Annotated in this window: 51 protein-coding genes, 2 tRNA genes and 2 pseudogenes (1 of these 55 cut by a window edge); 22 read left to right on the plus strand and 33 right to left on the minus strand. The window is 66.8% G+C overall.

Translation table 11 applies throughout. The features are described from left to right. Window positions 1-458: 458 nt before the first annotated feature. Window positions 459-533: transfer RNA gene (locus J0J10_RS13615), tRNA-Gly, on the minus strand. 191 nt (window positions 534-724) lie between these two features. Here J0J10_RS13615 and J0J10_RS13620 point away from each other — a divergent pair. The 4 genes from J0J10_RS13620 (at window position 725) to J0J10_RS13635 (ending at window position 4614) form a co-directional block, all read left to right on the plus strand. After that, the gene (locus J0J10_RS13620) at window positions 725-1240 is read left to right on the plus strand and encodes a prolyl-tRNA synthetase associated domain-containing protein (RefSeq protein ID WP_291647053.1); all 516 of its coding nucleotides are present in this window, start codon (window positions 725-727) and stop codon (window positions 1238-1240) included. Between the two features lie 194 nt (window positions 1241-1434). Beyond that, window positions 1435-2334 carry a thioredoxin gene (gene trxA / locus J0J10_RS13625; RefSeq protein WP_291638878.1) on the plus strand — a complete coding sequence of 300 codons (900 nt, stop codon included), beginning with the start codon at window positions 1435-1437 and terminating at the stop codon, window positions 2332-2334. A gap of 103 nt (window positions 2335-2437) precedes the next feature. Then, entirely contained in the window at window positions 2438-3109 is a 672-nt protein-coding gene (locus J0J10_RS13630; RefSeq protein ID WP_291638877.1) for an LON peptidase substrate-binding domain-containing protein, read from the plus strand. A gap of 113 nt (window positions 3110-3222) precedes the next feature. Further along, the gene (locus J0J10_RS13635) at window positions 3223-4614 is read left to right on the plus strand and encodes an MFS transporter (RefSeq protein WP_366825471.1); all 1392 of its coding nucleotides are present in this window, start codon (window positions 3223-3225) and stop codon (window positions 4612-4614) included. A gap of 189 nt (window positions 4615-4803) precedes the next feature. Here the strand turns inward: J0J10_RS13635 and J0J10_RS13640 are convergent, their stop codons facing one another. After that, complete coding sequence (locus J0J10_RS13640) at window positions 4804-7197, minus strand: transketolase-like TK C-terminal-containing protein (RefSeq protein ID WP_291647054.1); 2394 nt, start codon at window positions 7195-7197, stop codon at window positions 4804-4806. Between the two features lie 122 nt (window positions 7198-7319). Between J0J10_RS13640 and J0J10_RS13645 the strand changes: the two genes are divergently transcribed. Next, on the plus strand, window positions 7320-7802 hold the full coding sequence (locus J0J10_RS13645) for an Lrp/AsnC family transcriptional regulator (RefSeq protein WP_291647055.1): 483 nt from the start codon (window positions 7320-7322) through the stop codon (window positions 7800-7802). A gap of 91 nt (window positions 7803-7893) precedes the next feature. Next, window positions 7894-8204 (plus strand): annotated as a pseudogene (locus J0J10_RS13650) (DUF1272 domain-containing protein). 296 nt (window positions 8205-8500) lie between these two features. On the opposite strand, the gene J0J10_RS13655 reads toward J0J10_RS13650, so the two are convergent. From J0J10_RS13655 to J0J10_RS13715, 13 genes are all read right to left on the minus strand, one after another. After that, window positions 8501-9541: an amino acid ABC transporter permease gene (locus J0J10_RS13655; protein WP_291647056.1), complete on the minus strand. Its 1041-nt coding sequence runs from the start codon at window positions 9539-9541 to the stop codon at window positions 8501-8503. Continuing rightward, on the minus strand, window positions 9538-10701 hold the full coding sequence (locus J0J10_RS13660) for an amino acid ABC transporter permease (RefSeq protein WP_291647057.1): 1164 nt from the start codon (window positions 10699-10701) through the stop codon (window positions 9538-9540). Before J0J10_RS13660 ends, J0J10_RS13655 begins: the two co-directional genes overlap by 4 nt. 180 nt (window positions 10702-10881) lie before the next feature. After that, window positions 10882-11910: an amino acid ABC transporter substrate-binding protein gene (locus J0J10_RS13665; RefSeq protein WP_291647058.1), complete on the minus strand. Its 1029-nt coding sequence runs from the start codon at window positions 11908-11910 to the stop codon at window positions 10882-10884. Window positions 11911-12016: 106 nt separating this feature from the next. Then, window positions 12017-12349, minus strand: coding sequence for a hypothetical protein (locus J0J10_RS13670; RefSeq protein ID WP_291647059.1), 333 nt, complete (start codon window positions 12347-12349; stop codon window positions 12017-12019). Window positions 12350-12374: 25 nt separating this feature from the next. Next, a complete protein-coding gene (locus J0J10_RS13675) occupies window positions 12375-13922 on the minus strand; it encodes a serine hydrolase (protein WP_291647060.1) in 1548 nt (515 codons plus the stop codon). A gap of 148 nt (window positions 13923-14070) precedes the next feature. Beyond that, entirely contained in the window at window positions 14071-14835 is a 765-nt protein-coding gene (locus tag J0J10_RS13680; protein WP_291647061.1) for an ABC transporter ATP-binding protein, read from the minus strand. Further along, window positions 14832-15845 (minus strand): FecCD family ABC transporter permease, encoded by a 1014-nt coding sequence (locus J0J10_RS13685; protein WP_291638866.1) that lies wholly within the window; start codon window positions 15843-15845, stop codon window positions 14832-14834. Before J0J10_RS13685 ends, J0J10_RS13680 begins: the two co-directional genes overlap by 4 nt. Before the next feature lie 4 nt (window positions 15846-15849). Next, on the minus strand, window positions 15850-16884 hold the full coding sequence (locus tag J0J10_RS13690; protein ID WP_291647062.1) for an iron ABC transporter substrate-binding protein: 1035 nt from the start codon (window positions 16882-16884) through the stop codon (window positions 15850-15852). Next, entirely contained in the window at window positions 16871-17350 is a 480-nt protein-coding gene (gene tsaA / locus J0J10_RS13695; protein WP_291647063.1) for a tRNA (N6-threonylcarbamoyladenosine(37)-N6)-methyltransferase TrmO, read from the minus strand. Before tsaA ends, J0J10_RS13690 begins: the two co-directional genes overlap by 14 nt. Window positions 17351-17369: 19 nt before the next feature. Further along, the gene (locus J0J10_RS13700) at window positions 17370-18179 is read right to left on the minus strand and encodes a molybdate ABC transporter substrate-binding protein (RefSeq protein WP_291647064.1); all 810 of its coding nucleotides are present in this window, start codon (window positions 18177-18179) and stop codon (window positions 17370-17372) included. Window positions 18180-18183: 4 nt separating this feature from the next. Next, the gene (locus J0J10_RS13705; protein ID WP_465247204.1) at window positions 18184-19059 is read right to left on the minus strand and encodes an ABC transporter substrate-binding protein; all 876 of its coding nucleotides are present in this window, start codon (window positions 19057-19059) and stop codon (window positions 18184-18186) included. Window positions 19060-19261: 202 nt separating this feature from the next. Further along, the gene (locus tag J0J10_RS13710) at window positions 19262-20002 is read right to left on the minus strand and encodes an ATP-binding cassette domain-containing protein (protein ID WP_291647065.1); all 741 of its coding nucleotides are present in this window, start codon (window positions 20000-20002) and stop codon (window positions 19262-19264) included. A gap of 5 nt (window positions 20003-20007) precedes the next feature. Further along, entirely contained in the window at window positions 20008-20709 is a 702-nt protein-coding gene (locus tag J0J10_RS13715; RefSeq protein WP_465247205.1) for an ABC transporter permease, read from the minus strand. Between the two features lie 106 nt (window positions 20710-20815). Here J0J10_RS13715 and J0J10_RS13720 point away from each other — a divergent pair, with 106 nt between their 5' ends. Beyond that, window positions 20816-21706, plus strand: a complete 891-nt coding sequence (locus J0J10_RS13720) for a helix-turn-helix transcriptional regulator (RefSeq protein WP_291638861.1) — start codon at window positions 20816-20818, stop codon at window positions 21704-21706. Between the two features lie 20 nt (window positions 21707-21726). Here J0J10_RS13720 and J0J10_RS13725 read toward each other — a convergent pair whose 3' ends face one another. The 3 genes from J0J10_RS13725 to J0J10_RS13735 all read right to left on the minus strand — a co-directional run bounded on the left by J0J10_RS13725 (window position 21727) and on the right by J0J10_RS13735 (window position 24532). Next, on the minus strand, window positions 21727-22293 hold the full coding sequence (locus tag J0J10_RS13725) for a manganese efflux pump MntP (protein ID WP_291647066.1): 567 nt from the start codon (window positions 22291-22293) through the stop codon (window positions 21727-21729). A gap of 285 nt (window positions 22294-22578) precedes the next feature. Next, on the minus strand, window positions 22579-23391 hold the full coding sequence (locus tag J0J10_RS13730; RefSeq protein ID WP_291647067.1) for a hypothetical protein: 813 nt from the start codon (window positions 23389-23391) through the stop codon (window positions 22579-22581). 4 nt (window positions 23392-23395) lie between these two features. Then, window positions 23396-24532, minus strand: a complete 1137-nt coding sequence (locus J0J10_RS13735) for a DSD1 family PLP-dependent enzyme (RefSeq protein WP_291647068.1) — start codon at window positions 24530-24532, stop codon at window positions 23396-23398. 106 nt (window positions 24533-24638) lie between these two features. Here J0J10_RS13735 and J0J10_RS13740 point away from each other — a divergent pair, with 106 nt between their 5' ends. Further along, on the plus strand, window positions 24639-26459 hold the full coding sequence (locus J0J10_RS13740; RefSeq protein WP_291647069.1) for an ABC transporter ATP-binding protein: 1821 nt from the start codon (window positions 24639-24641) through the stop codon (window positions 26457-26459). Between the two features lie 90 nt (window positions 26460-26549). Next, the gene (locus tag J0J10_RS13745) at window positions 26550-28082 is read left to right on the plus strand and encodes an MFS transporter (protein WP_291647070.1); all 1533 of its coding nucleotides are present in this window, start codon (window positions 26550-26552) and stop codon (window positions 28080-28082) included. A gap of 6 nt (window positions 28083-28088) precedes the next feature. Here the strand turns inward: J0J10_RS13745 and J0J10_RS13750 are convergent, their stop codons facing one another. The 5 genes from J0J10_RS13750 to rplU all read right to left on the minus strand — a co-directional run bounded on the left by J0J10_RS13750 (window position 28089) and on the right by rplU (window position 31906). Further along, complete coding sequence (locus J0J10_RS13750) at window positions 28089-28658, minus strand: invasion associated locus B family protein (RefSeq protein WP_291647071.1); 570 nt, start codon at window positions 28656-28658, stop codon at window positions 28089-28091. Window positions 28659-28930: 272 nt separating this feature from the next. Then, complete coding sequence (gene obgE / locus J0J10_RS13755) at window positions 28931-29974, minus strand: GTPase ObgE (protein ID WP_291647072.1); 1044 nt, start codon at window positions 29972-29974, stop codon at window positions 28931-28933. A gap of 77 nt (window positions 29975-30051) precedes the next feature. Then, window positions 30052-30708, minus strand: a complete 657-nt coding sequence (locus J0J10_RS13760) for a GNAT family N-acetyltransferase (RefSeq protein ID WP_291647073.1) — start codon at window positions 30706-30708, stop codon at window positions 30052-30054. A gap of 157 nt (window positions 30709-30865) precedes the next feature. Next, window positions 30866-31132: a 50S ribosomal protein L27 gene (gene rpmA / locus J0J10_RS13765; RefSeq protein ID WP_291638852.1), complete on the minus strand. Its 267-nt coding sequence runs from the start codon at window positions 31130-31132 to the stop codon at window positions 30866-30868. Window positions 31133-31231: 99 nt separating this feature from the next. Next, complete coding sequence (gene rplU, locus J0J10_RS13770; protein ID WP_291647074.1) at window positions 31232-31906, minus strand: 50S ribosomal protein L21; 675 nt, start codon at window positions 31904-31906, stop codon at window positions 31232-31234. Window positions 31907-32247: 341 nt separating this feature from the next. On the opposite strand from rplU, the gene J0J10_RS13775 reads away from it, so the two are divergent. Beyond that, window positions 32248-32337, plus strand: a tRNA-Ser gene (locus tag J0J10_RS13775). 505 nt (window positions 32338-32842) lie between these two features. Further along, window positions 32843-33790: pseudogene (locus J0J10_RS13780) on the plus strand (Ivy family c-type lysozyme inhibitor); the annotation flags it as partial. A gap of 422 nt (window positions 33791-34212) precedes the next feature. Here the strand turns inward: J0J10_RS13780 and J0J10_RS13785 are convergent. Beyond that, complete coding sequence (locus J0J10_RS13785; RefSeq protein ID WP_291640391.1) at window positions 34213-34470, minus strand: hypothetical protein; 258 nt, start codon at window positions 34468-34470, stop codon at window positions 34213-34215. Window positions 34471-34978: 508 nt separating this feature from the next. On the opposite strand from J0J10_RS13785, the gene J0J10_RS13790 reads away from it, so the two are divergent. The 3 genes from J0J10_RS13790 to J0J10_RS13800 all read left to right on the plus strand — a co-directional run bounded on the left by J0J10_RS13790 (window position 34979) and on the right by J0J10_RS13800 (window position 36296). Beyond that, the gene (locus J0J10_RS13790; protein WP_291647075.1) at window positions 34979-35167 is read left to right on the plus strand and encodes a hypothetical protein; all 189 of its coding nucleotides are present in this window, start codon (window positions 34979-34981) and stop codon (window positions 35165-35167) included. A gap of 147 nt (window positions 35168-35314) precedes the next feature. Then, window positions 35315-35863, plus strand: coding sequence for a hypothetical protein (locus J0J10_RS13795; RefSeq protein WP_291647076.1), 549 nt, complete (start codon window positions 35315-35317; stop codon window positions 35861-35863). A gap of 226 nt (window positions 35864-36089) precedes the next feature. Continuing rightward, window positions 36090-36296: a hypothetical protein gene (locus J0J10_RS13800; protein WP_291647077.1), complete on the plus strand. Its 207-nt coding sequence runs from the start codon at window positions 36090-36092 to the stop codon at window positions 36294-36296. Between the two features lie 388 nt (window positions 36297-36684). Here the strand turns inward: J0J10_RS13800 and J0J10_RS13805 are convergent, their stop codons facing one another. From J0J10_RS13805 to J0J10_RS13825, 5 genes are all read right to left on the minus strand, one after another. Next, the gene (locus J0J10_RS13805; RefSeq protein WP_291640386.1) at window positions 36685-36828 is read right to left on the minus strand and encodes a hypothetical protein; all 144 of its coding nucleotides are present in this window, start codon (window positions 36826-36828) and stop codon (window positions 36685-36687) included. 123 nt (window positions 36829-36951) lie between these two features. After that, entirely contained in the window at window positions 36952-38637 is a 1686-nt protein-coding gene (gene aspT / locus J0J10_RS13810) for an aspartate-alanine antiporter (RefSeq protein WP_291647078.1), read from the minus strand. Window positions 38638-38724: 87 nt separating this feature from the next. Continuing rightward, entirely contained in the window at window positions 38725-40368 is a 1644-nt protein-coding gene (locus J0J10_RS13815) for a bifunctional aspartate transaminase/aspartate 4-decarboxylase (protein WP_291647079.1), read from the minus strand. A 49-nt stretch (window positions 40369-40417) separates the two neighbouring features. Next, the gene (gene aspT / locus J0J10_RS13820) at window positions 40418-42109 is read right to left on the minus strand and encodes an aspartate-alanine antiporter (protein ID WP_291647080.1); all 1692 of its coding nucleotides are present in this window, start codon (window positions 42107-42109) and stop codon (window positions 40418-40420) included. Window positions 42110-42164: 55 nt separating this feature from the next. Further along, the gene (locus J0J10_RS13825) at window positions 42165-44927 is read right to left on the minus strand and encodes an aminotransferase class I/II-fold pyridoxal phosphate-dependent enzyme (RefSeq protein WP_291647081.1); all 2763 of its coding nucleotides are present in this window, start codon (window positions 44925-44927) and stop codon (window positions 42165-42167) included. 286 nt (window positions 44928-45213) lie between these two features. Between J0J10_RS13825 and J0J10_RS13830 the strand changes: the two genes are divergently transcribed. From J0J10_RS13830 to J0J10_RS13845, 4 genes are all read left to right on the plus strand, one after another. After that, on the plus strand, window positions 45214-45474 hold the full coding sequence (locus J0J10_RS13830) for a hypothetical protein (RefSeq protein WP_291647082.1): 261 nt from the start codon (window positions 45214-45216) through the stop codon (window positions 45472-45474). Window positions 45475-45543: 69 nt separating this feature from the next. Next, window positions 45544-47208 carry a DUF3300 domain-containing protein gene (locus tag J0J10_RS13835; protein WP_291647083.1) on the plus strand — a complete coding sequence of 555 codons (1665 nt, stop codon included), beginning with the start codon at window positions 45544-45546 and terminating at the stop codon, window positions 47206-47208. A 46-nt stretch (window positions 47209-47254) separates the two neighbouring features. Then, window positions 47255-48187, plus strand: coding sequence for a DUF2950 domain-containing protein (locus J0J10_RS13840; protein WP_291647084.1), 933 nt, complete (start codon window positions 47255-47257; stop codon window positions 48185-48187). Window positions 48188-48290: 103 nt separating this feature from the next. Beyond that, window positions 48291-50036, plus strand: coding sequence for a SulP family inorganic anion transporter (locus J0J10_RS13845; RefSeq protein WP_291647085.1), 1746 nt, complete (start codon window positions 48291-48293; stop codon window positions 50034-50036). Here J0J10_RS13845 and J0J10_RS13850 read toward each other — a convergent pair. The 4 genes from J0J10_RS13850 to J0J10_RS13865 form a co-directional block, all read right to left on the minus strand. Continuing rightward, window positions 50033-50692 (minus strand): hypothetical protein, encoded by a 660-nt coding sequence (locus tag J0J10_RS13850; protein ID WP_291647086.1) that lies wholly within the window; start codon window positions 50690-50692, stop codon window positions 50033-50035. The two genes, J0J10_RS13845 and J0J10_RS13850, sit on opposite strands and share 4 nt — an antisense overlap. Before the next feature lie 35 nt (window positions 50693-50727). Then, complete coding sequence (locus J0J10_RS13855) at window positions 50728-51351, minus strand: response regulator transcription factor (RefSeq protein WP_291647087.1); 624 nt, start codon at window positions 51349-51351, stop codon at window positions 50728-50730. A 65-nt stretch (window positions 51352-51416) separates the two neighbouring features. Beyond that, entirely contained in the window at window positions 51417-51866 is a 450-nt protein-coding gene (locus J0J10_RS13860; protein WP_291647088.1) for a hypothetical protein, read from the minus strand. A gap of 151 nt (window positions 51867-52017) precedes the next feature. Then, complete coding sequence (locus J0J10_RS13865; RefSeq protein ID WP_291647089.1) at window positions 52018-53892, minus strand: adenylate cyclase; 1875 nt, start codon at window positions 53890-53892, stop codon at window positions 52018-52020. 137 nt (window positions 53893-54029) lie between these two features. On the opposite strand from J0J10_RS13865, the gene J0J10_RS13870 reads away from it, so the two are divergent. From J0J10_RS13870 to ppk2, 4 genes are all read left to right on the plus strand, one after another. Beyond that, window positions 54030-54299, plus strand: a complete 270-nt coding sequence (locus tag J0J10_RS13870) for a hypothetical protein (RefSeq protein ID WP_291647090.1) — start codon at window positions 54030-54032, stop codon at window positions 54297-54299. A gap of 34 nt (window positions 54300-54333) precedes the next feature. Continuing rightward, window positions 54334-54915: a hypothetical protein gene (locus tag J0J10_RS13875; RefSeq protein WP_291637819.1), complete on the plus strand. Its 582-nt coding sequence runs from the start codon at window positions 54334-54336 to the stop codon at window positions 54913-54915. A gap of 66 nt (window positions 54916-54981) precedes the next feature. Next, window positions 54982-55467 carry a hypothetical protein gene (locus J0J10_RS13880; RefSeq protein WP_291647091.1) on the plus strand — a complete coding sequence of 162 codons (486 nt, stop codon included), beginning with the start codon at window positions 54982-54984 and terminating at the stop codon, window positions 55465-55467. 16 nt (window positions 55468-55483) lie between these two features. Continuing rightward, window positions 55484-56056: the 5' portion of a polyphosphate kinase 2 gene (ppk2, locus tag J0J10_RS13885; RefSeq protein WP_291647092.1), read on the plus strand. It continues 210 nt past the right edge of the window; 573 of the gene's 783 nt are visible here — the first part of the coding sequence; the start codon lies at window positions 55484-55486; the stop codon falls past the right edge of the window.

A 56056-nucleotide genomic window follows, 5' to 3' on the forward strand; every position in this document is an offset into this window, starting at 1 on the left:
CGCCGCTGCCGCCCAGAACCTCAGGAAACTCGCAAAGCTCCTTCCGAACGGGCCACAGATCAGGGCCGCATGAGAAGGCGAGCCTCGATCGGCCAGATCCGCCGCCCGGCAGCAGCGCTCAAATGGCCGACTTTTTCAACGATATCGGCGCACTGCTGACGGATTGTCCCGGAGCAAAAGTCTGCATTAACCGAACAGGTCGAGCACTACCTCCGCCGCGAGCTCACGACCGCCCGCATCCGCATTTCCCACGGTAGCACTGGGAAAATCGCTTCAACCAGTGAGGATTAGCGGGAGCGGGGCGAGGGGCTCTTTGCGGCTCCGGATGCTACTTGTAACCGCGAAGTAACCACGGGCTTTCGAGCACCTTCGGAAATGCTCTCAAAATGCTCAGGCCCAAAAAGCAAAAAGCGCCGGGAAACCCGACGCTTGCATGCTTCTCTTAATCAGAGACTGTCTGGAGCGGGCGATGGGATTCGAACCCACGACCCCAACCTTGGCAAGGTTGTGCTCTACCCCTGAGCTACACCCGCATCCGAGACATTCATCGCCGCCGCAGCGGCGATGGGCGGCTTATTGCCCATCGCCGCGAGGAGCGCAAGTGCCTTGTTGCAGGAATTTCACAACTCGCTTCCCGGCAGGGCAGCGTATGAGGCGTCAGGCTTGCTCCTACCCAGACGGAAGGTTAGGAAATCTCAGCTTTTTCGCGTTTTTCAGGACAATGATGACCGCGCCAATTTCGCCTCAGGATCTCGTCGCCGCCTTGGACAAGCTCGGTATCGAAACCACCCGAATCGACCATGAGGCGGTCTTCACCGTCGCCGAATCCAAGGAATTGCGCGGGGCGATCAGCGGTCATCACACCAAGAATCTCTTTCTCAAGGACAAGAAGGGCCGGCTTTTCCTGGTCTCCGCGCTGGAGAGCACGCGAATCGACCTGAAGCGCCTGCACGAGACGCTCGGTGCCAGCGGAAGGCTCTCCTTCGGCTCGGCCGAGCTCCTGATGGAGAAGCTCGGTGTCACGCCGGGCTCCGTCACCGCCTTCGCCGTGATCAACGACCGGGCCGGCGATGTGACCATGGTTCTCGACGCCGGCCTGATGACGGGGGAGCCGATGAACTTCCATCCGCTGGTCAATACGGCGACGCTCGGCATCGCCCGCGACGACATGCTGGCCTTCCTGCGCGCGAGCGGCCACGAGCCGCTGGTCGTCGCGCTGCCGGCGCCGCCAGAGGCCTGAGGCCGAAAACCTGTGCCGGCCGGCACATGAGATGCGCCGGGGCAATGGACAGAACGGATGAAGCTCCCCATCTATGGGGCGCGGATCGGGCAGCGTTGCCCGGCGGTTTCGATTGTCCGGGCGATGGCCTAAAAGGCGGGGCTGCGGCCCTGCCGGCGCGGCGCCCGGCTTGTTGACGAGATGAAGGACGACCCATGCTGGTCAATGGCGAAGCGGCACCGGCCAACGGGCTGATCAAGGATACGACGACGCAGGGCTTCCGGCAGGATGTCATTGCGGAATCGATGAACCAGCCGGTGCTGGTCGATTTCTGGGCGCCCTGGTGCGGCCCGTGCAAGCAGCTGACACCGGTGATCGAGAAGGTGATCAACGAGGCCGGCGGCAAGGTCAAGCTGGTCAAGATGAACATCGACGAGCATCCGGCGATTCCCGGCCAGCTCGGCATTCAGTCGATTCCGGCGGTGATCGCCTTCCAGCGCGGCCAGCCGGTCGATGGCTTCATGGGCGCCCAGCCGGAGGGCCAGATCAAGGCCTTCATCGAGAAGCTCGTCGGGCCAATGGGGCCGGGGCCGGTCGAGGAGATGCTCGCCGCCGCCGCCGAGGCGATCGAGGCCGGCGATGCCGGCGGCGCGAGCGAACTCTATGCCGAGGTGCTGGCGGTGGAGCCGGCGAATGTCGCGGCGATCGCCGGTATGGCCCGGCTGCATTTCGACGAGGGCGACATCGAGGGCGCCAAGGGCTTCCTCGCCATGGTGCCGGCCGACAAGGCCGAGGACCAGGCCGTGACGGCGCTGCGTGCCGCGATCGAGCTCGCCGAGCAGGCGGCCTCGCTCGGCGACACCGCCGAGCTCGAGGCCAAAGTCGCCGCGAACCCGAAGGATTATCAGGCCCGTTTCGACCTCGCGCTCGCGCTGAACGCCCGCGAAAGGCGCGAGGAGGCGGTCGACCAGCTGATCGCCATTCTCAAGGCGGATCGGGGCTGGAACGAGGATGGCGCGCGCAAGCAGCTGCTGCAGTTCTTCGAGGCCTGGGGGCCGATGGACGAGCATAGCGTCGCCGGCCGGCGCAAGCTGTCGACCGCGCTCTTCGCCTAGAACTCGTGCCGATCGGCTGGTTCTGCAAGCCGATCGGCAAAGCGGTCTCTATCCTAAAGTGAGAGCCGGAACAGGAAGGCCAGGAGCAGATGGGCAGGCGCCGATGGGCATGAACGCGGTTTATCACGGGCCTGAGGATTGCCCGGCGGTGATCCCGCTGTTTCCGCTCAGCGGCGCGCTGCTGCTGCCGCGCGGGCAGATGCCGCTCAACATCTTCGAGCCGCGCTATCTCGCCATGGTCGACGACGCGATCCGCACGCATCGCGTCATCGGACTGATCCAGCCCGAGCCGGAAAACGGCCGGCAGTCGACGGCGCCGCCGCTGTTGCAGGTCGGTTGCCTCGGCCGCATCACCCAGTTCGCCGAGACCGGCGACGACCGCTATATCCTCACCCTGACCGGCATTTCCCGCTTTCGATTGCTCGAGGAGCTTTCGGTCAGCACCGCCTATCGCCAGGCACGGGTTTCCTATGACGATTTCACGGTCGATTTCCAGGCGCGGGCCGGCGAGGAGGCCGTCGACCGCGCGAGCCTGCTCAAGGCGCTGCGCAGCTTCGCCAAGGCGAACGAGCTGAAGATCGACTGGAAGGGCGTCAACGAGGCACCGAACGAGGCTCTGGTCAACGCGCTCTCGATGATGTGCCCGTTCGGCCCGCGCGAGAAGCAGGCCCTGCTCGAGGCACCTGATCTGCGCAGCCGCGCCGAGGTTCTCGTCGCGATCACGGAAATCGAGCTCGCCCGCGGCGGCTCCGATCCGGACACGACGCTGCAGTGAGCCGTCACGAATAGACCGCCTTCCCGTGCCATTCCGGCGCGCCGCGACTTACCGATCCGGTCCGACGCGGTCTCGCTCCCATCGAACCCCAGCGTGACGCTCCGAGCCCGGCGATGAATCATTCGAGCAGTGATGGCCGCGTGGCGATCACCTATCCGCCGCGGCGCTCGGTCGTCGCCTGGATCTTCTTCGACTGGGCGGCGCAGCCCTTCTTCACCCTCGTCACGACCTTCGTCTTCGCGCCCTTCTTCGCCGCCGCGCTTGCTTCCGATCCGGCCCAGGGGCAGGCGCTCTGGGGCTATGCGACGGGCTTTGCCGGCCTCTGCATCGCCTTGCTCTCGCCCTTGCTCGGCGGCATCGCCGACCGGACCGGTCCGCGAAAGCCCTGGATCGCCAGCTTCGGGGCGCTGCTCGTCATCGGCTCGGGCATGCTCTGGTACGCCAAGCCCGGCTCGCCTGCGGCCGTGCCGATTGCGCTCGCCGGCTTCGTCATGGCGACGATCGGCGCCGAGTTCGCCACCACCTTCAACAATGCGATGATGACGCGGCTCGTGCCGCCCGAGCGTCTGGGGCGGCTTTCCGGCACCGGCTGGGCCGTCGGCTATCTCGGCGGGCTCGTATCGCTGGCCCTTACGCTCGGCCTGCTGGCAGCCGATCCGCACACTGGCAATACGCTCGTCGGCCTCTCGCCGCTCTTCGGGCTGGATGCGGCGAGTCGCGAGGGGGACCGGTTCTCCGGGCCGCTGACAGCGCTCTGGTTCGTGATCTTCGTCACGCCGATGTTCCTGCTGACGCCGGATTCGCCGCGCACCGGCATATCCTTCCGCGAGGCTGCCGGTGGCGGCGTTGCGCGGCTGAAGGCGACGCTGGCGGAGCTGCCGAGCCTGCCGGGCCTGGGCCGTTTCCTGCTAGCCAATATGATCTACCAGGACGGGCTGGTCGCGCTCTTCGCCTTCGGCGGCATTTACGGGGCAGGGGTGTTCGGCTGGCAGACGATCGAGCTCGGGGTCTTCGGCATCCTGCTCACCATCACCGGCACGCTCGGCGCTTTCCTCGGCGGCAAGCTCGACGATGCCTTCGGCGGCAAGCCGGTGATCCTCGGCGCCATCGCCTGCCTGCTCTTCGCCTGTCTCGGCATTCTCTCGCTCGGGCCGGGCCAGGTCTTCTTCTTCATCGAGGCGGTGCCGGCGGCGCCCGGCGACGGGCTCTTCGCCTCGCTGCCGGAGAAGGTCTATCTCGGGCTGGGTCTCCTGATCGGTCTCGTCGCCGGGCCCTTGCAGGCCTCCTCGCGCAGCCTGCTCGCCCGCATCGCCCCGCCGGCCCGGATCGGCGAGTTCTTCGGCCTGTTCGCGCTCTCGGGGAAGGTGACGTCCTTCATGGGGCCGACCCTGGTCGCATTGGCGACGAGCCTCTTCGCCAGCCAGCGCGCCGGGCTCGCCGTTCTGATCGGCTTTTTCCTGGCCGGGGCCTGGCTGATCGCCGGCGTGAAGGTGAGGCGGGGCTGACTTCGTCCGCCTGAACCGCTTTCGTCATGCTTGCCCTTGTGGCGAGCATCCATGTCTTTGAACCGCAAGGCCCGAAGCAAGACGTGGATGGTCGGGACAAGCCCGACCATGACGTGAAGGAGCGCAGCGCGACCCCTCATCCGGCCCTTCGGGCTACCTTCTCCCACAAGGGGAGAAGGCAAGCGCGCCTTACGGCAGCGCCTTCAGATACCTGACCGGGCGGCCGGGCGCCGCCGCCTGCGCCGCGTGGACGATCGCGTTCGCATCGATGCCGAAATGGCGGTAGAGGTCGGCGACCGTGCCGGTCTGCCCGAAATGCTCGACGCCGAGCGCCTTCTGCTTGTGGCCGTGGACGCTGCCGAGCCAGGCCAGCGTCGCCGGATGTCCGTCCAGCACCGAGACGATGCCGCAATCGCGCGAGAGCTCGCCGAGCAGGCGCTCGACATGGCTGGTGGCGCGAAGATTGCCGCGCTGGCGCGCCCGTTCCGCCGCCTGCCAGCCGGCATTCAGCCGGTCGGCCGAGGTGATGGCGAGCAGGCCGACATCGCGGCGATCCTCGCCGAGCAGGCCGACGGCCTCGATCGCTTCCGGAGCGACCGCGCCGGTATAGGCGATCACCACCGAGGCGTTCGGGCCCGGCTTCCTCAGCCAATAGGCGCCGTCGATGATGTCGCGCTCCAGCTCCGGCGTCATGGCGCGCTTGGGCTGCTCGACCTGGCGGGTCGAGAGCCTGAGATAGACCGAGCCGCCGGTCTCGTCGCGCAGCCAGGTGCGCTCGTCCGGATCGCCCTCGCCATCCTTCTGCAGATATTCGAAGGACCAGCGCATCATCACGGCAAGCTCGTCGACGAAGGCCGGCTCGAAGGCGCAGAGCCCGTCCTGGCTCATGCCGATCAGCGGCGTCGCGATCGACTGATGCGCGCCGCCTTCCGGCGCCAGCGTGACGCCCGACGGCGTCGCGACGACCATGAAGCGGGCATCCTGGTAGCAGGCATAGTTCAGCGCATCGAGCCCGCGCGAGATGAACGGGTCGTAGAGCGTGCCGATCGGAATCAGGCGCTCGCCGAAGATCGAATGCGACAGGCCGAGTGCCGAGAGATTGATGAACAGGTTCATCTCGGCGATGCCGAGCTCGATATGCTGGCCCTTGGGAGAGAACTCCCATTTCTGCATCGAGGGGATGCGCTCGTCCTTGAAGGTGTCGGCCATCGAGGCGCGTGCGAACAGGCCGCGCCTGTTGACCCAGGGTCCGAGATTGGTCGAGACCGTGACGTCCGGCGCCGTGGTGACGATGCGGTCGGCCAGTGGCCCGCCCAGCTTGGCGAGCTCGTCGAGCACCTTGCCGAAGCCCATCTGCGTCGACATCACCGGCTGGATCCCGGCTTCGAGCTTCTCCGGAACGGGGAGAGCGGGGGCGCTGTAGCGGCGGCGGCCCTCGGCGAAGAACGGCACCTTGTCGAGGAAGGCGCGGATCTCGCTCTCGGACAGGGAGAGGCCCTCGAACAGGTCCCATTCATGGCCCGGGCGGACCTTGTTGGCCTGCTTGAAGCCTTCCATCTGCTCCTTGGTCATCAGCCCGGCATGGTTGTCCTTGTGCCCGGCGAGCGGCAGGCCGAAGCCCTTGACGGTGTAGGCGAGGAAGCAGACCGGCCGGTCATGGTCGATCGCCTCGAAGGCTTCGAGGATCGAGGGCAGGTCATGGCCGCCGAGATTGCACATCAGCTTCGAGAGCTCGGCGTCGGAGCGCTTCTCGATCAGCTTGGTCACCGGGCCCTGGTCGCCGAGATCGTCCATCAGGCGCTTGCGCCAGGCGGCACCGCCCTGGAAGGTCAGGGCCGAATAGAGCTGGTTCGGGCAGGAATCGATCCAGGCCTTCAGCCGCTCGCCGCCCTTCTCCTTGAAGGCGGCCTGCTGCAGCGAGCCGTATTTCAGGGTGACGACGTCCCAGCCGAAATTGCGGAACATCGTCTCGAAGCGGTCATAGAGGCCTTCGCGGATCACGGCGTCGAGCGACTGGCGATTATAGTCGATCACCCACCAGGTGTTGCGCACCCCATGCTTCCAGCCCTCCATCAGAGCCTCGAAGATGTTGCCCTCGTCGAGCTCGGCATCGCCGATCAGCGAGACCATGCGGCCTTCGGGGCGGTTCTTCGCCCAGCCATGCGCCTTCACATAGTCCTGGGTCAGCGAGGAGAACAGCGTCTGTGCCACGCCGAGGCCGACCGAGCCGGTCGAGAAATCGACGTCGTCAATGTCCTTGGTGCGCGAGGGATAGCTCTGCGCGCCCTTGTAGCCGCGGAAATTCTCGAGCTTCTCGCGGGTCTGCAGCCCCATCAGATAGTTGATGGCGTGGAAAATCGGCGAGGCATGCGGCTTCACCGCGACCCGGTCCTGCGGCTTCAGCGCGGCCATGTAGAGCGCGGTCATGATGGTGGCGAGCGAGGCCGAGGACGCCTGATGGCCGCCGACCTTCATGCCGTCGCCATTATCGCGCAGATGGTTGGCGTTGTGGATCGTCCACGAGGCCAGCCAGAGAATCTTCTTTTCCAGTTCGGCGAGAATGGGCAGGCGGGGATCGGACATCGGGCGCGCTCCTTGGATTAGCGTATCATGCACATCCGCTCTGGCGAAAGCAGCTAAAGACGACGCTGCGCGCTTCTCAACTTGGCGGATTTCGCTAAGGTTGCGGCGAGGAGCGAGAATTCATGCCAAATCCCAAACTCGACGATATCGATCGCCGCATCGTGCAGGCCCTGCAGGCCGACGGGCGGATGAGCATTCTGGACCTCGCCGCCCAGGTCGGCCTGTCCCCGAGCCCCTGCGCAAGGCGGGTGAGGCTTCTCGAGGAGGCCGGGGTGATCAAGGGCTATGTCGCGGTGATCGACCAGGAGAAGCTCGGCCTTCCCGTCTCGGTCTTCGCCTCGATCAAGCTGGAGCGGCAGCGCGAGGAGGAACTCGACCGTTTCGGTGCGGCCGTGCAGCGTTGGCCGGAGGTTGCCGACTGCTATCTGATGACCGGCCAGCGCGACTATCTCCTGCGCATCATCGTCAGCGATCTCGCCGCCTATGAGCGCTTCCTGAAGGATAAGCTGACCCGGCTCGACAATGTCGCCTCGATCGAATCGAGCTTTGCGCTCGGCCAGGTGAAGCGCTCCTTCTCGGTGCCGGTGGAGCTGGGGGGGAACTGAGCTACGTCGGTCGTCGCTTGTCCAGGATGACGGCTTTCGTTTCAATCGGACGCGCCGTCCCCGTCACGGACGGGCCCGCCGGAGGACGACGATGCTGGAACTGCGCCCGAACTGCGAACTCTGCGACCGTGACCTGCCGCCGGCCTCGCTTGAGGCGCGGATCTGCAGCTATGAATGCACCTACTGTGCGGAGTGCGCCGAGCGGGTGCTGGAGAACGTCTGCCCGAGCTGCGGAGGGGCTTCGTCCAGCGTCCGATCCGCCCGGTCAACGATCTGCGCGGCATCGGGCTCGGCCTCGCCAACCGCCCGGCCTCGACCACCCGCAAGCATTCGAAATGGACGCCAGAGCAGCGTCGCGAGTTGACGCAGCGCCTGCGGGCGGTGCCGCCGCAGGAGCGGTAAGGGGCGAGCGGCTGTCCCGGTTACAGAAGTCCCTTCGGAACCGCTCCGTCATTCCGGCCGCAGCGAAGCGGAGTGCCGGAATCCATCGTACGAAACGGCGATCGACAATGGGCTCCGGATCGGCGCGGCTTTGCAGCCTGTCCGGAATGACGCTCTCCCCATAGGGCCACGATAGCAGAAAATATTTGCGATTTCAGATATTTACGCCAGGATTCGGAATCTATCTCTTATCGATCGCGGAGACGGACGCCGCTCTCCTGGGAGCCCCGTTCGTCGGCTCATGCCTTGCGAAGACCTCACCGTCCCCGCTTCGTCTCCAGGCTGCGGCTCCAGCGCGACAGCGCAAAGCAGATCAGCCAGTAGATACCGCCCGAGAACACATAGGCCTCCATGTTCATGCCGACCCAGTTCGGATCGGCGAGCGAGGCCTGGGCGATGCCGAGCAGGTCGAGGATCGAAACGACGAGGACCAGCGTGGTGTTCTTCACCAGTGCGATGAACTCGTTGGTGATCGCCGGCAGCGAGATCCGCAGCGCCTGCGGCAGGATGATGAACGAGGTCGCCTTCCAATAGGTCAGGCCGAGAGCGGTTGCGGCCTCGCGCTGGCCCTTGGGCAGGGCCTGCAAGCCGCCGCGCACGGCTTCCGCCATATAGGCGGCGATGCAGAAGCCGAGCCCGATCACGGCGCGCGCCAGCCGGTCGACGCCGATGCCGGTGGGCATGATCAGCGGCAGCAGCAGCGAGGCGAGGAAGATCACCGCGATGATCGGCACGCCGCGCCAGAACTCGATGAACAGCACTGCGATCAGCCGGATGACCTTGAGTTCCGACTGCCGGCCGAGCGCCAGCAGGATGCCGAGCGGGATCGCGATCAGGCTGGCATAGATCGAGATGAAGACGGTCAGCATCAGCCCGCCCCATTCGCGCGTCTCGATGGCTCTCAGGCCATATCCGCCGCCGAGCAGCCAGACGCCGAGCAGCGGCAGGATGACGAGCGCGGCAAGGCCGAGGCGCAGCCTCAGCCGCTGCGGCGCGAAGACGACGGCGCCGCCGCCGAGCAGGAAGGCGAGTCCGGCGAGATTCGGCCGCCAGCGCTCCTCGATCGGATAGAAGCCGTACATGAACTGGCCGAAGCGGGCCTTGACGAAGACCCAGCAGGCGCCGGTGCCGGTGCAGTCATTGCGCGTCTGCCCGTTCCATGTCGCGTCGATCAGCGCCCAGCGGATGATCGGGGTCGCGATCCAGGCGATGGCGGCGGCGAGCAGCAGCGTCACCACCGCCGTTACCGGCGTGCCGAACAGGCGCTCGCGCCAGCTGGTCGGGACGCCGGTCCTCATCGCGTCACCAGCGCGATGCGGGCATTGTACCAGTTCATGAAGGCCGAGACGGCGAGGCCGATGACCAGATAGACGGCGAGCGTCATGGCGATGATCTCGATCGCCTGGCCGGTATTGTTGAGTGCCGAGCCCATGAACAGGCTGACCACGTCGGGATAGGCGATCGCGGCGCCGAAGGACGAGTTCTTCAGCACGTTGAGATATTGGTTGGTCATTGGTGGCGTCATCACCCGCAGCGCCTGCGGGATGGTGACGAGCCGCAGCGTCGGGCCGGGCCTGAGGCCGAGCGCCGCCGAGGCCTCGATCTGGCCGTGCGGCACCGACTGGATGCCGCCGCGCACGATCTCGGCGATGAAGCCGGCGGTATAGGTGACCAATGCCGCCAGCAGCGCGACGAACTCCGGGATGACGACGAAGCCGCCGCGGTAGTTGAAGCCGCGCAGCACGGGAATGTCCCAGCGCGTCGCCAGCGTCGCCCAGGCAAGCGCGAGGACGGGGACGAGGACGAGCAGCAGCAGGCCGATACGCAGCACCGGCGCGTCGCGCCCGGTCGCTTCCTTGCGACGCCTGGCCCAGCGCAGGAACAGCCAGTGCAGCAGGCAGGAGACGGCGATCGCGATGAAGGCGTAGCGGAAGTTGGCGCCGGCATCGGGCAGCGGGATGGTCAGGCCGCGATTGTTGAGGAAGGCGACGCCGAAGACCGACAGGCTCTCGCGCGGCGCGGGCAGGGCGGCGATGACACCGAAATACCAGAACAGCACGAAGAACAGCAGCGGGATGTTGCGGACGAACTCGACATAGGCGCCGGCCATGGCCTGGACGAGCCAGATCGAGGAGAGCCGGGCGATGCCGATCAGGAAGCCGAGCAGCGTCGAGAGCACCAGCGCGATCACCGTCACTAGCAGCGTATTGGCGACGCCGGCCCAGAACAGGGAGAGGATGTTGTCGGACTGTGTGTAATTGGTGATGACGAAGGGGACCTCGATGCCGGAGGTCCGCCAGAGGAAATCGAAGCCCGAGGCGATGCCGGCCTGGACCATGTTCTGCGAGGCGTTGCGGATGAAGTAGATCAGCAGCGCCGCAAGTCCGATCAGCAGCGCGGCCTGGTAGAACCAGTCGCGCACCCGCTTGTCGTTGATGAAGGCGAGGGCTTTGCTCACGATCACAGGCTCGCTGAGAAGGCTGAAAGTGCGGGCCGTCATTCCGGCCGCAGCGAAGCGAAGGGCTGGAATCCATCGCCGGGCGAGGCGCTCCACGATGGATTCCGGAGCTGCGCGGCTAAGCCGCTGGTCCGGAATGACGGCGGTTCCGGCGCCTGAGGCGCAGCCGCCGTCCCGCTCTCACTGGAAGGGCGGCGTGAAGAGCAGCCCGCCCTTGGTCCAGAGCTGGTTCTGGCCGCGCTCGAGCTTCAGCGTCGAGCCCATGCCGACGGTGCGCTCATAGCTCTCGCCATAGTTTCCGACCTGCTTGATCACCTTGTACATCCAGTCGTCGGGCAGCCCCATCATCGCGCCGAAGCCGCCCTCGGCGCCGAGCAGGCGGCGGACCTCGGTGTTCTTCGAGTTCGCCTTCATCTCGTCGACGTTCTTGGAGGTCACGCCGAGCATTTCGGCGGCGATGGTGCCGTTCAGTACCCAGCGCACGATCAGCTGCCAGCGCTCGTCGCCCCAGCGCGTCACCGGGCCCTGCGGGTCGTTCGAGATCGGCTTGGTCAGGATGATGTGGTCGTCCGGGACCTTGAGCTTGACGCGCTGGCCGGCGAGGGCGCCGACGCCGGCGGTATAGGCGTCGCAGCGGCCGCTGTCATAGGCGGTGATGGCGTCGTCATTCTTCTGGAAGTTGGTGATGGTCACCTTGAGGTTGCGCTCGCGGAACCAGTCGGCGGCGTTCTTCTCCTCGGTCGAGCCGGCGGCGACGCAGATCGAGGCGCCGTCGAGATCCTCTGCCGACTTCACATTCGCCTTCTTGCGGACGATGAAGGTCTGGCCTTCGTAGAAGTTGATGCCCTGGAAGTTCAGGCCGAGCGTGGCGTTGCGCGAGAAGGTGATGGTCGAGTTGCGCGAGAGCAGGTCGACCTGGCCCGATTGCAGGATCGGCCAGCGTTGCTGCACCGAAGTCGGCGTGAACTTGACCTTGGTGGCGTCGCCGAGCACGGCGGCAGCCAGCGCCTTGCAATAGTCGACGTCGAGGCCGGTCCATTCGCCTTTGTCATTGGCGAAGGAGAAGCCGGGCAGGCCGAGATGCACGCCGCATTCGATATGGCCGCGCGCCTTGACGGCATCGAGCGTCGGGCTCGGCGCGAGCTGCTGGGCGAGCGCCATCGAGGCGCTGCCGGCGAAGATGGCTCCTGCGAGGTAGATGGTCTTCATGTCGCTCCCCTGCGTCCTTAGGCGTCATGCGCGGCGCTGGGGCTGACTATGCAACAGGCGCATCGGGAGAGGTAGGGGGGGCGACAAATCTAGCTGACGTCTTCCGTCACCAGCCGCGCTGGGCCTTGATCGCGCGCTTCTGCATCTCCTTCTGATCCTTCCAATAGGCCTTCTGGTCCTGCCGCTGCATCTCGTAATAGTCGCGGATGCGCTCCTTGCGCGAGGTCGAGTTGCGGTAGTCCTTCCAGTCGTAATGGTCGTCATGGACATCGTCGTCGCCGAGCGCGTCGAGGAAGTTCTTCAGCAGCGAGCGCGCCGGCTCGACTGGCAGGGCTTGCGTGCCGATCGGCAAGGGCGCGAAGGCGGGCGCCGCGATCGCGACCGGCGCGGCCGCAATGAAGGCGGCCAGGCTCAGAATGAGGGCAGGGCGGAGAATCATGTCGGATATCCTCGCTGTGGCCGGATCACTGTGCCGGCGCTCGGCTGAAGAGATGCGGCAGCTCGGGGCTGAGCCAGCGCAGCTGCGTGATCCTGCCATTGTTGTCGGGCTCGAAGCGCAGCCGGGTGAAGGCCTCGCCGCCGCTCATCGCCACCGGGGCGGCAAAGTCGCCGACCGGTGCGAGCGTCGCCGCGAACAGGAAAGGGTCGTCCCGACTCGCTTCGAGCAGGCCGATGGCCTCGGTCGCCTCCAGTTTCATCTGGAGGTTGCCGTTGACCAGGGTGATGGTCGCCTCGCCGAGGATCCGCGAGACATAGGTTCCGGCGAGGGCGGAGGCATTGGCAGCCAGGGGGCCGGGGACGAAGCCGGCGGCCTCTTTCAGCGCGGCTTCGCGCTTGGCCTTCGCGGCGGCGGCGCCGAGCGCAATATTGTCGACGACCGGATTGCCGAGGACGCGGTCGTAGAACCACATGCCCAATGCGTCCGCCATGCCGCTATTCTCGAGATTGGTCAGGATGACGATGCCGGTCCTGGCATCGGGCAGGAAGCCCGCATGGGCGCCGAAGCCGAAGGTTCCGCCATTGTGCCAGATTACCCGCCCGCGCGGCGTCGCGCTGATGATCCAGCCGACCGCATAGCTGGTCCGCTCGTTCATGGCGACGCGCGGCGTCCAGGTTACGTCGAGATGCTCTTCCGAGACGACGACCTTGCCGTTGAAAATGCCGCGGCCGAGCTGCAGGCGCAGCCATTTCGCCATGTCGGGCACGTTCGAGTTGAGCCCCCCGGCGGGCCCGTGCGCATAGGGGAAGGAGGGATGGAACGGCACCGCGACGGGGGCGGCGTCGAGCCGGTGCCCGGTCGCGTGGTCTGCGGCTTTCTCGATCGCCTCGGCGCTCGCCGTGGTCGATGCCATGCCCAGCGGGTCGAGCACGCTGCGCTTCAGAGAGGCGAACCAGGAGGGCGTGCCATTGGCCTTGGCGACGATCTCGCCGCCGACGATATGCGGGATGTTGAGATAGCGGAAATCAGAGCGGAAGGCGCCTGTCTGCGGCGCCACGCGCATCGAGCGGATCAGCGTTGCCCTGTCGAAGCCGAGCAGGGCGAGAGCGTCATTGACGTAAGGCGTCAGCCCGGAACGCTGCGCCGCGAGGTCGAGCACGCGGAAGTCGCGGGTGATCCAGGGATCGGAGAGCTGGAAGGCGGGGTGATGGTCGATCACCGGGTCGTTCCAGCCGATCCGGCCGGCATCGACCGCCTGCGCCAGCGTCACACCGAGAAAGGCCTTTGTCGTCGAGCCGACCTGGAACAGCGTCTCCGCGCCCACCGCTTCGGGCTTGCCCTGGGCTTTGACACCAAAACCCTTGGCGTAGATCAGCTTGTCGTCATGGACGATGCCGAGCGCGACGCCGGGCACCGAAAACGCCTTCATGCCGGCGGCGACCTGCTTCTCCAGCTCCGGCAACAGCGCCTCGATCGTTGCTTGGCTCGGCTCCTGCGCCTGCACGCCGCTGACGGTCAACGCGCCGGCGAGCGCAAGGCCGCGCAGAAAGGTGGCTCCCAGGAAACGCTTCATCCAGTCGCTCCAGAACATTGAAAAGGCCGAAAATTCGCGGCTAGGAGGCGCGGCGGGCCTGGCAGATGGCCGCAAGCTTGCATGGTCTTGTCTGCCGTTAGGTAAACAGGATCGGGAGATTCTGACCAGATGTTGTGTCGGTCCGGTGTCAGCCCGGCAGGAAGGCGAGCCGGCCATCGGCATCGCGCACAGTCTCGACCGCGCTGCCGTAGAGCGCGACGAGATTATCCGGTGTCAGCAGGGCGGCTGCGGGCCCGCTCGCCAAGGCGTGCCCGTCGCGCAGCAGCATTACCCGGTCGGCATAGCGCAGTGCCTGGTTCGGGTCGTGCGTGGTGAAGAGCACGCCGAGCCCCTCCGCCGCGAGCCGGCGGATCTGTGCCATCACCTTGCCCTGGTTGCCGAAATCGAGGCTGGCGGTCGGCTCGTCGAGGATGATGTAGCGCGGTTCCTGCGCCAGAGCGCGGGCGACGAGCGCGAGTTGCCGCTCGCCGCCGGAGATCTCGGTGTAAGGCCGCTTTGCCAGCGCCGCGATCCCGAGCCGTTCCAGCATGGCGCGTGCGACCGCGCGGTCATGCGCGGAGGGGGCCGCGAAGAGCCCGGCATGAGCCGTGCGGCCCATCAGGACGATCTCGGCGACGGTGAAGGCGAAGGTGCCGGCATGGGCCTGCGGCACATAGCCGAGCGCCCGCGCCCGCGCGCCGATACCGAGCGCGGCCAGTGGCTGGCCGTCGAGGCTGAGGCCGCCGCCGCGGGCAGGCAGCAGGCCGAGCAGGGTCTTGAGCAGTGTGGTCTTGCCATGGCCGTTCGGGCCGAGCAGGGCCATCACCTCGCCGGCCTTCAGGGCAAGTTCGATGTCGCGGCCGATCTCGCGCTCGCGATAGCCATAGGCGAGGGCGCTGGCTGCGAGGCTCATGACCAGCCCCCGCGTGCCGAGGCCAGCAGCCAGATGAAGAAGGGCGTCCCGATCACGGCGGTGAGGATGCCGAGCGGGGTCTCGACCGGCGCGGCGGTGCGGGCGAGCGTATCGATGGCGAGGAGATAGCCGGCTCCGAGGATCGCCGCCGTCGGCAGCAACCGGCTGAAATCCGGCCCGACCAGGAAGCGCGCCAGATGCGGCACGACGAGGCCGACCCAGCCGATGATGCCTGCGGCCGCGACGCTGGCAGCCGTCACCAGCGTCGCCGCGGCGACGATGGCGATGCGCAAGGGACCGGTGGCTAGGCCGAGGGCCCGGGCCTCCTCCTCCGGAAGGGACATCACGTTCATCCGCCAGCGCAAGGCGAGCAGCACGCCGGTGCCGACCAGGACCGGGCCGAGCAAAGGCAGGAGATCGGGCCTGGCGGTGCCCGCGAGGCTGCCGAGCAGCCAGAAGGTGATCGCCGGCAGCTGGTTGTAGGGGTCGGCCCAGTATTTGATCAGCCCGATTCCGGCCCCGAGCAGCGAGCCGACGACGACGCCGGTCAGTACCAGCACCAGCACCGGATCGCCGCGCCTGATCGTCGAGCCGACCGCATAAACCGCGCCGACGGCGACGAGCCCGCCGACGAAGGCGGCGAGCTGGATCGCCAGCAGGCCGAGTGAGAGATAGATGCCGATGACCGCACCCAGCGCCGCGCCGGAGGAGGCGCCGAGGATGTCCGGGGAGACGAGCGGGTTGCGGAACAGGCCTTGGAAGGCGGCGCCGGCGACGGCGAGCGCCGCGCCGCACAGGATCGCCGCGAGGACGCGTGGGCCGCGAATGTTCCAGATCACGGTCTCGACCTGCGGCGGCAGATCGGATGGCCTGCCCGAGAGCCATGCCCAGATCGAGCCGATGATATCGCCCGGGCCGACCGGAAACCGGCCGAGCGCGAAAGCGCCGATCACGGCGAGCCCGAGCAGTCCGAGGGCGATCAGGTTGCCGCGCAGGGGAGACGAGGCCAAGGGGTTACCCCCGCCCCGCGAGCACGCGGTCGAGCTGTGCCTCGCTCGGCGTCACCTGGTAGAACAGGCTGTGGAAATCGCGGGCGAGCTTGCGGATATCTTCCGGGAACTGTGCGGGATAGAGCAGCTTCGCCAGCCACCAGAGGCCGATCATCCGGTTGACCGAGGGCGGGAAGTCGACCCAGCCGAAAGGCAGTTTCGGCGAGAGATGCACGCGGCCCTCGCGCACCGCTCTGACCCCGGCCCAGCTCGGATCGCTGCGCACGCTCTCGGCGAAGGCAAGATCGATCGTCACGATCACGTCGGGGTTCCAGGCCAGCACCTGTTCCAGCGAAACCTGGGCGAGGCCGCTGCCTGGCTGATCCGCCGCGACATTGCGGGCGCCGACGAAGCCGAGCGTCTCGACATTGATCGAGCCGCCGAGCCCGGTCTCCAGCCCGCGCGGGCCGCGGGCATAGTAGACGCGCGGCCGCTGCTCGGCCGGGATTGCAGCGATGCGCCCGCTTATCGTCGCCATCGTCTCCTCGCACCAGCGCGCCAGCGTCTCGGCCCGCTCGGAGCGGCCAGTGAGACGGCCGAGGATGCGATAGCTCGCGGGGATCTGAGCGAAACGCCCGTCCAGCAGCGCATAGGGGATGCCGGTCTGCGACTGTACCCGCTCGGCCAGTTCGACATAGGTCCGGCCGGTCGAGCCTGAATCGATGATCAGGTCCGGCTTGAGCTGCAGCACCGCCTCGAGATTGGCACTGTTGCCGCGCCCGGTGATCCGGCCGATCTCGGGCCGGTCGCCAATGCCCGGCAGCAGGAATTCGCGCTCCTCCGGCCGATTGGCGCGCGGCCAGCCGAGCAGCAATTCGGGCGCGAGCGTGTAGATCTGGATCGCCGCCGGCGGCCCGGCCGGGAAGATGCGCTCGACCTTGCCGGGAACCGGCACCTCGCGCCCGGCGCCGTCGCGAACGGTCGCGGCGTGGGCGAGGCGCGGCGATGCCAGTACGGCAGCGACGCCTGCCAGCAGGGCGCGCCTGTCAGGGCCCAGCATGGCTTTTCTCCACCCGGGCGGACGAATGCGGGCAGCGCCAGGGCTTGATGTCGACCAGCGGCGTGCCGTCGAGGCAGTCGAGCCCGCGCACGAGCAGGACGCCGTCCTCGACGCCCTCCAGCTTCACCCGCGACAGGGCGATCGGGTTCGGCCGCACCGGCGAGCGCAAGGCGAAGGTGCCGGAGACGGCACCGCCACGCGGCGTCTGCGTCAGCAGATCGCGCCGCGCTTCGTGCATCCAGTAGAGGATGTCGAGCTCGTCGAAGGCCTCGATGCCGAGCAGCGCCGGGCGAAAGGCCGGATCGAGTTCTATCCGGCAGAGCGGCCCATCCTGGCTGCCGCGGCGCGGGCACTGGTCGCGTGTCGCGAAAGGCGTGCGGATGCGGCCGATGAAGACGAGATGCGCATCGCTTCGCTCGGGCAGGGGGGCTTCGGTCTCGCCCGGCCGCGTCGCTTGCCAATCCATGCCCGCCGTCCTGTTTCGTTCAAGGTTCGCCACGCGGCAGTCCGGGCGCCGAGAAGCCGTGCTTCGCCAGGATCGTCTGCCCTGCCGGCGACAGGATGAACATGGCGAGCCGGTAGCCGTTTGGCGAGGCGCCGTTCAGCACCGTCAGCCCGTAATTGGCGCCGACCGCGAGTGCCGGTGGCAGGTGGACGAGCCGGATGCCGGGCTGCTCCTGCGCCAAGGGCTGGGCGTTGGTGCAATAGGCCAGGAAGATATCGGCCTCGCCGCTGGCGATCTTGTGGCCGTAGACATTGACGCCGGCCGGCGCCGGCAGGCTGGTCGCGCTGCCGGTGAGTTGCAGGGCCTTGGCCTCGAGCGCGGCCCGGGCCCCGGGCTTCACCGCCTCCGCGCGGGCGAAGACGGCGAAGGCATAGTCGCCGGACGGGTCGGCGCGCGGCGTCGAGGTCCCGAGCTTCACCCCGGGATCGAGCAGACGCTCGAGCAGGGTCTCGCTGGTCGCAGCCAGATCCGGCCGGACGAAGGCGCAGAGCTCGTTGCGGGCGAAGAGCACGACCGGCCCGGCACGGTTTGCCCGCGCCAGGGCCTGCGGATGCTCCATATTGGCGGAGGCGAAGACCTCCGCCGCCTCGCCCTTGGCGATGCGGTCATGCAGCAGGCCGGAAGCCCCGTAGACGGGCTTCACGGCGAGCTTCGTCTGCGTCTCGAAGGCCTGCGCGACCTCGGTCAGGGCGCCGCGCAGGCTGCCGGCTGCGTGGAGCAGCACCGGTTCCTGTGCGGTTGCGATCCCGGCCATCAGGCAGACAACACCGGCGAGGGCGAGGCGGCGCACCGTCTCACGCCCCGGCCTGCCCGGCGTTGGGGAAGAAGAGCTGCTGGCCGTCGATCTTGTAGTCGGCGATCGCCTTCTGGCCTTCCGGGCTGGTCAGCCAGTCGGCGAAGAGCTTGCCGTCGTTGAACTTGACGTGCGGATGCTTGGCGAGGCTGACCGACATCACGCCGTACTGGTTGAACAGGCGCTTGTCGCCCTCGACCGAGATCACGAGGTCGCCGCGGTTCTTGAACGAGATCCAGGTGGCGCGGTCGGAGAGCACATAGGCGCCCATCGCGCCGGAGGTGTTGAGGGCGGCGCCCATGCCCTGGCCGATCTCGCGATACCACGGGCCCTTCTGCGCGGCGATGTCGATGCCGGCGGCCTTCCAGAGATTGAGCTCGGCGGAATGGGTGCCGGACTTGTCGCCGCGCGAGACGAACGGGGCACCCTTCTCCTGGATCTTCTTCAGGGCGGCGACGATGTCCTTGCTGCCGGCGACGCCGGCCGGGTCGGATTTCGGCCCGATCAGCACGAAGTCATTGTACATCACCGGGCGTCGCTCGGTGGAAAAGCCTTCTTCGACGAATTTCAGCTCCTGCGCCTTGGCATGGACGAAGACGACATCGGCATCGCCGCGCCTGCCTGTGTCGAGGGCCTGGCCGGTGCCCTGCGAGATGACGCGGACCTCGATACCGGTCTTCGCCTTGAAGATCGGCAGGATATGGCCGAACAGCCCGGAATCCTGGGTCGAGGTCGTCGACGCCACGGTGATGAAGCGGGTTCCGGCCGGCGCTGTCGCGGCCGGTGGCGCGGCGGCGGGAGCCTGGGCGAGGGCATGGCCGGCAAGGCCGAGGAAGAGCCCGGCGGCGATGAGGGAGCGGCGCTGGATCAATGACATTGTTTCATCCCCTTGGTTTCTGTCGGACATGTTCCTTCAGACCTCGTCCTGCGGAGCCTTCCCCGGCCCGGCTTTCGGCCGGCCGATGCAAGCTCCGCGGCACCTCGAAGGATAGCTCGGCGCGCTGCGGAGCATGCTTCGAGATCTGTCCGCCACCGCTCCTCGGGATGAGGGCCGTGGCTGTGACGGGCGGTGCGCGGCTTCACCACAGCAGCTCTCCTGCCAGGAAGGCACGCGCCTCGGCCGACTGCGGGCCGGCGAAGAAGCTTGCGGCAGCCGCGTCCTCGACGAGGCGGCCGCGATGCAGGAACAGCACCCGGTCGGCGAGGCGGCGGGCCTGACCGAGATCATGGGTCGACATCATCACCGTGATGCCCTCGGCGACGAGGACGGTGAGCAGTTCCTCGATCTGGCGGGTCGCGGCGGGGTCGAGCTGCGAGGTCGGCTCGTCGAGGAAGAGCAGTTCCGGCCGCAGCGCCCAGGCGCGGGCGATGGCGAGGCGCTGTTGTTCGCCACCGGAGAGCAGGCGCGCCGGCTGTGCCGCCCGCTCCGCCAGGCCGAAGCGGGCGAGCGCCTGCTGTGTGCGGACCTTGCGCTCGGCGCCTGCCGTGCCGGAAGCCGCCAGCGCATGGGCGATATTGGCCTCGACCGAGCGGCGCAGCATGATCGGCTTCTGGAACACCATGGCATGGCGCTTGGCCTGCCTTCTGGCGGCGTGCTGGCCGCCCGGCGCGTCCGCCCAGCGCACCGTTCCACGGCTCGGATTCAGCAGGCCATGGCAGAGCCTGAGCGTCAGCGACTTGCCGGCACCATTCGGGCCGAGCACCACCGTCAGGCCGCCGGCAGGGATGACGAAGCTGTTCGGCTCCAGCAACTGCTTGCCGCCGCCGGAGAAGGAGACGGCGTCGACGGTGAGCGGCAGGATCGAGGTCGCGTCAAGCATGGCGCCTATCCCGCATAGCGTGCGCCGATCCGGCTGGCGCCGAAGGCGACGGCATTAATGGCGAGCGTCAGCGAGAGCAGGACGATGCCGAGGCCGAGCGCCAGCGGCAGGTCGCCCTTCGAGGTTTCGAGCGTGATCGCCGTGGTCATGGTGCGGGTGTAGCCGGCGATGTTGCCACCGACGATCAGCACCGCGCCGACCTCGGCGCTGGCCCGGCCGAAGCCGGCGAGCAGGGCGGTCGCCAGCGAGAAGCGCCCGTCGAAGAGCAGGGTCGGGATCGCCCGCATGCCTTCGAGGCCGACCGAGCGCAGATGGTCGCGATATTCGCCCCAAAGGTCCTCGATCACCTGCCGGGTCAGCGCGATCACGATCGGTAGCACCAGGATGACCTGCGCGATGATCATCGCGGTCGGCGTGAACAAGAGGCCGAGCGGCCCGAGCGGCCCGGAGCGCGACAGCATCAGGAAGACGGCCAGCCCGGCGACCACCGGCGGCAGCCCCATCAGCGCGTTCAGGCAGACGATGATCGCCGAGCGGCCCGGGAAGCGCGCCAGCGCCAGCGCCGCGCCGAGCGGCAGGCCGATCAGCGCCGCGACCGCGACCGCCGTCAGCGTCACCCGCAGCGACAGGCCGACAATGCCGAGGAAGTCGGGATCGAGCCCGACGACCAGCGCAAAAGCCGCCTGGAATACTGCGCTGACCTCCACACCGCACTCCCGCCAATGCCCGCATCCGATTGCAAGCATTTGCAATTGGTAGAGTTCAATGCGACCAAAAGCCAATCTCGTAGCCTGTGCAGGCAGGAACATCTGAATGCAGGATCAGTCCTGGCTGACCACCGAGGAGGCGGCCGCCTATGTCCGGCTCAAGGAGCGCAAGCTCTATGAGCTGGTGGCGCAGGGCGCGGTGCCTTGCACCAAGGTTTCCGGCAAATGGCTGTTCCCGCGCGCCGGCCTCGACCGCTGGCTGGAGGCGGGTCTGGCACGCCCGGAAGGGCTGGAGCCGGCACCGCCACCACCGATCGTCGGCGGCAGCCAGGATTCGCTGCTCGAACTCGCCATTCGGGAATCGGGTTGCGGATTGGCGCTGCTGGCCGAGGGCTCACAGGCCGGGCTCGACCGCCTGCTGCGCAACGAGGTCGCGATCGCGGCGTTGCATCTTCATGCCACCCCCGATGACGAGGCCGCCAACCTCGTCGCCATCCGTGCCGAAGGCATGCTGCACGACGCGGTGGTGATCAATTTCGCCCGGCGCGAGCAGGGTCTGCTGTTGGCACCCGGCAATCCGTTGGGGCTGGACGGTCTCGCCAGCGCCATCGCCAAAGGCGCGCGCTTCGCCCAGCGCCAGCGCGGCGCCGGCGCGCAATTGCTGCTGCAGAGCCTGCTGGAGCGGGCTGGCGTCGGCTCGGGCAGGATGGTCGCGGCGGAGGGCATATGCGCCACCGGCCAGGACCTCGCTCTGGCGATCCGGACCGGCCGTGCCGATTGCGGCATCGCGGCACGCGCCGTCGCCATGGCCTTTGGCCTCGAATTCCTGCCGCTTGTCTGGGAGCATGTCGATCTCGTCATGCGCCGCCGCAGCTATTTCGAGCCGCAAGCGCAGAAGCTTCTCGGCTGGATGCGCGGGCCGGACATGGCGGCGCGTGCCAGGGAGTTCGGCGGCTACGATCTGTCGATCAGCGGCTCGGTCAGGCTCAACCGCTAGGGAAACGGCCCCGTGCCTCGTCAGCCTGCCGAGAGATGGCTGATCAGGATGGAGATGCCGAGGCCGACCAGGGCCATGCCGCCGATCCGTTCGGCCCAGCGGCCGAATCGGACGCCGATCAGGTTGCCGGTCATCATGCCGCCCGTCGACATCAGGAAGGTCGCAAAGCCGACCGCCAAGGCGACGACGATGATGTTCACGTCCAGGAAGGCGAGCGACACGCCGACCGCCATCGCATCGATGCTGGTGCCGATCGCCGTCGCCATGACTGTCCAGAGCGAGTTGCCGCGCGCCACCGCCGCGCGTTCCGTCGCGGGGAGGAGCGAGTGCAGGATCATCCGGCCGCCGACGATCCCGAGCAGCACGAAGGCGATCCAGTGATCGATGGCCGCAATGTAGCGGCTTGCGGCCAATCCGGCGCCCCAGCCGAGCAATGGCGTGATCGCCTCGACCATACCGAAGATGGCGCCGGTGCGCAGCGCTTCGGCGAAGCGGGGACGTTGCGCCGCGGCGCCCCGACCAATGGACGCCAGAAGGGCGTCGACCGACATGCCGACGGCGAGGACGGCGATGGAAACGGGTGACATTGCTGTTCTCATGCGCGGACTGGGGACCGGACGGATTTCGGGCCTTGTCCGCAAGGCGTCACCGTCACGGTCTCGCTTGGCCGGACTGGTCCGGCTGATCGCGCCACGCAGTCCTCGCTGCGAGCGTGTTGACACGATCGCGCGCCCCCAGCGCGCCGCTACTCCCCGATGGTGATGCCCTAGGAAACAACGCTTTCAAAGTCAATTGTTAAGTGATTTCAATTACTTGTCATTGAGATGCATTTGCAATAAAAGAGGCGTTTAGCCCGAGCTCGGACTAGGTCGTCAGTTCTCGCCCGATGCGAGACGCGGCGACCGGCTTCCTTGGAAGTCCCGCCAGGCGCAGACCTTGTGCACGAACTCCCGGTCCCGGTCCGCCTCGCCGAATGGCGCGACCGGCCAGAGCCAGCTTTCGTCCTCTGGCGGCAGCTTGACGCCATAGGTCAGGTCGAGCCGGTCATGGATCGCGCCGTCGCGTTCGCGCTCGACCATTTCGACATCGCTGATCAGGTAGACATGGCCCTTGAAGCGAGAGAGATAGTCGAGATGCCAGGCGATGCAACGGGCCGGCATATCGGACGGCAGCGCGGCGGCGCGTGCGGGGTGATCCTCGAGCCAGTCGGCGACCGGCCAGGCGAGCTGCGAGAGCAGATTGGCCGAGACGACGAGGTCCACCGCTTCATCGGCGATCAGTCCGGCGAGCGGATCGGCCCGGCCTTCGGCCTCGCCGGCGAGCCAGGCCATGGCGCCGGTGAGGTCGCTGGTCAGGAGACGGACATTCCTGCGCGGCAGCAGCCGCAGGCGCACCGGCGGCAGATGCACGATGTCGACCAGCACGACCTCGTCGAAGCCCTGGCAGAGCGCGTTCAGCGGGATGTCGCGCAGGAAGCCGGAACCGAGGATCACGGTCTTCCGGTGTTGCGGCAGCTCGGCGGCGACTTCCGCGACCAGCCTGCGACAGCGGGCATGATGCTCGGCCCAGGCCTTGCGCTGGCGCAGGCCTCGCGACCAGAGTGCGACGCTTTCCTGGAGCAGGCCGAAGCGACGTGCCAGCGGTAGGGCCGGTGTCAGCGCACGCAGGGCGAGCTGGGCCAGCACGCGCTCAGGTGAGGGCGCCGCGTGCCGCCACCGGCCAGACCGCCTCGACATGGGCATCGGGCCCATGCAGGCCGCGGACGCAGACATACCAGTCGTGCAGGTTGACCGTCGGGTCGCAATGGCCGGGCACGAGCAACAGCCGGTCGCCGCGATGCGGCAGGGCGACGGGGTCTCCGGTGAGCACGCCGTGCTCGTCGGACGGCTTGGTGTAGATCACGCCATCGCGCCGGAAGGCCGTCGGCATGCCGGAATCGATGGCCGCGGTCTTGTGCCCGGCATCGACGATGGCACGGTCCGGCACCGGCTTGCTCATCACGCCGGCGAGGATAAACAGCGCATGTTCGAAGGTCTGGAAGGGCGTGCCGTCGGCATTGCGGTTGCGAGCGTAGTCGGCGTCCATGAAGATGTAGGAGCCGGCCTGCAACTCGTTCCAGATGCCGGAGCGACCTTCCAGGTCGAAAGTGCCGGTGCCGGCGCCGCTGACGATCTCGCAGGGCAGGCCGACCTGCCGGATCCTCTCGACGACGTTGCGGGTCAGCAGCCCGGCGCGCTCGATCGCCTCGCGGCGTTCGTCGATCGAGCGCATGTGCTGGGCGCTGCCATGATAGGCCTGCACGCCCGAAAGCCGCAGCGTGTTGCTGCGGGCCACCGCTTCGGCGAGGCGCACCGCCGCCTCGCCGGGCGCGACGCCGCAGCGGCGCGAGCCGATATCGAGCTCGACCAGGACGTCGAGCACGACATCATGGCGGGCGGCCGCCTCCGAGGCCTCGCGCACCCCGTCGATATGGTCGACGCAGAGCCCGATCCGGGCCTCGCGGGCGAGCCTGGCCAGCCGGTCGAGCTTGGTGGCGCCGACGATCTCGTTGGTGACCAGCACGTCGGTCACCCCGCCGGCAACCAGGATTTCGGCCTCGCCGACCTTCTGGCAGCATTGCCCGACCGCGCCATGGGCGATCTGGCGCAGCGCGATCTCGGGGCTCTTATGGGTCTTGGCATGTGGTCTCAAGCGCACGCCGGCAGCCTCCGCGAAGGCGGCCATGGTCACGAGGTTCCTCTCGAAGGCGTCGAGATCGAGGATCAGGGCGGGAGTGTCGATCTCGGCGAAGGATTGTCCGGGCTGGGCCGGCGGGGCGAGAGGCATGAGTTCCCTTTGGCTGGTGAATCAATCCGGCTATCGGACGTCAGCATCGTGTCGCGAGCAAGACCGGCAGTGGCGCTCGCATGGCGGCCATGATAGGCCGCGCCGCATGAAGATTGGCAAGGTCACCGACGATACCCTCGCGCTCTTCGCCCGGGTCTGGCGCGAGCGGATCAGGTCCTACCTGCCGCAGATCGCGATGATTCTCGGGCTCGTCGTCGTCATCGCGGCGACGACGAGCTTCTATCCGCTCCTGATCAAGGCGGCCTTCGACGCCTTCGCCGACCCGCTGACCGCCGAATCGACGGGCTTCGTGCGCCGGGCCGAGCGGCTGGTCTCGAAGTCGATCGGCATCGAGATCGGCGTCGTCAACGCGGTCGCGATCGTCGTGGTCATTGTCACCGCGATCAAGGGCTTCTCCCTGCTGGCCCAGACCGTGCTGACCAACAGCGTCGTCAGCCGCGTCGAGGCCGATATGCAGAGCGCGCTCTATGCGCATCTGATCGACGCCGATCTGGCGCAGCTGCAGCGCGAGAATCCGGCCTCGCTGACCCAGCGCTTCACCACCGACTTCACCTTCATCAAGGAGGCGCTGACCCGGATCATCAATATCGCCATCCGCGATGTGGTGACCGCGATAGCGCTGGTCGGTGCCATGCTCTGGATTGATTGGCAGATGACGCTGGTCGTGCTGCTGGTCGCGCCGGTGGTGGCGAGCCCGATCGGCCGGATCGGCAAGAAGCTGCGCCGCATGGCGGCCTCCCAGCAGGAGCAGACCGGGCTCATGGCGAGTCTGGTGACCGAGAGCCTGCAGGGCGCGCGCGTCGCCAAGACCGATTCGCTCGAGCCCTATCTGAAGCACCGCGCCGCCGGCGCCTTCGAGGCGATCCGCGCGCTGAAGATGAAGGCCGCCAATGCGCGCGGCCGGCTCGACCCGCTGCTCGAGGTCGGTGGCGGCCTCGCCGTTGCCGGCGTGCTCGCTGCCATCGGCGTGCGCATCACTTCGGGCGGTTCGACCGTCGGCGACTTCACCGGCTATGTCTCGGCCCTGCTGCTGGCCGCCCAGCCGATGCGCTCTCTCGGCAATCTCAACGCCATCGTGCAGGAGGCGGGCGCCTCGCTGAAGCGCTATTACGCGCTGATCGACGAGAAGCCCCTGGTCGCCGAGCGCCCGGATGCGAAGCCGCTCGCCATCACCGGCGGCGAAGTCGCCTTCCGTGACCTGCGCTTCCGCTATCGCGACGATGCGCGCGGGCTCGAAGGCATCGATCTCGTGGCCGAGGCGGGCAAGACCACCGCGCTGGTCGGCCGCTCCGGCTCCGGCAAGTCGACCATGCTGGCGCTGGTGCCGCGCCTCTACGATCCGAACGAGGGCCGTGTCGAGATCGACGGTCAGGATCTGCGCGACGTCACGCTGGCGAGCCTGCGCGCCCAGATCGGCGTGGTCAGCCAGGATGTCGTGCTGTTCGACGATACCGTGCGCGCCAATATCGGCTTCGGCCGGCGCGGCGCGAGCGAGGCGGACATCATCGCTGCGGCGAAGGCGGCGGCTGCCCACGACTTCATCATGGCGATGCCGGAAGGCTATGATTCCCGGGTCGGCGAGCGCGGCTCGCGTCTCTCGGGCGGCGAGCGCCAGCGCCTCGCCATTGCTCGCGCTATCCTCAAGGACGCGCCGATCCTGTTGCTCGACGAAGCGACGAGCGCGCTCGACACCCAGTCCGAGCGCGTGGTCCAGCAGGCGCTGACGCAGCTGATGAAGGGGCGTACCACCCTCGTCATCGCGCATCGGCTCTCGACCGTGCGCGATGCCGACCGGATCGTCGTGCTCGACGAGGGCCGCGTCATCGAGACCGGCAGCCATGATGCGCTGATCGCCCGGGAAGGCGCCTATGCGCGTCTCTATCGGCTGCAATTCGCCGAGGACTGAGAGTCGGCGTCCGCGCCGTCGCTGCTGACAGGACCTGCCGCATTCGGCTGGCAAGGTTCGTCTCCAAAAGAACTGAAAAGCGACTTCGACGTGACGACTTCGACCACAGACGCTGCGCCGGCGCGCAAGGCCACGCGCCGTGAATGGCTCGGCCTGATCGCCATCGCCGTGCCTTGCATGATCTACTCGATGGACCTGACGGTGCTGAACCTCGCGGTGCCGACCCTGATACGCGAGCTGAAGCCATCGGCAGGGCAGATGCTCTGGATCATCGATATCTACGGCTTCATGGTCGCCGGCTTCCTGATGACCATGGGAACGCTCGGCGACCGGATCGGCCGGCGCAAGCTCTTGCTGATCGGGGCGGCCGCCTTCGGCCTGGCGTCGACCGTCGCCGCCTTTTCGACCAGTACCGAGATGCTGATCGTGATGCGGGCCCTGCTCGGCATCGCCGGGGCGACGCTGGCGCCCTCGACGCTGTCGCTGATCGCAGTGATGTTCGAGGACGAGACCGAGCGCACCTTCGCCATCTCGATGTGGATCGCGAGCTTCTCGGCCGGCGCCGTGATCGGCCCGCTGATCGGCGGCGCGCTGATCGAGTATTTCTGGTGGGGCTCGGTGTTCCTGATCGCGGTGCCGCCGATGCTGGTGCTGCTGGTGATCGGTCCGATCCTGCTGCCGGAATACAAGGCGCCTCAGGCCGGACGCCTCGATCTGCCGAGTGCCTTGCTCTCGCTGGCGGCGATTCTCCCGGCAATCTACGGGATCAAGCACTGGGCCGAGTTCGGGCTCTCGGTTTATGCCGCCGGTTGCATCGTTGCCGGGCTCTGGTTCGGCGTGGTGTTCACGCGCCGGCAGAAGCGCCTCGCAGACCCGATGGTCGACCTCGCCCTGTTCGGGATTGCCGCCTTCCGCGCGGCGCTGGCGATCAACCTCGCCGGCATCATGGTCATGTTCGGCAGCTTCATCTTCATGGCGCAGTATCTCCAGCTCGTCGCCGGGCTGACGCCGCTGGAAGCGGGCATCTGGTCGCTCCCCTCGGCCGTCGCCTTCACGCTCGCCTCCTTCTCGGTCACGCCGCTGTCCATCCGCTTCAGGCCGGCGACGCTGATGGCGGGCGGCATGGTGCTCTCGGGCCTCGGCTTCGCCTGGCTCGCCTTCGCGCCGACACTCGTCCAGATCGTCGCCTCCTCGATCGTGTTCTCGATCGGGTTCACGCCCGTGGTCGCGCTGACGACCGGGATCGTGGTCGGTTCGGCGCCGCAGGAGAGGGCAGGGGCCGCCTCCGCCATGTCGGAGACCAGCATCGAACTGGGCGGCGCGCTCGGCGTCGCCGTCTTCGGCAGCCTCGGCGCGGCGCTCTATCGTCAGAACATGGCCGGGCTCTCGGTCGCGGGCGTCGACAATGCGACGCTGGCGCCGGCGCGTGCGACGCTCGGCGGTGCGCTCGCCGCCGCGGAGCGGCTTGCGCCGGAACAGTCCGCGCATCTGCTCGAGGTGGCGCGCGCGGCCTTCATGACCGGCTTCCATGCGGTCGCGCTGATCGCGGTCGCCGGCATGATCTTCTGCATGGCGGTGGCGCTCACCACCTTGCGCGATGCCCGCCTCTCCGGCGGGCATTGATCGCTGTCAGGGCTGCTCGCGAAGCAGCGCGTCGGCGGCGGCCGTGAAGCCACGGAAGGAGATCGGCAGTGTCACCTCGCGCTTGGCGGAGTCCTGATAGCGCAGCTGTCCGGCGTCGCTGAGCGCGCGCCAGCGCCTGAAGGCATCGTCGCTGAGCTGCGCCTCGCCGAAGCAGCCGCCGGGCGTGCAGCGCTGGAACACGGCGAGTGCATCCTCTTTCTCGCCGACGCTCACCCTGACGCCGGCATTGTTGCCGAGCGTCAGGTTCGGAGGCACCTGGACGACGAGCTTATAGGGTTCGGATTTGACCGGGCGGCCGAGGGCGACGAGGGCGATCGGCCCGCGCTGCCCCTGTTGCTCGATGGTCTGGACGATCTCGCAGACGCGGGTGCCGACGCCCTGCTGGCAGCGCAACAGCCAGTCGCCATAGGTCGCCGTGGTATTGTCGGGCTGGGAGACCGCGCCCGGGACGGAGGCAGACGGTGCGGACTGCGCCGGGCGCTGCGTCTGCGCGAAGGCCGGCCCTGTCAGAACCAGCGCCGGCAGCAGTGCGAGGAGCGTCGATTTGGTCAGCATGGCGGAACCGGATCGATTGGCGGGGAGGCCGAGTTGAAGCGCAAGGGCGGCCGGAGGCAAGAGGCCCTCTGGCTTCGCGCCGAGCAGTCGCGCGCGATCTTCGCGCCAGTCCGGTGTCCAGGCAAGGACATGGTCTTCGATGCGTCCCGCGGCAGGTCGAGCGAGCCGGAAACGCTTCGCGCGCAGCAGGCGCCGGATCGCTTGGAAAAGCGATGGAAGGAATCGGAGCACGCCCGCGTTTCAGGGAAGCGTGGACGTGCTCTGGACGCTCGTCAGGGATGCCAGCCGGTTTCCTGCGCCGGAGCACGCTCGCGCTCCTCCTCGGCGCGCGCGCCTTCGACGACGGCCAGCACGGCACGCAGCGCAGCTTCGACGCCTTCGCCGGATGCGGCAGAGAGCGCGATCGGCGTGCGCTTGCAGGCGCGCTTCAGACGAGCGAGCTGCTCTTTCAGCATTTCGGGCGTCAGCGCGTCGACCTTGGAGAGGGCGACGATCTCCGGCTTCTCGGCCAGGCCCTCGCCATAGGCGGCGAGTTCGTTGCGCACGGTCTTGTAGGCCTTGCCGGCATGTTCGCTGGTGCCCTCGACCAGATGCAGCAGCACCCGGCAGCGCTCGACATGGCCGAGGAAGCGGTCGCCGAGGCCATGGCCTTCATGTGCGCCCTCGATCAGCCCTGGGATGTCGGCGAGCACCATCTCGCGTCCGTCGATCCTGACCACGCCGAGGCCGGGATGCAGCGTCGTGAACGGGTAGTCGGCGATCTTCGGCTTGGCCGCGGTGACGGTTGCCAGAAAGGTCGACTTGCCGGCATTGGGCAGACCGACCAGCCCGGCATCGGCGATCAGCTTCAGCCTGAACCAGACCCAGCGCTCTTCGCCGTCGAGCCCGGGATTGGCGTGGCGCGGCGCCTGGTTGGTCGCAGTCTTGAAATAGGCGTTGCCGAATCCGCCATTGCCGCCCTTGCACAGCACGAAGCGCTGGCCCGGCTCGGTCAGGTCGGCGATCAGCGTTTCGCCATCCTCGTCGAGGATCTGCGTGCCCGGCGGGACCTTGAGCACGACCGGCGCGCCATTGGCGCCATGGCGGTCCTTGCCCATGCCGTGCTCGCCGGTCTTGGCCTTGAAATGCTGCTGGAAGCGGAAGTCGATCAGCGTGTTCAGGCCCTGCACGCATTCGACGATCACGTCGCCACCGCGCCCGCCGTCGCCGCCATTGGGCCCGCCGAACTCGATGAACTTCTCGCGCCGGAACGAGACGCAGCCGGCGCCGCCATTGCCGGCCTTCACATAGATCTTGGCTTGGTCGAGGAATTTCATGGCGGCTAGCTAATCGTATGTGTCCGCCGAAGCAATGCCGGCGGCGCGGGTTCGCCCGATTGCGAACCCGCCGGGGCTCAGGCCATGCAGGGCTCTTCGCTGCGGTTCGAGCTCTGCTCCTGCTGCTGCCGCTGCTGGGCCGGAGCCCAGCCTGAAGAGCTCCAGCTCTTCAGGGCGGCCCAGGTCGAGCGGTCGAGCCGGAACTGCTCGCAGGGGAAGAGACCGCCGCGCGCCGGCAGAGACTTCAGGAAGGAGCCCTCCTGGCGGAAGCCGCTCTTCTCCAGGACCCGGCGCGAGGCCGGGTTGATGACGCGGCTGTCGGCCTCGACCGCCTCGATCTCGACCAGAGAGAACAGCGTATCGATCAGGGCCTGCACGGCCTCGGTCGCGTAGCCCTTGTTCCAGTGCGGCGTGCCGAGCCAGTAGCCGATGAAGGGGCGCCCGCTGGCCTGCGGGTGCGCGCCAATCATCCCGATCAGCTCATTGGGCCGATCGCGCGGCGTGATCGCCAGCACCAGATGCTCGCCGAGCGCGTTGCCCTTGCGCATTGCGAAGATGAAGGGCTCGGCCGCTCCGGACGGGTAGGGATGCGGGATCGAGGCCGTCATTTCGGCCACGGCCTTGGCGCCGGCGAGCCGCAGGATCGCGGCAGCATCGGCCACCCGCGGCCAGCGCAGCCACAGGCGCCGCGTCTCGAGCCGGAAGACGTCGTCTCTTGTCAGTTCGGGGAACATCAGGTCTCTCCGTCGGCGCAACGAGAAAGGGGAGATGGGCTTTGGTCCCATCTCCCCCGGTTCGCTGACCTTCGGGAAACCCGTGACGGGTTTTTGCCCCTTCTCGATCGTCCGGTTCGATGGAACCGACGGATCGAGAGAGTTCCCTATCCGCCGTTTATTCTGCGGCCTCTTGGGCCGGGACTACGTTGACGAAAGCTCGGCCGAGTTTCGTCGTGAATCGGACGCGGCCGTTCGCCGTGGCAAAAAGGGTATGATCCTTGCCAAGGCCAACGTTCACGCCGGGATGGAATTTGGTGCCGCGCTGACGCACGATGATGTTGCCGGCCACGACCGCCTGGTCGCCGAAGCGCTTCACGCCGAGACGCTTGCTTTCGGAGTCGCGACCATTGCGCGACGAGCCGCCTGCTTTTTTGTGAGCCATAACGCCCTACCTTGAAAACTCTTCAGTCCATGTAACCCGAATCGGCGGCAAATGCCACCCGTTTCGGAAACGAAGCTCTTGCGAGGCTGACAGCCGGGGTCAGTAGTCCTCACCCGAGGCGAGCTCGGCCTGGTCGGCCTTGGCCCGCGGCGGCTTGCCGGCGAGCAACTCCTTGGCCTGCTCGACCCACTCTTCGCGGGTGGCGCGGCCGCGCAGCTTGAGCTCCTCGTCCCACTTGGCGATGTCGGCCTCGGTCCACGACGCGATGTCGTTCCACGAGGTGATGCCGGCGGCGCGCAGCTTCTTCTCGATGGTCGGGCCGACGCCCGAGATCAGCGAGAGGTTCGAGGCGTCGAGGCCCTCGGACTTGGCGGCCTTGGTCGACTTGCCCTTGACGGCTTCGCTGCCGGCCTTGAGCGCAACGGGGGCAGCTTCACCCTTCTTCATCTCCGGCTTCTTGCCACCGGTGAGGATCTCGGTGATGCGCACCACGGTCAGCTCGGCGCGGAAGCCGCGCTTGCGCTTCGAATTCTGGCGGCGGCGCTTCTTGAAGGCGATGACCTTCTCGCCGCGGGTCTGCTCGACGATCTCGCCGGCGACGGTGATGTCGCCCAGGAAGGGCGCGCCGATCGTCGACTTCTCGCCATCGGTCAGCATCAGCACGGAGCCGAAGGCGACGGTGTCGCCCGGGTTGCCCTCGAGCTTGGCGATCGTGATGCGGTCATTGGTGGCGACGCGGAATTGCTTGCCGCCGGTCTTGATGACTGCGAACATCATTGTTCTCCATGTTCGGCCCCGCCCTGTCATGGATCCGCGAAGGGAGCGCATGCGGGGCGGCTTTTTGGCAGTCGTTGCGTTTTGGGTTCGCTCCTTGGGCCGGTCGCTGCCGGTTCGATCTCGAACCTGACGAGGCTTCGGCCAAAAGAGATCAGGCGCGGGTTTCCCCACGCCGGATGAGGCTCTCTAGGCGCGGAGGGCGCTTGCGTCAAGGAAAACTCCGCGTTCGACGGAGGGCGCGGGGCGCTCGAGCGAAGAGCTGTCGAGTTCTGCATGAACGGGCTTGTGCAGCGCGGGACTCGTGTGTAACAAGCACCCCGCTTCGACATGAGCACCGCGGACAGGTGGCAGAGTGGTTGAATGCACCGCACTCGAAATGCGGCATACCTTCACGGGTATCGGGGGTTCAAATCCCTCCCTGTCCGCCACTTCCCTTGGAATGATCGATTTTTTTGCCCTTGCGGGCAAGCTGCGATAGCTGCCGACAGGCGGACCGTCAGGGTGCGCCGCCGGCCGCGATTCGAGAAATCTCCCGCACATGGTTGAACAGGTCGAGAATCGCGCCGGTCAGCGTCTCGAACTCGGCGACCCGTCTCACTTGCCTGGATCCCCGATCATGCGGAGGGCGCTTGCGACGTCGATTGCCGGGTTACTCTCCGAGGAGGTCGCCGTACAGGCTCGCATTGGCGAGAGCCGGCGATATGCGACGCGGTGCAGGTAGCCCCTTGACCGCAGCTAAGCCACAAGGTGACGCTGGGGCGATCCGACAGGGGCTAAATGATGCTTAGACTGGCTGCGGCTTTGACAATGGCGCTCTTGGCATCGCCGGCGTTGTCTCAAGATCACCCTATGCACTTGCTGAAGGAGCCTTGGATCAGGGCGAAGTGGTCTCACGCGGTATAGGGCTCAGGATTCAATTACTCTTGGGTCGGCGATCTGTCGGGCGTCGCCTCCGCTACTGAGACGATGCGGGACGCATCGGGCAAGAGCTGGACGGTAGCGGAACTCTGCCAGCCACATGACTGCGCCGACAACAAGCTCGCGGTGATTATCGATCGCCAGAATCGCGACCTCTGGGGTTTGCTCCTCAAGGCCAACCCGACCTCTCGCAGATATTTCGGCAATCCCGGCCCCGAGGAGAAGGCGTTACTGGAGGCCGCGTTTCGCGGCAGCCTCGCCAATGTCGGCAGCAGGAGCACGGGCGTTGTCGCTGCGGAGCAGGACGATGGTGAAGTGCTGCTCAACACACCTTTATCCGAGCCGCCACGGGGCGCCCCGGCGCAGGCTGCCGCGCAGAGCGTGCCGGCAGCCCCGCAGAATCAGCCGCCGCGAGAGCAGCCGTCTGCCGAGCCAGCGGTATGGCGCTATGGCAATCACCCGCTATTCGGGCAGTCTGCCCATGTCGACAGCGGGGGCGAAAGCGTCGGCCTCGTCTGCGCATTTCGCGGCGTCGATCTGATGCGAAGCGAGACCGTGCTGTTTCGGATTACGCGCGGCTTATCGCCCCAATCCACCACGCCCGGTCGCAGTTCTATCTTCGTCGAAGGGCAGGTCAGCGGCGGCAGCGTGCTGTTCAAACCGCACCCGCGTGGCTTCTTGGAGATGAAAGAGAATGCCTGTGGATACATCGAGACTATCCGCCGCGGCAAGGCGCTCCTCTTTGCCGAGGGTACCTTCATCAGTGTTGAAAGCCGCGGCAGGACGTCTGTTACTACGTTGGAGCAGCGCGGGGTCAGGAAAGAAATCGCGGGCGACCGCGACCTGCACAAGCTGGTCGACACGAAGCGCGTACCCTTGACGGGCGCGGCGAAGGCAATCCGGCAGCTGATCAACGCCTGTCCCGCAATTAGGGCGGATTTCAAGAATGACTGCGGGGTTTGACGCGTTTTTCCGGCCCGACCGCACATCCGCAGCCGGGCCGGCTAGCTGTTGCGCCGCTTCCTCTAGCACCCCACCAAGCCGATCAGACTCCCAGCGCCTCAGCACGGCCGTCTGAAACGACTGCGGCCGGACAATTTCGACCTGGCAGAAGCCGCCGATACCGGCCACAGCAGGCCCCACACCCGCGTGCGCGTCGCGGACCTTGCGCCGCTCTTCCATCAGGGTGACGCCGGCGCTTCGGCAAAGTCGATCGGAGCGCGACGGTTGGCAGATCTCCGGCAATAGTGACCCGATGCCCGGTCTGATCTTGCCCGGAGCCGTAATGATCCGCGCGCGGCTGAACGTGTTCGCCCGGCGCAGGCCTCCGGCTACCCTGCCGTGAAGCGCCCCGGCCCCGCTGATGCGGGGCCGGGGCGGTCTTGTCAGTACACCCAGCGGCAGACCCGCCGACGGCGGCCGAACCGGTCCCGCGTTACGGTGCAGACCTGGCGCCGCCGACGCGGGCCGCGATAAGGCCGGCCGCGGTAATACTGGGTGAATTCCGACGGGGTCTCGTCAAGCTTGGCGGCCGTGTCGAGCGGCAGCTGGGACGCTTTTGCCGCCTCGCTCGCGACCACGGTTCCGACCGCCGTAGCGGCGATGCCGCCGAACAGGGCAGTGAGAAATGAACGTCGATTCATTGGAGGCTCCTTCGTTGAGGGCTTCAACAGAGGCGCGCAGAGTTAACAAAAGGTTGTCTCGCCCTCCGCGATCGACGCCGCGCGCGAGGCCGTGCAGCCGTGAGTTTGCGGTTCGACCGCCGGCCGGGCGTTAGGCGAAGCTTTACCCAGCGCTGCCAAGATCGCCTCGAAACGGATGGCGATCTGGAGCTGCCGCATGATCTATTTCGCCATCGCCTGTCTGGCGTCCGCGGCCGTGTTTCTTGAGATGGCTGATCGGGCGCCGGAGCTGCCCTGGCACGACTGACCGGCCACCTGGATCGCCACCCATCCACCTGCATCGATCAGCGCGGCGAAGCCGGTGGTGTATCAGCGTAGCTGCCATGCAACAGGTCGTCGATCGCCGCCGGCACGCACAGGCGCGATGCTCCTGCGAAATCCGTTGGCGTGGATGCTCTCCTAGAACAGTGGCGGCGCAATTGCGGTTTCCGGAAGCTTCCGTACTATAAGACGGTCGAGAGGCTTCGGATTGGCTATGCAGAACAGGCGCATCGTCGCGGCAGCGGCATTCGTGGCGCTCGCCGGCAGCGTCTACCTCATTTCCGAATCCTTTAGTGACCAGAATGTTGAGGCGACGGCTTGCGACGCACTCGCAGCCCACCCCAGCGATCCCCGAAAAAAGGGCGCAGGCGTCGCGCTGGGAAAGCTGCCATTTTAAAGCGCGATCGAAGAGTGCAGCAAGTCAGTAAAGCAGCATCCGAAGGTCGCTCGTTTCAAATATCAGATCGGGCGTGCCTTCGAGGCTGGCAAAGACCTTTCCAAGGCAAATGCCCTGTATCGGGAGGCGTCCGCGCTCGACTATCCGATGGCCGACTTCAACATCGCCATCGGGTATCACAATGAACGGAAATATGATCAGGCCCTCGAGGGCTTCAAGAAGGCTTTAGCTGACGGTGTTTCTGTCGCAAGGTCGGAAATAGATAATTATTCATTTTCTGGTGATTTGCCCTCGGCGAAAGGTGTTCTTTCGGAAATAGTGGTGAGTAAAAAACCAACCTTTGATTTCTCTAGTGCTGCCTATTACGCTTATGAATTTGCATCTCTATTCAATAATACATGTAAAAACATCGGCATTGGTGCTGCGGTCTATGATTTGGAGCGACTGGCAAAGCGAAAAATGATGGGAGACATGTTGCGTGGCTTCGCGGCCGGCGAAGGGCGGCACGGCTATGGCAGCCGTGAAGCGGCGCTGGAGAACGGGCTGACGGTCGGCGCGGTCGTATCCGCGAGCATTCAGCAGCAAGCCGCTTTCGCAAAACGCGATGCCCAGACCTTCTATGATCGCTACCAGTGCCGTGGCCCGGTATCCGACGCGTTTTTAAGCAATCTGAGGGAATGGGTGCGGACCCTGTAGAGCCGGATCCGTTTGGCTTGGAACAAGCTGAGCCGCGCCGGCGCGCGCAGTCTCGTCAGCAGGCTTGCCGTTCCGACCCTCGAAACCCGGTCGGCGAGGCCGCCTAGGCCGCGCCCATGCGGTTTCCTGATTTTCCGGAGCGGGGGCGCTCGGAAATTGATTTGCGTCATAGGCGCCTGCCGCTCAAGGTCTAGACTCTCCTGCCGCATCGGGGAGGCCGCTATCCATGACGAACAAGGAATGGCTGGATCGACTGGCGAAACTGGAGCGCGAGCAGATCGATCATTATCGCGCGGGACGGGCGAGCGAGGGCGATGCTGTCGGCCTGACCATATGCAGCTTGATAAGTGAGGGCCGCGCCCAGGGCTTCAGCGTGCCGGATGGCAGGCCTCCGATCGCCGGGAGCGCCGAAGCCGGCCGTGCCCACGGGTAGCGGGCTCGTATCGGCGCCTCCGCTTTGCGCGTCAGCTAGATTGCCGCGCGTCCGTTCGGACGCGGTCACGGTGATCTGTCTCAATGTTATCGCATCGGAGCTTTCGGAAAAGTGGAGTCCACTTTTCGGTCCTTTGCGATAGCTGCCTCGGCGTATCCGGCCGGTCGGCAGGGGCTTGCTGGCCCGGCGAACGATGCCGAGCGCAGTGAGGCCTTCACGAGCGGGATGCAATGCTCGGGCACGCGCGGAAACAACACGCCCTCGAGGCAGGCCGGGCCGCCGGTCCGGCGTCGGGGTGCATGGGGCGGGACCTGCCGGGTCTGCGGCCGGTCCTGCCTCAAGCCTGCTGCACGCCGTGGATTCGGCGCGCGGCAGGGGGCGCGCAGTTTCAGGGAAGGACGCTGTTGCCGAAGAAGTCGGTCTGGCGTGTCGGCGCGCCGATGCCCGGCTGGGTGTAGCGCGGCCCTTCGGAGGAGGGCGGCGCGCCGGTCGATACGCAACCGGACAGGGCGGGCGAGAGCAGTACGGCCATGATGCAGCTCACTGCAATGAACCTGGTGGGCTTGCGTCTGTCTGCATCTGGTCTGTGCATGGATCGCTTCCTTAGAAGGGCGTGGGCAGGAGCTGACGTCGCCGGGAGGCGTACGCCCGACCTTTATCTCGCCATCAGGGCGACAAGGATAGGCCCCCAGGCTGTGAGCAGGATGTTGCCGATCGCATAGGGCACTGTGTAGCCGAGGGCGGGGATGCTGCTTTGTGCCTCGTCCTGCACGGCCCTGAGCGCGGCTGTGATGGTGCCCGCGCCGGCGCAGGCGCCGAGCACGATGAGCGGGTTCATCTTCAGCACGTAGTATCCGAACAGAATGCCGACGATATGCGGCAGCAGCGACGAGACGAGGCCGACGACGATCAGGCTGGCTCCGGTCGCCTTGAGCCCGGCGACGAAGCTCGGCCCGGCCCCGATTCCGACAATGCCGATGAAGATGCAAAGCCCGACCGTGTCGAAGATCCAGATGGCCGGCTCGGGAATGCGGCCGAAGAAGGGATAGGCCGAACGAAGCCAGCCGAAGACCAGGCCCATGAATAGGGCGCCGCCGCTCGCCGTCAGCGTCAGGGGGATGCCCCAGACGACCACGGAGAGCAGGCCGAACAGACCTCCGAGGAAAATGCCCAGTCCGACGAAGATCATGTCCGTCGCCGAGGTCTGGCGGTCGGGATAGCCGAGTTCGGCGGCGGCTCGCTCGACCTCCGCCAGCGGCCCGACCAGGGACATCATATCGCCGCGGTTCACCTTCGTCGCCGGAGTGATCGGCATCGCGATGCCGGCCCGCGTCAGCTTGGACATGAAGACGCCGCGCGCGAAGGCGCCTTGCGCCAGCTCCGCCAGGGACCGGCCATCGATCGTGCGATTGGTCAGGACCACGTCGAGCGACTCGAGCGGGATGTCGAGCAGCTCGGGGTCGCTGACCTCCGGACCGATGACGTCGCCCCGGGCGGCGTGGATCTCGTATTTCGCCATCACAGCGATGACGTCGCCGGCCTGGATCCGGTGGTCCGAGGCATGGTCGAACAGGGTGGGGCCGGAGCGGACCCGCAGCACGAAGGCGCGGACCCCCTTGGTGGAGGCTTCGAGTTCGCCGATGGTCTTGCCGGCCAGGGCCGGGTTCTCGACCCGATAGGCGCGGACATCGAACAGCCGCGCGGCCGAGGTTACGCCCTCCGCATGGCCGGTGGCGGCGCCCGAGGCCGCTTGCAGCGCCGCGGCCGCTTCGCGGAGATCGATGCGCATCAGCTTCGGGCCGATCTTCGGCAGGAACCAGACCAGCACGGCCGTCCCGACCAGATAGGTGACGGCATAGGCAACGGGGATGTTGTTGACGAGCGCGTCTCGCTGCGCCTGCGGCAGGTCGAGCCGCTGGATCGCCTCGCCGGCGGTGCCGATCACCGTTGATTCCGAAAAGGCGCCGGCAAGCAGGCCGGCGGCCGTGCCCATGTCGAAGTCCAGCAGCTTCGCGAAGGTCAGGGCGGCCAGCAGGCAGGTGACGCAGAGCACGACGGTGAGCGCCATCTGCGGCAGGGCGTCGCGTTTCAGGGCACGGAAGAACTGCGGCCCGACCTTGTAGCCGGTGGTGAACAGGAAAAGATCGAAGAACACCGTCTTCACGGTGGTCGGTACCTTGATGTCGAGTTGTCCGACCAGCACGCCGGCCATCAGGCAACCGACGACCACGCCCAGGCTGAAACTGCCGAATTTCAGCCGGCCGATCAGGAAGCCGAGCGCGACCGTCAGGAAGACTGCGAGCTCGGGATTGTTGCGCAGACCCTCGACAACGAAACCCATCTCCTGCCTCGCTGGAAAGCCGGGCCGTCCCGTCGGCGGACCGGCATCTGACGCAAGATCAACTGGCGGACGTCACGACGCGCACAGTCATGCCTTCTTGGTGCCTCCTGGCGATTTCGTGGTGGCGAGCGCCTGGTTGTAGGCGTCGAAGGCCTGGCGGTAGCCGCGTGCCACGGCGCGGGTGGCGCGGCCGATCTGGCTGTAGACCTCGTCGTCGAGATTGGCGAAGGAGACGCGGACCGACCAGTCCGGAGCATGGAAGCCGCCTCCGTTCAGGAGCACGATGCCGTGGTCCTCTGCCAGGCGGAAGACGATGTCGAGCGGGTGGATGTGCTCCTTCATATAGGTCACGACCTCCGGCCCGACATATTTGTTGGCCCAGAACTCGAAATCGACGAGGCCGTAATAGCGATCGTGCAGCGGATTGTCCGGCACCTCGATGCCCAGCCCCTCCACCATGCGCTGGGCGCGCGAGTGGACGATCTCCATGCAGGTCTTCTGGTAGAGCTTGGCCTCGTCCATCATTTCCGACAGCGAGAACAGCGCCATCATCACCTGTTGCGGCAGCGACAGGCCGGCGGTGTGGTTGAGCGCGACGTCGCGGCTGTCGGCGACGATGCGGTCGATCATCTTGATCTCACGCGGCTTCAGGGTGAGTGCGCCATAGCGCTTGTCGAGCGCCGTCAGGGTGTTCGCGGGATGCTTCGCAATCGCCTTGTCGAAGATGTTGTCGCGGTGGATCGCGATGACGCCGAGCCGCCAGCCGGTGCAGCCGAAATACTTGGAATAGGAGTAGACGCCGATCGTGTTGTGGGGCAGGGCGCCGAGCAGGCCGCGGAAGCCCTTCACGAAGGTGCCGTAGACGTCGTCGGTCAGCAGCATCAGATCGGGACGCTTGGTCTTAACGAGCTTGACGATCTTGGCGATGGTCTCCTCGCTGAGGGCGACAGCATAGGGATTGCCGGGGTTGACGACGAAGAAGGCCTTGATCTTCGGGTCCTCGAGCTTCTTCAGCTCCTCGTCGGTGAACTGGAAGCGGTTCTCCTGGGAGGCCGCCACCGTGACGATATTGAGCCCGTAATCCTCGAGATGCGGCATTTCGAGATAGGGGGTGAAGATCGGTGTCGCCAGCGCGATGGTGTCGCCGGGGTTGAGGAGCCGGTTGGCCTTCAGCGACTTGAAAATGTAGCACATCGCCGCCGTGCCGCCCTCGACGGCATAGAGGTCGAACTGGCCGGCGGGCCGCGGCTCGCCGCACATCGCCCACATCAGGTATTCGTGCACGATCCGCTCATTATGGACGAGCATGCGGTCGGGAACCGGGTAGTTGTCGCCGATGATCGAGTCGACGAGCTCGTGCACGAAGGCGTCGGGCTTGAAGTCGAATTTCTTGACGGCGAAGGCGACCATGTCGCGCAGGAAGGTGGCGCCGGGGGAATCCTTGTGTGCGGCGAGCCATTCGTCCAGCCGCATGGCGATTCCATCGGCCTTGGGCATGCCGCCGATGCCCGCCGGCTTGCTCATCACCCTCCGGCTTTCGGTGATCGCGAATTGACCGAGCAGGAAGAAGCCTTCGCGCGGCGTCGTCGCAACCCAGTTCGGATTGCCGCGTCCGGCATTGAGCATGGCGATCGAGGAATTCTGGGCGGTCAGCTTGGCGAGCCGGATCAGCTCGTCCTTGATCTCGAAGGGGCTGAGCGTCTCGAAGGTCCGCAGCGTGACAGGATCCATGACATGCTCCCGGTAAGAGGCTGAGATCGAAGGTTTTCCTTGGTCCGCGCTAGGTCAGCAGCATGATGATCACCATGCCCCAGATCGTCAGGAGGGTGTTTCCGACCGCATAGGTCACAGTGTAACCGAGGGCGGGGACCTGGCTCTTGGCAGTCTCGCAGATCATGCCGAGCGCAGCGGTCGTGGTGCGTGCCCCGGCGCAAGCGCCGAGCAGGATCGCCGGGTCGAAGCGGAAGATGTATTTGCCGGCGAACATCGCCAGGACCAGCGGGAGCGTGGTTGCCAGAGCGCCCCAGAGGAAGAGGCCGACACCTTGCGTCTGCAGTCCCTTGACGAAGCCGGGACCGGCCGAGATGCCGACGACCGCGATGAACATGTTGAGGCCGACCGAGTTCATGAACCAGACCGTCGAGCTCGGAATGCGGCCGAAGACCGGGCGTACCGAGCGCAGCCAGCCGAAGACCAGGCCGGAGATCAGCGCGCCGCCGGCTGTCGACAATGTCAGCGGCACGCCGCCGACCTTGAAGACGAGTGCGCCGATCAGCGCGCCGAGCGTGATCGCGGCGCCGATGAAGGCGACGTCGGCGACATCGCTCGGCCGGTCGGGATGGCCGATGACCTTGGCGACGGCCGCGATGTCCTGGGTGCGGCCGACGATCGTCAGGATATCGCCGCGATGGATCACGGTGTTGGCGTGGATCGGGATATGGGTCGCGGTGGCGCCGCGCACGATCCTGCGCAGGAAGACGCCGCGGGCCGATGGCAGCCGCGAGAGTTCCGCAAGCGTCTTGCCATTGGCTTCGTTGCTGGTGACGTAGACGTCGACGCCCTCTGCCTTCACGTCGAGCAGCTCGGGGTCCTCGACCTCTTCGGCATTGTGGCCGATCAGGTTGACGAGCACTTCGCGCGGCCCGGCGACGGCGACGATGTCGCCTTCCTGGAGGATGGTGTCGGTGGTCGCATCCATCATCACGCCGTCGCGGCGGATGCGCTCGACGAAGACGCGCGCATCGGGCACCAGCGCCTCGGCCTCGGCCGCGCGCATGCCGGCGACCTTGGCGCCGGCCCGGACCCGGAAGGCACGCAGCTCGAAGCGTCGCCAGACCGAACCGGCGCCGCCGATTTCCTTGTCGCCGCCGAGCCGCGCTTCGTAGTCCTTGCAGGCCTTGACGAGGTCGATGTTGAGCAGCTTGGGGCCGAGCAGGGCGAGGACGATCGCCGACCCCACCGTGCCGAAGATATAGGTCACCGCATAGGCGACCGGCATGGCGTCGAGATATTCCTTGGTCTGTTCGGGTGAGAGGCCGAGGCGGTTGATCGCATCGGTCGCTAGCCCCATCGAGGCCGAGATGGTCTGCGAGCCCGCATAGAGGCCGGCGGCGTAGCCGGGATGGTATCCGGCGATCTTGGCGATGATGACCGGAATCGCCAGACAGAAGACGGTGACGACGACCGCGAAGATCGCCTGCGGTGCGCCGTCCTTGGCGATGCCGCGGACGAATTGCGGTCCGACGCCGTAGCCGACGGCGAACAGGAACATCAGGAAGAACGTCGATTTGACGTTGGGCGAGATCGTGATGCCGAGCTGGCCGATGACGACCGCGGCGATCAGCGTCGAGGTCACTGCGCCGAGGCTGAAGCCCTTATAGGCGAAGCCGCCGACATAATAGCCGATGGCCAGTGACAGGAAGAGCGCGATCTCCGGATAACTGCGCAACGTACTGGCGAACCAGTCGAACATGGGAGGTCTCCTGATCTGGCGACGCTGTTCCTGTATCGAAGGTGGGCAGGGACGATCAGGGGGGGCGCGACTTCTTGCGGCCGGTTTCGTGGCTGGCACTTTTCTTGCCCGGTAGACTGTCGATCTTGAGCAGCTTCAGGCCTCTGGCCTTCTCGTAGCCATGGATTTCCTTCACATCGAGCTTGCGCATGAAGGTGATCGTCTCGTGGGTCACGACCTGGCCCGGCACCAGGATCGGGAAGCCCGGCGGGTAGGGGATCACGAAATTGGCCGAGACCATCTCCGGTCCGTCCTTGAGCCGACGGTCGCATTCCGGGCCGTCGACCGGGACGTATTCGCACTGCTCTTCGCGATAGGCGCCGAAGAAGGCCGAGCGGATATCGCCCTCGGGCGTGGTGTCGCCGGCATCCTGCCGGAAGGTCTCATGGAAATGGCTGAAGTTCGGCAGGTCCGGCACGTCCTTCATCAGGCTCTGCACCTTCGCGGTGAAGGCCTTGCGCTCGGACTCCCCGCCATGTTTGAGGCGCGTCTCGATGCCTTCGCTGATCTTCAATAGGACGCTGATCAGCAGGGCGACGTCGCTGCGGGTGTTGTTGATGTTGGACTGGAGCAGCACGGAATTGCGCGAGGTCTTGTTGACCTGGATGTTGTATTGCGCCGCGAGCAGCCCCTTGAAGCTGGTGCCGTCGAAGCCGGCCGTGCCGCAGACCAGGGTCATGCGGGTCGGATCGAGGCAGAACTCGTCCTCGCGCATGCTGCGCAACTGGTCGTCCCAACGAGTTCCGGGCGCCAGGAAGTCGACGAAGCCGCTGCGGCGGTATTCGGCGGGTACCATGCCGTCGGCGCCGACGATGCTGAAATACTTCGCGATCACCGGATGCGAATTGACCTCGCGGCGAATGTCGAGCGCGACCTCGATCGCGTTCATCACCAGCCCGTAGCCCTCGAGCTCCATCTGCCGCCGCGCGACATCGAGGCTGGCGATCAGCTGCTGGTTGGGGCTGGTCGAGGCATGGGTGAAGACGGCCTCGTGGAACTGCGCCTCGACCCTGTGGAAATCGACGTCGCGTACCAGCACCATCGAGCCCTGGCGGATCGCCGACATTGATTTGTGGGTCGAATTGGTCTGGTAGACGCGCAGGCGGATGGCCCGGGGATCGGGGATCAGGCGCGTATCGAGCAGCTTCTCGAGCGAGGGGGTGGCGCCCAGCTCGGCCAGTTGGCGCTCATGCTCGGCAATGGCGTCGGGCGTCTGGGCCCAGACCTCGATGTCGGCGGCCGCGCCCATGCCGGTGCGCGGACGCAGGAAGGGCGACCAGCGTGCGAAGCCGAACCAGGCCTCATCCCAGAGGAAGATCAGGTCCGGCTTGATCGCCAGGCATTCCTCCATCACCCGGCGCGTGTTGTAGATGTGGCCGTCGAAGGTGCAGTTGGTCAGGTCGACCATCTTGACCCGGTCGAGCCGGCCTTCCGCCTTCAAATCGAGCAGCGCCTTCTTGATCGTGCGCAGCGGCACGGCCCCGTACATCGAGAATTCCACCATCGGGAAGGCCTCGACATAGAAGGGCTGGGCGCCGCTCAGCACGAGGCCGTAATGGTGCGATTTGTGGCAGTTGCGGTCGAGGATGACGATGTCGCCGGGCGCGACCAGGGCCTGCAGCACCATCTTGTTCGAGGTGCTGGTGCCGTTGGTGACGAAGAAGACGTGGTCGGCCCCGAAGGCGCGCGCCGCCATTTCCTGCGCCCGCTTGATGTTGCCGGTCGGCTCCAGCAGGCTGTCGAGGCCGCCGGTCGTGGCGCTGCTCTCGGCGAGGAAGAGGTTGATGCCGTAGAACTGGCCCATGTCGCGGATCCAGGGCGAGCGGAACACCGATTTGCCGCGCGCGATCGGCAGCGCGTGAAAGGTGGCGATCGGCCTTTGCGCATAGAGTTTGAGATTGTCGAAGAATGGCGTCTCGTAGCGCGCCTGGATCCCCTCCAGCACCGAGAGGTGCAATTCGAGCGGCTCCTCGATCTGGTACATCACCCGGCGGATCATCGCGGCGCGCGGATCGCCGGCGAGCTTCTCGACGCGCCGGTCGGAAAGCAGGTAGATGTCGAGCTCGGGGCGGATCGCCTTCAGCCCGGCGGCGAGGCGCAGCGACAGATCGGCTTCGTCCGCGGTCGCGAGCAGCGGCTGCTGGGCGGCGAGCACGCTTCGCAGCACCGGCGCATCGTGACGCGAGCGCAAGGCGAAGCCCTCATAGATCGCTACGGCGCCGATGTCGGGGTTCACCACGGCGGCGCAGACCGCATCCTCGAGGCTGCCCACCGGAATGGCCTCGTAGATGAATGCGTCCTCCGCCCTCCGCAGCCGGCGGAACTCGCTGGCGATATGGGACCAGCGTGAAGCGGGCGCCGGCGTCACGGCCAGGAACTCGAAATAAGGCCGATAGCTCCGGGGTTCGCTGAGCGCCGGGGGCAGAAGATCGCCCGGCTCGGGCAGCGAGAGGTCTCCCGATTGCCACTCCCGTGCGTCGTGTTTGTAGTTGCCGGTGATGATCCCGACCGAGATGCGCTTCGCCAGCGCTAGGAAACCCGCCTTGTCGTCGCCGAGCAGCTTCTCGCGGAGCACGCTCATCAGCTCGATGCCCGGGAAGGCGTGGAACTCCTCTGTCACGCCGACATCGGCGAGCGCCGTCTCGACCGCCATCCGCTCGCCAGTGCCGCCGGCCCAGGCACGGGCGGTCGCGTGGAGCTCCCGCCACCGGTCGTGGCGTCCCGAAGGCGCCGAAAAGAAATGGTCGATAGAGTGCGATTCCTGGGTAGTGGAAGCCATCTCGATGCCCCATCTCTGTGGCGATTTGGGCCGGCCGTGATTATCCGGAGCAGGGTTGGAAGGTGCCGCCGCACCGTCCAGTACTCGGCACCGGCAAGCTCAACACAACCGGTGCGTTCGGCGTATTGTCCTTAGGGACAGGTTATCGCGCTGCCGAATTCGCTAGTATCGGACTGCCGCCGGAGACCTGACACGATCGAAGCCCGCTTGCGAGCACGGTGTTCCGCCCGGCTCGTCCGGCCGGTGCGCAGCGCGACTGTGGTGCAACCGCCTCGGAGTTCTCGCCATGATCAGCAGGATCGTTACCAGCGCAGCCTTTCTCCTCCTTGCCGGCGCGGTCTGGCTGACGGGCGACAGCCGGCCGGCCCAGGCCTGCAACAAGATCGCCGGATGCGTCATGGACGCGCGGGAGGAAAGCGATGCGATGATGCAGGACGGGCGCATGAATGAGGCGATGCGAGAGGCCCGCGACAATGTCGAGGCCTTCCGCGCGCTGCGCGAGGCCGAGCAGCGCATGCAGACCCGGCCGACAGTCAGGAAGTACTAGCGCGGCTGTCTGATCGGTCCCGGTGCCGGGCACCTGCTATCCCGTGGACGTGTCGCCAGGGAGAAGCTCATGGATATGCGGTTCGCCCTGGCTTGTTTCCTCGCTTGTGGCCTGGCCTCCCAGCCGCTCGCCCAGCAACTCGCCCAGGCGCCGCCGGCCCCGGCTGCGCCGCCCCCCGCCGCGACGCCGGCCGTCCAGGCCGCGCAACTGCTGAGCAGCGCCCAGCTCGAGGCGCTCGTCGCGCCGATCGCGCTCTATCCCGACACATTGCTGGCGCAGGTGCTGATGGCCTCGACCTACCCGCTCGAGGTCGTCCAGGCCGATCGCTGGCTCGCCGCCAACAAGAAGCTCGAAGGCGACAAGCTCAAGGCCGCCGCCGAGCAGCAGTCCTGGGATGCCAGCGTCAAGGCGCTGGTCGCGACGCCCTCCGTGCTCGAGATGATGAGCAAGAACCTCGACTGGACGCAGAAGCTTGGCGATGCGGTCCTGGCGCAGCAGCCGGACATCATGGACGGCATACAGAGGATGCGGGCGCGCGCCTATGACGCCAAGAAGCTCTCATCCGGTTCCGAGCAGACGGTCACCGTCAGGCAGGAGAGCGGCAAGCAGGTCATCCAGATCGAGCCGACCCAGCCCGACACGCTCTACGTGCCCTATTACGATCCGGGCGTGGCCTATGGCTCCTGGCCCTATCCTGATTATCCGCCCTATTATTTCCCGGCGCCGGGTTATGTCGCCACCGGCCTGCTCGCGACCGGGGTCGCCTTCGGAACCGCCTATGCGCTCGGGCGCTGGAGCACTGGCGGCTACTGGGGCGGCAACGTCAACTGGGGCAACAACAACATCAATATCGACCGGAACCGCGTGACGCATTGGGAGCACAATCCCCAGCACCGTCACGGCGTCCAGTATCGCAACAACGCCGTCCAGCAGAAGTTTTCCGGCAATAATCTTCGGGCCGGTAGCGAAGGCCGGATGGATTTTCGCGGGCGCAGCGGCGACCAGGTTCTGCAACCGCGTGGCGAGCGCGGCGATCTCGGTGGCGCTGCGCGCCCGGAGCAGCGCGCGGGCGACCGCGCCAATGTCGCCAACCGGCCGGATCGCGGCCCGGGCGACCGGGCCGGCGCCGGCAACCGCGGCGATGGCCGGGGGCAGGGCGCGCGCGCCGCGACGCAGCCTCGACGTCCCCAGGCGGGCGCAGGGCGTGCCGGGCCGGGACGCGACAGCGCCTTCGGCGATGTCCAGCAGGGCCGAGCGGCGAATCTGCAGTCGCAGCGCGGGCAGGCGAGCCTGGCGCATGCCCGAGGCGGCGGCGGTCCGCGGGCCATGCATGCCGGCGGCCCCGGCATGGGGCGCGGCGCTGCCGTGAACCGCGGGGGTGGCATGAACCGGGGCGCCGCCATGAACAGGGGCGGCGGGGCGAGCCGCGGCGGCATGGGCGGTGGCCGTGGTGGCGGCCGTCGATCCGACATTCGGCTCAAGCACGACGTCGTGCTGCTCGGACACCTCGACAACGGCCTGGGGCTCTACAGTTTCGCCTATGGCGGCTCGGAAAAGCGCCATGTCGGCGTGATCGCCCAGGAGGTCCTGCGCGTCGCGCCCTGGGCGGTGAGCCGCGGCGCCGACGGCTATCTGCGGGTCGATTATCGCCTGCTCGGCGTCCCGTTCCGGAGTCTCGCCCAGTGGCGAGCCTCCGCCAGCCCCTCTTTCGTCAGCGTCGGCGGCGTGGATTGATCAGGGATACGCGGCGCCGGTTCGTTCAACATCCGGGATCGGTTCAATGACAAGGCCATGGCCAGCGCCCCATCGGCTCGTTCTCCTGCTCATGGCGGGGGCGACCCTCGCTCTCTCGCCGGCAGCGACCGCCTGGGCCCAGCAGCCCTTCAAGACGGCGGACGAGGCCGCCGCCGCCCTGGTCGAGGCGGTACGCGGCGGCGACAGCGCGCGCTTGCGCAGCATTCTCGGGCCACGGACCGGCTCGATCCTCTCCTCCGGTGATCGGGTCGCCGATGCGGCCGATCGGGAGCGCTTCGTCGTTGCCTATGACAACCGCCATGCGCTGAGAGAAAAGGACGGCACCGCCACTTTGCTGGTCGGGCAGGACGAGTTTCCCTTCCCGATCCCGATCGTGCGTGCCGGCGAGCGCTGGACATTCGATTCCGAAGCCGGGAGCCGGGAGATCATCGCCCGCCGGATCGGGCGCAACGAACTCGCCGCCATACAGGCGATCCTGGCCTTCTTCGACGCGCAGCAGGACTATGCCGCCAAGGATCGGACGGGAAAGGGAGCGGGCGTCTACGCGCGACGAATCGTCAGTCGGCCCGGCACCCGCGATGGGCTGTACTGGCCGAGCGCTGCCGGCGAGGAGCTGAGCCCGCTGGGTGAGCTCGCGGCCGAGGCAGCCGCCGAGGGCTACCGGGCCGGCGAGGAACGCCGGCCCTATCACGGCTATTACTTCAAGGTGCTGACCCGGCAGGGGGCCGCGGCACCTGGTGGCCAGATCGACTATGTCGCAGGCGGGCGGATGATCGGCGGCTTCGCCATCTTGGCCTATCCGGCGGAGTATGGCAGGTCCGGAGTGATGAGCTTCATGCTCAACCACGCCGGCACGGTCTACCAGAAGGACCTCGGTCCCCGGACCGGGCGGGTCGCCGCCCGGATGGGTCGTTTCAACCCCGATGAAGGCTGGGAGAAGGTCTCGCCCGGCCAGTAGCAGAAGTGGTTGCCTTTCGGATGCTTCGAGCCCGCATTTCCCGCCTTTCGGCTCGATACGCCCCTCCGGAAGAGCTTTCCGGACGATGCGCGGGACCGTGCCGATGAGAGTCCGCGATCTGTTTCCTGCGAGCCTGGTGGGTTACCGGCTGGAGTATTTGCGCTTCGATGTCACGGCGGGGCTCGCCGTCGCGGCCGTCGCCATCCCCAGCGCCATCGCCTATCCCGCGATCGCGGGCCTGCCGGCCGAGGTCGGGCTCTATGCCAGCATCCTGCCCCTGGTGGGCTACGCCCTGTTCGGGCCATCCCGCAAGCTGATGGTCGGCCCGGACGCCGCGACAATGACGGTGCTGGCCGCGGCGCTGGCGACCATGCCGCTCGACAACCCGGCCGATCGTGTCGCCGCCGCCGCGGCTCTGGCCTTGGTGGTCGGCCTGCTCTGCATTCTGGCGGGCAGGCTCAGCCTCGGTGTCGTTGCGTCCTTCCTCTCGCGCCCGATCCTGATCGGCTTCATCAGCGGCATTTCGATCTCGATCCTGATCGGGCAGATCGGCCGGCTGACCGGCGTCCGCATCGAGAGCGACGGGCTCGTCCAACCGCTGCTCGAGATCGCCCGCAAAGTCGGCCAGATCCACTGGCCCTCGCTCGGCTTCGGCGCCGCGATGTTCGGGCTGCTCGTCCTGCTGGCGCGGCTGCGCTCGCCGATCCCCGGACCTCTGGTCGTCGTCGCGCTCGCTGCCGTCGCCTCGGCGCTATTCGATCTCGAGGGGCACGGCATGAAGGTGATCGGCAGCCTGCCAAGCACGATGCCCTCGCTGAAGCTTCCGGATGTCTCGCATCTGCCGATGAGAGAGCTGCTCCAGGGAGCAGCCGCGGTCTGGCTCGTCAGCGTCAGCTCCGGCCTCGTTGCTGCACGCAGCTTCGCAGCACGCGACAAGTTCGACGTCGATGCCGACCGGGAGCTGACGGGGCTCGGCTTCGGCAATATTTTCTCGGGCCTTTTCAGCGGCTTTCCGATCACCGTCTCGGACTCGCGCACGGCGATCAACATTTCCGCGGGCGGGCGCTCGCAGATCGCCGGGCTCGTCGCGGCCTTGGCACTGACGGCGCTGCTGCTTTATCTCAACGACACCTTGCGCCTGCTGCCCAATCCGGCGCTGGGCGCGATCCTCGCCTTCGCCGCGCTCAGCCTGATCGATCTCGGCGGTTTCCGCGAGATCTGGCGCGTCAGCCGAACCGAGTTCGCCTTCGCCCTAATCAGCATGTGGGGCGCGATCAGCCTCGGCGTGCTCAGCGGTGTCGTCATCGCGATTGCCGGCACCTTGCTGCATGTTCTGCTCAAGGAAATGCGCCCGCGCGTCGCGCTACTCGGACGGATCGCCGGCAGGCCGGGCTTCTACAAGCTCCATCGCAGCGAGCGGGCGGCGCCGGTGCCGGGCATGGTGATCTTTCTGGTGCAGGGCAGCATCCTGTTCTTCAACACCGATTTCCTGCGCGGCCGTTTCGAGAACGCGGCGCAGTCGGTGCCGCCGGGCACCAAATGGTTCCTCGTCGATGCCAGCGCCGTCGCGCAGATCGATACGACCGGGGTCGCCATGCTGCAGGAGCTGCGGACCGATCTGTCGGAGCTCGGCCTGACGCTGGTTCTCGCCGAACTCCACCGGGAGCCCTGGGAGATCCTGCATCGGGCGGGCTTCTTCGAAGGGCGGGAGGCGACGACGATCTTCGACGATGTCGAGGATGCGGTCAGTGCGCTCGCCGACCGCGAGCCCGGCTCTGCCGGACAGCCGACGCCGGCCAGGATCGGTAGCCAGGGACCGGCGGATGACGGGCTCTCCGGATCAGTCTAGGCGACGTCCTTACGGCGGTATTCACGGACCAGGATGTCGCCGCTGACGACCAGCACCCAGAGCGGGAAGACCAGGAAGGCGCCGTCGACGACATGGCTGCCGAGCAAGAGGAAGGCGGCCGCGGCATAGCCGCAGAGGGCGGTCCAGCGTGCGGTGATCTCGGTGCGCAGCAGGATGGTCGAGGCGGTCAGCAGGAATACGCCGGCGACCTTGAGCGCGTAGACGCTGACGAGGAAATAGGAAAAGGACCGCGCCAGGATGAAGGTCGCCGAGCCGGCGAGTTCGCGCGGCAGCGCCGCATGTGCGGTGAGGATCGCGCCGATGGCCGCTGCCGCCGTGAACAGCATGCCGACGAAGAGCAGGCCGCTGCCGAGGAAGACCGTCGCGAACAGCGGATGTTCCTGCGCGCCCAGCCTGTCGCGCAGCACGCCCATGAACCAGAGAAAGGCGATGCCGGCAAAAGGGATCAGGTGGAGCGCGAGCTCGACCTTCCAGGCCTGAGCGCCGAGCCAGTCGCCGGGGTCGCGCGGATGCAGCCGCAGCGTCTGCAGCACCAAGAGGATCGCCGAAAGCAAGAGGATGGAGAACAGGATGCCGGCGACCGCCGCGGCGCGTGGCGCCTTCAACCCGGCAGGCATGTGGTGGGCGGGCGACACGATGCTCGACCCCCTCTGATGGTGAAGAGGCCGGGCTAGGGATCGTCGGTGCGCAACAGGCCGAGGCGCTCGGCGCAGGATACGAGCTCGACGAGCGAGCGGGTCTGCAGTTTCTCCATCACCTTGTGGCGATGCGCCTTCACCGTCCGCTCTGTCGTTCCGAGGGCGAAGGCGACCTGCTTGTTCAGCCTGCCGCGGATGACGAGGTCGAAGACCTCGCGCTCGCGCCGGGTGAGCAGACCCAGCCGCTGCCGCGCGGCGCGGCTCCAGCCTTCCTGCTCGCTGGCGAGGCGATGGCGCGCGATGGCGCGGTCGATCGCGACGATCAGCTCCTCCGACGCCACCGGCTTGGTGAAGAAATCCTCGGCGCCGGCCTTGATCGCCTTGACGCCGGTGCGGACGTCGCTTTCTCCCGCGAGGCAGATGACCGGGAGGCACGATCCGGCCTTGCTCAGCCTATCGAACAGATCGGGCATAACTGTGTCCGGGACCTGAACGTCGAGGACGATGCAGCCCGCGCTCGCGTCGTCCGCAATCTGGCCGAGAATCTCGTCGGCGCTGCCATAAGCCTTGGTCCGGTAGCCGCAGGCCCGCAGCAGGTCGTCTATCCCTGCCTGGGAGGATGAATCACCGTCCACAATGTGCACGAGAGCTGACATGGCTTCCTCCGATCTCCTGGTCGGCGGACCGCCGTTCCGCCGGTCACCTTCGGATACGCCCGGCCTCAGGGCGGCTTCAGCACGTCCGGGCCGCAGCGCTGGTAGTTGGTCCCGCTTCCGCCGTCGGCGCTGAAATAGCGCGTCAGCATTCCGCCTTCGGCCGGCGCGACGATGGCATGGGCTGCACCGACCGAGATGCTCGTCGTGCAGCTCAGATTCAGGATCTGGCGCTCCCCTTTCGGGCTGACGCTGACGATCCGGCAGGAGGCGAGCGGTGTCGACAGTCGCCGGCCGGCGACGATGAAGGCCGGGGCGAAGACGCTCGCCGGACGCCGGAAGACGATCGCGCCTCCCTTCAGGGCGAAGGCGCTCGCGCAGACCTCGCCCTGTTCGATCCATGCGCCCTGGAACGCGCCGGTCGGCATTTGCGCGACAGATTCCGCGGCCGTGCCTCCGTTCAGCGCTATGGCAAGCAGCGCGGCGAGCGGCGCCTGACGATGGATCGGTGCGAGCATCGGACCTCCGGCGGTAGAGTGGCAGCAGTCGGGCGCGGGCGCTGGAGAACTCGAGCGCCGGGGCGAACTCGGCTTCTGCCGCATCGCCGCTGGTCGCTGCACGCCACTTCGCAAAGCAGTGCAGGCCGCAAATGCCGTTACGGGAAGTAGGTTACGGTTGGCTACGTTGAGCCGAGCCCTGGCTAGGCTCTGCGCCGGACGCCGGGCTGGAGGATCGTTCATCCCAGGCGGAAAGCTGCGTTCGCACCGGAAAACCGGCTTGAATCGCGCCGCGGATCAGGATCGAGCGATCTCTCGCGTTGAAGTTGCGCCGGTCGAGCTCGCCGTCGAAATCGGCGAAAAACCCAGGGCGCTGCTTCAGAAACGCGGCGCGGGCCTGAGACGCCTCGTGAGACATGCCGTGACGGGCGAAGATCAGTGCCGCGACGAAGTGATAGATCGAGAAATTCTGAAGATTGGCCCGTTTGATCAGGGCGACGGCACGCGTATCCTCGCCTTGCATATAGGAGGCGAGGGCAAGCTGCCCGGTATAATAGCTTGATTGGCCGGGATTCTTGGCCATCGCCTCCTCGATCATGCCGGCGCCGCGCGCCCAGTTCCCGGATTGGGCGACCCAGGCGCCGAACTCGCCGAGCAGTTCGGTGTCGTTGGGGTTGAGCGCGCGCGCTTGCAGGCCGATGCGCAGCGCCTCGTCGGGCTCTCCACTGAAGAAAAGCACAGTCATCAGCGCCTGCAGGGCCCGGACATTCTCGGGAGCGAGCCGGACCGCGCGCTCGGCGCTGGCGCGCGCCCGCGCCATGGGGGACGGCAAGCCCGGGCTGCGGTTCAGCTTGTACCTTTCCTCGTCGAGATAGAGATAGGCCAGCATCGCCCAGCTGGTCGCATGCTCGGGATAGCGCGCCGTGACCTGCTCGAGGCATTCGCGCGCCTGCGCGTGTTCGATCGGGGCGAGCACGGTGCGGTAATGGTAGAAGCGGTAGGAGCATTCCTGCGGCAGCAGGTCCGGGCTGCGCTTGTCCGGTCGGGGGCGGGGCGGATTGGCGAAGATCACCCCGTAGGGCTGGGCGATGGCGGTCGCGACCGTCGCGGCTATCGTCGTTTCGATATCGACGATCGTCTTTTCGCGCGGGTCGGCATCATAGATTCCCGCCCACAGGATGGCCGCACTCTCGCCGTCCCGCACGCGCGCCGATACCCGCAGCTTGCCATCGGAAAGGCGGATGCCGCCCTCCAGCAGGTAGCGGCTGCCGGCGAGGCGCGGAGCCTTGCCCGCCATGTCGCCCGGCGGCGCATCTCCCGAAGCCTCGCGCACCAGCACGGTCAGCTCCTTGAAGCGGACGAGCTGTGCCAGCAGCTCATCGGTGAGGCCGGCGGCGTAGTAGTTCACTTCCGGCTGGCCGGAGACGTTGGCGAAGGGCTTGAGCGTCAGGGACGGGCCCGGCGGAGCGGGCAGGGCTGCAGCGGTGCCTGCGGATTGCGGCCAGTCCACAGCCCAGACGAGGGCAACGGCGGCGAGCGTGCCCAACGCGAGCAGCGAGCCGGCGAGCCGGTACCGCCCGCGCCATGCCGGGGCGGCGGCACTGCCATGCCGGCCGGGGAACGCAGGCGGCGAGTCGGGCGGCCCGTCATCCCGATGCTCCGGCTGCCAGTGGAAGCGGGGAACATAGGCCCCCTTGGGGATTTCGATCAGGACCGGAGCCGAGCTTCCGGCCAGCAGGTAATAGCGCTCCAGCGCACGCCGCAGGCGGCCGGCCTCGATGCGCACCACGGGATCGTTCTGGATGTCGAAATTGGCGTCCCGACCGAAGACCTCGACGGCCACCGTATAGGCCTTGATCCGATCCGCCCGCCCGGCGAGCGTCTCGTTGACCACATAGATCAGGAACTGGCGTACGCGCGCCGGGACGTTGAATTCAGTGCTGGCGAGGATCCGGTCGAGCTGCGCGCGGATTTCCTGCTCCGGCGGGTTCGGCCCCGGCGGCGCGGCGGTGTCGTCATCGCAATTCCAGGACCGTTGCTGCTCCACGGAACAGGCTCCCCCGAGCCAGAAATCCGATCAGAAAAGACAAGGCAAGGCGGCAGTCTCTGCGTAACCTCCCGTTATTTACTCCCAACCCGTCTCTGCGGCCACATAATTATAGCCTTTCGCGGGGGCTCGATCCTATGGATACGGGCGTTCTGGCTGCCATCCGGCGTCTGCCGAAACACAAGACTGTGATCGAGGAGCTGGTGCGCGGCAGCGAGAGCTTCCGCAATATCTGTGGAGACCTCGCCGAGGCGGAGGCGGCACTGCGTCGCTGGGAAGCTTCGGAGATGCCCGGGGCCGCCGCGCGGTGCGATGAGTACAGGCATCTGATCGATGGGCTCGAAGCGGAGCTCAGGCAGGCAATTCACGAACGCCAGGCGCTGCGGTTCCGCAGGTCTGGTGAATAGAGCAGGGCGTTGACCTTCTGGGTGGAGAGTTCCGATGTCGAAGCATGCAAGCTGGATTCTCGCATTCTCTCTGGCGCTCGGCGCCGCGGGCTGCGCTACCTATCCCACGGTGACCAGTGAAACCGTGGTTGTTGCCGGCGTCGGGGCGGTCGAGGTCGAGCGGCTCGATGTCGAGGTCGTCACCGTCAATCCGGCGACCCGGATCGTCGCCATTCGTCAGGGCGACTATGCTTGGCGGTTGATGGTGCCCGAGATCTTCGGCGATCTGAATGCCCTGCGTCCGGGCGACCGGCTGCAGATCCGGCGCGTCGAAGGGGCGCTGCTCGGCGCCCGGCGCGCGAAGCGGGGCGCGCGGCCGGAGATCGTCTATATGGAAGAGGTCAGCCAGCCGCGCTTCCAGAATCTGCCCGACCGGTTCGTCGAGCGTTCGCTCACCCTGACTGCGAAGTTCGAGCGCTATGATCCCGCGACCGGCATCGTCAGCTATGTCGGCCCGGCGGGGCCGCGGACCCACAAGGTGGTCGATCCCGAGATCGCGAACGATCTGAAGCGGCTTCGGCGCGGCGACATGGTCGACCTCATCTTCGCCGAGGCCATTCACGTCCAGAAGATCTGAAGCCGCCATGCACTGCCGCGGGCGGCACGCCCGCGGCGGCCGCAACCAGCGAAGGAAGAGCCTGCGATGTCGACCGCCAGCCCCATTCAGGCCAGCAAGCTCGCCGATGAGAGCTTCATGTCCGCCGATGATCTCCGGTCCTATATGGCGGAGCTCGAAATGGCCAAGGCCTCGAAGCTGCTGGGTGCCATGGACAGGGCCGAGGAGGCCCGCAAGAAACTCGTCGCGACCTTGCTGGAAGAGATCGCCGTCACGCCGGAGAAGATTGCCGAGATCAAGCACAGCCTGGCGAACAAGACCCGCGCCGCCGCGGAGCGCGGCGAGAAGGAGGTCCTCGTCATGCGCTTCCCGAGCGCGCTTTGCAGCGATCGCGGCCGGGCGATCAACAATGCCGAGGCGGATTGGCCGACCACGCTGACCGGACGACCGCGTCAGGCCTACGAGTTCTGGAAGGAGCATCTTCAGCCGGCGAAGTACAAGCTGCGCGCCATGATCGTCGACTGGCCTGGGGGCCTGCCGGGCGATGTCGCGTTCTTCCTGAGCTGGTCCTAGCGGCCGGAGCACGACGATGAAGGCAGATTCGAACAAGCCCATGAAGCGCGAGCAGTATGAGCGCGAACTGCGCGAGCTGCATGGCGAATTGGTCAAGCTCCAGGAATGGGCGAAACATGCCGGCGGCAAGGTCTGCATCGTTTTCGAAGGGCGCGATGGCGCCGGCAAGGGCGGTGTCATCAAGGCAATCACCGAGCGGGTCAGCCCGCGCGTCTTCCGGGTCGTCGCCCTGCCGCCGCCGACCGAGCGCGAGCGCTCGCAGATGTATGTCCAGCGCTATTTGCCGCATCTGCCCGCCGCCGGCGAGATCGTGATCTTCGACCGCAGCTGGTACAACCGGGCCGGCGTAGAGCGGGTCATGGGGTTCTGCACGGAAGAGCAGGCCAAGAGCTTCCTCCAGGTCGTGCCGGGCGTCGAGAAGGCCATCGTCGATTCCGGCGCCATCCTGCTGAAATACTGGCTTGAGGTCGGCCAGGAGGAGCAGACGCGCCGCATGGAGGAGCGCATCAACGACCCCAGGAAGATCTGGAAGCTCTCTCCAATGGATCTGAAGTCATATTCACGCTGGTACGAATACTCCCGGGCGAGG

Origin of the sequence: Allobosea sp., from assembly GCF_017308075.1 — a bacterium.
Classification (GTDB): domain Bacteria; phylum Pseudomonadota; class Alphaproteobacteria; order Rhizobiales; family Beijerinckiaceae; genus Allobosea.

Excerpts from the sequence above, each read along its gene's own strand:
- J0J10_RS13620 (WP_291647053.1), top strand. The coding sequence starts at position 725 with ATGACCGCGCCAATTTCGCCTCAGGATCTCGTCGCCGCCTTGGACAAG.
- trxA (WP_291638878.1), top strand. The coding sequence starts at position 1,435 with ATGCTGGTCAATGGCGAAGCGGCACCGGCCAACGGGCTGATCAAGGAT.
- J0J10_RS13630 (WP_291638877.1), top strand. The coding sequence starts at position 2,438 with ATGGGCATGAACGCGGTTTATCACGGGCCTGAGGATTGCCCGGCGGTG.
- J0J10_RS13635 (WP_366825471.1), top strand. The coding sequence starts at position 3,223 with ATGAATCATTCGAGCAGTGATGGCCGCGTGGCGATCACCTATCCGCCG.
- J0J10_RS13640 (WP_291647054.1), bottom strand. The coding sequence starts at position 7,197 with ATGTCCGATCCCCGCCTGCCCATTCTCGCCGAACTGGAAAAGAAGATT.
- J0J10_RS13645 (WP_291647055.1), top strand. The coding sequence starts at position 7,320 with ATGCCAAATCCCAAACTCGACGATATCGATCGCCGCATCGTGCAGGCC.
- J0J10_RS13655 (WP_291647056.1), bottom strand. The coding sequence starts at position 9,541 with ATGAGGACCGGCGTCCCGACCAGCTGGCGCGAGCGCCTGTTCGGCACG.
- J0J10_RS13665 (WP_291647058.1), bottom strand. The coding sequence starts at position 11,910 with ATGAAGACCATCTACCTCGCAGGAGCCATCTTCGCCGGCAGCGCCTCG.
- J0J10_RS13670 (WP_291647059.1), bottom strand. The coding sequence starts at position 12,349 with ATGATTCTCCGCCCTGCCCTCATTCTGAGCCTGGCCGCCTTCATTGCG.
- J0J10_RS13675 (WP_291647060.1), bottom strand. The coding sequence starts at position 13,922 with ATGAAGCGTTTCCTGGGAGCCACCTTTCTGCGCGGCCTTGCGCTCGCC.
- J0J10_RS13680 (WP_291647061.1), bottom strand. The coding sequence starts at position 14,835 with ATGAGCCTCGCAGCCAGCGCCCTCGCCTATGGCTATCGCGAGCGCGAG.
- J0J10_RS13690 (WP_291647062.1), bottom strand. The coding sequence starts at position 16,884 with ATGCTGGGCCCTGACAGGCGCGCCCTGCTGGCAGGCGTCGCTGCCGTA.
- tsaA (WP_291647063.1), bottom strand. The coding sequence starts at position 17,350 with ATGGATTGGCAAGCGACGCGGCCGGGCGAGACCGAAGCCCCCCTGCCC.
- J0J10_RS13705 (WP_465247204.1), bottom strand. The coding sequence starts at position 19,059 with ATGTCATTGATCCAGCGCCGCTCCCTCATCGCCGCCGGGCTCTTCCTC.
- J0J10_RS13710 (WP_291647065.1), bottom strand. The coding sequence starts at position 20,002 with ATGCTTGACGCGACCTCGATCCTGCCGCTCACCGTCGACGCCGTCTCC.
- J0J10_RS13720 (WP_291638861.1), top strand. The coding sequence starts at position 20,816 with ATGCAGGATCAGTCCTGGCTGACCACCGAGGAGGCGGCCGCCTATGTC.
- J0J10_RS13725 (WP_291647066.1), bottom strand. The coding sequence starts at position 22,293 with ATGTCACCCGTTTCCATCGCCGTCCTCGCCGTCGGCATGTCGGTCGAC.
- J0J10_RS13735 (WP_291647068.1), bottom strand. The coding sequence starts at position 24,532 with ATGCCTCTCGCCCCGCCGGCCCAGCCCGGACAATCCTTCGCCGAGATC.
- J0J10_RS13740 (WP_291647069.1), top strand. The coding sequence starts at position 24,639 with ATGAAGATTGGCAAGGTCACCGACGATACCCTCGCGCTCTTCGCCCGG.
- J0J10_RS13750 (WP_291647071.1), bottom strand. The coding sequence starts at position 28,658 with ATGCTGACCAAATCGACGCTCCTCGCACTGCTGCCGGCGCTGGTTCTG.
- obgE (WP_291647072.1), bottom strand. The coding sequence starts at position 29,974 with ATGAAATTCCTCGACCAAGCCAAGATCTATGTGAAGGCCGGCAATGGC.
- J0J10_RS13760 (WP_291647073.1), bottom strand. The coding sequence starts at position 30,708 with ATGTTCCCCGAACTGACAAGAGACGACGTCTTCCGGCTCGAGACGCGG.
- rpmA (WP_291638852.1), bottom strand. The coding sequence starts at position 31,132 with ATGGCTCACAAAAAAGCAGGCGGCTCGTCGCGCAATGGTCGCGACTCC.
- rplU (WP_291647074.1), bottom strand. The coding sequence starts at position 31,906 with ATGTTCGCAGTCATCAAGACCGGCGGCAAGCAATTCCGCGTCGCCACC.
- J0J10_RS13785 (WP_291640391.1), bottom strand. The coding sequence starts at position 34,470 with ATGAATCGACGTTCATTTCTCACTGCCCTGTTCGGCGGCATCGCCGCT.
- J0J10_RS13795 (WP_291647076.1), top strand. The coding sequence starts at position 35,315 with ATGGCCGACTTCAACATCGCCATCGGGTATCACAATGAACGGAAATAT.
- J0J10_RS13800 (WP_291647077.1), top strand. The coding sequence starts at position 36,090 with ATGACGAACAAGGAATGGCTGGATCGACTGGCGAAACTGGAGCGCGAG.
- J0J10_RS13805 (WP_291640386.1), bottom strand. The coding sequence starts at position 36,828 with ATGGCCGTACTGCTCTCGCCCGCCCTGTCCGGTTGCGTATCGACCGGC.
- aspT (WP_291647078.1), bottom strand. The coding sequence starts at position 38,637 with ATGGGTTTCGTTGTCGAGGGTCTGCGCAACAATCCCGAGCTCGCAGTC.
- J0J10_RS13815 (WP_291647079.1), bottom strand. The coding sequence starts at position 40,368 with ATGGATCCTGTCACGCTGCGGACCTTCGAGACGCTCAGCCCCTTCGAG.
- aspT (WP_291647080.1), bottom strand. The coding sequence starts at position 42,109 with ATGTTCGACTGGTTCGCCAGTACGTTGCGCAGTTATCCGGAGATCGCG.
- J0J10_RS13825 (WP_291647081.1), bottom strand. The coding sequence starts at position 44,927 with ATGGCTTCCACTACCCAGGAATCGCACTCTATCGACCATTTCTTTTCG.
- J0J10_RS13830 (WP_291647082.1), top strand. The coding sequence starts at position 45,214 with ATGATCAGCAGGATCGTTACCAGCGCAGCCTTTCTCCTCCTTGCCGGC.
- J0J10_RS13835 (WP_291647083.1), top strand. The coding sequence starts at position 45,544 with ATGGATATGCGGTTCGCCCTGGCTTGTTTCCTCGCTTGTGGCCTGGCC.
- J0J10_RS13840 (WP_291647084.1), top strand. The coding sequence starts at position 47,255 with ATGACAAGGCCATGGCCAGCGCCCCATCGGCTCGTTCTCCTGCTCATG.
- J0J10_RS13845 (WP_291647085.1), top strand. The coding sequence starts at position 48,291 with ATGAGAGTCCGCGATCTGTTTCCTGCGAGCCTGGTGGGTTACCGGCTG.
- J0J10_RS13855 (WP_291647087.1), bottom strand. The coding sequence starts at position 51,351 with ATGTCAGCTCTCGTGCACATTGTGGACGGTGATTCATCCTCCCAGGCA.
- J0J10_RS13860 (WP_291647088.1), bottom strand. The coding sequence starts at position 51,866 with ATGCTCGCACCGATCCATCGTCAGGCGCCGCTCGCCGCGCTGCTTGCC.
- J0J10_RS13870 (WP_291647090.1), top strand. The coding sequence starts at position 54,030 with ATGGATACGGGCGTTCTGGCTGCCATCCGGCGTCTGCCGAAACACAAG.
- J0J10_RS13875 (WP_291637819.1), top strand. The coding sequence starts at position 54,334 with ATGTCGAAGCATGCAAGCTGGATTCTCGCATTCTCTCTGGCGCTCGGC.
- J0J10_RS13880 (WP_291647091.1), top strand. The coding sequence starts at position 54,982 with ATGTCGACCGCCAGCCCCATTCAGGCCAGCAAGCTCGCCGATGAGAGC.